Here is a 57,671-nt window from a genome sequence, read left to right on the forward strand (position 1 = left end):
GGTTTTGTTGATCAATTTCTTTAATCGGCTTATTCATACTAAAAGAACTCGGCAATACATCAACACCTACTAACTGCCCTAGTTTAACAACCAGTGGAATAGTTAATGGTGCAAACGGTAATAACGCAAAAACGCCTAGCCCTAGTCCTTTTAATATATCAACAAACTGCTCGTTGGCGCGTTTTAGTTCTGCTTTATTTGTTTGCCCTTGGGTATAACGCCTATAAATTATTAGCATTTCTTTGGTTTCTTGCCTTTCTTGGGCAAGCGCAATTTTAAGCGCGACCATAGCACGACGAAAGCGTAGTTGTTGTCGCTTTTTACTTATTTTAGCAACCCGCCAGGGTGCACGATGGATAACTTTATATAATCGCATAGCCTGTATTCTCACACAGCGCTTTCAGTTCACAAAGAATAATTTACACGCTTTATTCAATCATTTATTCTTAAAGTTCTTTTTCCTCAGTTTTAATTAAAAACATGCAAAAAAACATACCCAACACTAAACCCGAAAGGCCAAAATCTGATGAGTGCTGCGGCGGTGGTAGTTGCTGTCCATGTGTATGGGATGAGTACAAAGAAAAACTTGCACAGTGGAAAAAACATCATGGTGAAAATATCAATAGCAAGTCAGTTTAATTCAATAATAGAAAGTAGCTAAAATAGCTTATTTAATTAATAACTATGTATCAATGCCTGCTTTTACCCCCTTTCCCCGCCCTACTTATGATTAACTCTGCGTTATTTTTAGATAAACCATTTGTTTCAACTTGTTAAATAGTGGTTAACTACCCATTACCCTCTTTAGTTTTTTTATCTATAGTCTATTTCGAGGACTCACAGGAGGTGCGCTTAGTTTATTAAGCTTTTAGGAGTGAGTTAGCAATATCTGCTCCCCATTGAATGTGAACCGTCCACAATAAAGTCATCAAATAGACTATACAAATCAATTCTAACTGGGGATATTTAGAATGAAATTAAAAAGCAATGCGCTTCAACAGGCCATCAAATTTGCTCTAGCAACAACAGCCGCAGGCTTATTTGTTTCTGGTTCAGCAATTGCTCAAGAAGAGCAAACCGAAGTTAAAGTTAACAAAAATGTAGAAAAAATTGCCGTAGTAGGTACGCGCTCTGCGCCTCGTTCTATTGGTGACTCTCCTGTACCTATCGATATTATTGGTGGTGAAGGGCTAAGTAAATCAGGTAACACTGATATGCTAGAGCTATTAAAAGGGGTTATTCCTTCTTTAAACGTACACTCAATGCCAATCAGTGATGCTGCTTCATTAGTGCGCCCTGCAAACTTACGCGGACTACCTTCAGATAGCACACTAATTTTACTTAACGGTAAACGTCGTCACCGTGCTTCAGTTATCGCCTTTTTAGGTGGTGGTATTAACGATGGTGCGCAAGGTGCTGATATTTCAGTAATTCCAAGTATTGCACTGAAACAAGTAGAAGTACTTCGTGATGGTGCCGCTGCACAATATGGTTCTGATGCGATTGCTGGGGTTTTAAACTTCCAACTTATAGATGCCTCTGAAGGCGGATCTTTCGAAGTTCGCAAAGGCGAATATTATGAGGGCGACGGTGATACAACTCAAATTTCAGGTAATGTGGGCTTACCATTTACCGATAGCGGTTTTGCTAATTTAAGCTTTCAGTACAAAACAGCCGACGCAACCAGCCGCTCAGTACAAAGAGCGGATGCTACCGCACTTGATGCCGCTGGCGTACCAAACATTGCCCCGATCACCCAAGTATGGGGTGCACCTGAGGTAGATGACGACATCTCTATCTTTGGTAATATTGGTTTAGAACTTACTAACGACTCACAATTTTACATGTTTGGTAACTACTCAGAGCGTGATGTACGCGGTGGTTTTTATTACCGTAACCCACATACTCGCCCTGGTGCATACTCAAATGATGGTGGCGAAACACTGCTTGTTGGTGATTTAACCGGTGATATGAGCGGTAACTGTCCAACCATTATGATTGATGACAACGTTCTTGATAACCCTGACTATATTAATGGTGTAGCAAATAACCCTGATTGTTTCGCATTTAACGAAATGCTTCCGGGCGGTTTTACACCAAACTTTGGTGGTAATATTACAGATACGTCACTTACTATCGGTACTAAAGGTGAGTTTACTGGCGGCTTTTTAGAAGGCGCTTATTATGATCTAAGTGGTAAGGTTGGGTATAACGAATCTCGCTACTTCATATACGACACAATCAATGCTTCACTGGGTCCAGATAGCCCGCGTGATTTTAGCCCAGGTAAATATGAACAATTAGAGAAAAACTTTAATTTTGATATTTCAAAAGGGTTTGACTTTGATTTAGCTTACGATGTAAACATTACCGGTGGTTTAGAATGGCATGAAGAAACCTTTACCGTAGTGGCAGGTGATGAGGCTTCGTTTATTGCAGGTCCATTAACTGATCAAGGTTTTGGTATAGGTTTTAACGGTTTCCCTGGATTTAAACCATCAGATGCAGGCGAATGACCGTCGTAACTATGCAGCTTATATTGATATTGAAGCGCCATTTACTGAAGAGTTCTTAATGGGCTTAGCGCTTCGCTACGAAGATTACGATACCTTTGGTTCAACCACTAACTATAAGTTAATGGGTCAATACCACTTGACTGAAGATCTAAATATTCGTGGCTCTATCAGCACCGGTTTCCGTGCGCCTACCGTAGGCCAAGCGCATGTTAGTAACGTACAAACTAACTTAAGCAGTGGTGTACTAGTAGATTCGGCTTTGTTACCACCTACAAACCCAATTGCTATTCAACTAGGTGGTACTGAACTTGAGCCTGAAGAATCACAAAGCTACACCTTTGGTGCGGTGTATACTATTGGCGATTTATTCTTAACGGTTGATTACTACAACATCCAAGTAGATGACCGTATTAGCCAATCAGATAAAATTGAACTTAGCCAAGCAGATAAAGACACGCTTGAAGCTGCGGGCGTACCTAACGTACAAAACCTTGCGCAAGTTAGTTTCTTTACTAATGACTTTGATACCACTACACAAGGTGTTGATTTAGTTGCTAACTACTCAGCTGAATTGTTCAGTGGTAGCTCTACATTTAGCTTAGCGTACAACTGGAATGAAACAGAAGTAACACGCTCAAGTGATATAACTGGTGCATTTAAAGTAAGTCGTCTTGAAAATGACTTACCTAATCACCGTGCAACACTGAGCTGGGCACAACAATGGGAAAGCTTTTCAGCATTTTCTCGCCTTAACTACTTTGGTGAGTACCAAGGCGTTCATGTAGATTATGATGAAACAGCTAAAATGGCTGACGCAGCAGTCACGTTAGATATAGAAGTAACCTACTTCATGAATGACTCAATTAGCTTCTCATTGGGTGCACAAAACTTACTGGATCAAGAAGCAGAGAAACTTGATTTCACAGTGGCACCAAATAACAACTGGGGTGGTAAGTACTACGAAACATCTCCATACGGAATTAATGGTGGCTTTTACTACGCTAAAGCAACCTATACTTTCTAACATGTGTTAATGATAATCAAAGGCGAAATGTGTAATGCATTTCGCCTTTTTATTGCCCTTTATAAACCCATTTAAAGTGACTTTTACACTCGCATTTTTTGTGACTTTGGGGTTATAGTAAATAAAAAGAATATTAGTTGTATTATGCTACTAAAAAAAGCGGACCAGTTATTATCACAAAATAAGCTCAGAGAAGCTGAGTTTCATTACAAAATGCTATTACAAGCAGAGCCTGATAATGGTGACGCCCTGTTTGGCTTAGGTAAAGTAGCACTGCGTTTAGAGCAATTTGATGCCGCTGTTTATATACTACAACGAGCGTGTCAGCATCTCCCTTATGCATTAGAACCTTTGTATGCACTAAGTGATGCATTTAATGCGGTCAACTCTCCTGAAGATGCGCAAAAAGTACTCGAATACGCAACCAGTATTGCCGCAGACAACCCAGACACTCATTATTATTTAGCCCAGCACTATTTAACCTTTGGCGAGCTTGATAAAGCGCAGGCCACGTTTGAGGAAGCATTAAAGCTTGGGATAGCACCAGTTACGGCTTATGTTTTATTTGAATTGGTACAATTAGGGCGCTTTAATAAAGCAAATAATTACATCGTTCAGTTACACCACTTTTTAACGCAAACAAATAACCTACGCTTAAAAATGGTCTGCTACTATGCTTTAGCTAAAAGTTACGACAAATTAGACGATACTGATCAAGCGTTTAACTATTTTGTGATTGCCAATCAGCAACAACACAAACTCAGTGAATTTAATACTGAAGATTTAATTGAGTTTTATGATCAACTTATTGAATATAATAATGAAAGTGTGTTCAATTTAGCAAACCTAAATAAGCAGTATCCTGTTACGCCCGTGTTTATTATTGGTATGCCACGAAGCGGCTCAACCTTACTGGAGCAGATGTTAGCAGGACACAGTCAATGGACAACGCTTGGAGAAGACACCAGTATTAGTAATAAGGTAGTCGCTTTTTTAGAACATAAAACAGGGTTACGCTACCCTCAATGCTTAACTAAGCTAACAACGCCTTTAATTAACCAAGCCAGAGCTATATATTTAGATACCTTAAGTTCTTCTGGGAGCAATTGCGCATTTGTGATCAATAAACTGCCTAGCAACTACCAAAACTTAGGGTTAATTTATATTTTATTCCCAGACGCTAAGTTTATTAACCTGACCCGCAACTTTAACGCAACCGCATTTTCAGTGTTTACTAATTACTTTGCTGAAAACGAACCCTATTTTTGTGATTTAAATGAATTTACTTTGTACCATCAGCTTTATGAAAAACTGATGGGCCATTGGCAACAATTTAACCGCTTAGCTATTTATAATTTAAGTTATGAGCAGTTAATTGAAAACCCTAAAGATCAATTAACCGCACTATTGAGTTTTACTGGCTGTGAATTTGAACAGACTTGTTTAGACTTTTACAAAAATAAAAGCGCCGTTACAACGCTCAGTAAACATGCCATCAGGCAGCCTGTAAATAACAAAAGCCTTGATAAATGGCAGCGTTATGAAGCCCCTTTACTTAGTCTGCTCTCGTTGCCTCAAACCAATTAAGCACATCCATAAACTGTTCTTGGCGTGCCTGTGGATGGGTAAGCATATTAATATGGTCGTAATCTACTTTGTGCCCAAAGCGGCGGCCATATATTTGCATTTTTTGCACCCCAGCACCTGACTCATCAATAAACTTTTGAATATCGATAGGCTGTGCCAATGCTTTATCTTTTACTGCCGCAATATGTAACGTTGGAGGAAGCGTGAGATTTGCTAATGTTTTAGCGTAATCAAAGCCATCATCACTGTCTATCCACGGATTTTTCTTAGCCCACTGCATACTTTGATAATGCGACTTTTGAGTTTCATCATCACTGCCCCACTTTAAGCGTTTTGCTGGTAAATAACCGTGTTTTTTCGCTAATATTGGCGCCATAAAATACCAAATTAAATTGGCCTGAAATAACTTTTTAGGGTGGTTATTAAATAGCGAACGCTTTGAACCAAAATAGGCACACGCTTTTACATCGTTTATCAGCTCAGGGAAGCGAGCAAACACGCTATTAAGCAACACCCCACCCCAAGAATGAGCAACTAAAAAGTCAGGTTTTTTACTCTCTAACTGTTCAATTTTTTCAATAAATGCCGGAATATCTTCAACAATCGCCTCAGTTTGTCCATACCGTGCTTGCTTACAAATAGCAGGTTTACTTTCACCACGCCCGCGTAAATCAGCGACATAACAACAATACCCTTGTTCAGCTAAAAAAGGCGCTAACCCTTTATTGCTATGAGTGTAAAATATTTTGCCATTTTCTACCGCACCATGAATTAATAACACCACAGGGCCGCTCGGCTGTTGATTGGCGATACGGCGCAAATGCAGTGTTTGATAGTCATCTAATTTAATAAAAACAGATTGTTGAGTAATTGCCAAAGCGAATTCCTTATAATTGCTAACAACTCATCCTACCAGTAATATCTGGTAAGCCAAAGGGAAAATTATGCACTTTTTCTGTCTGTATTTGTTACTATTAGCTTTTATTCCTGTTGTTAAAAAAGCCTCATGAAAGCAAAATCAGCTCGTTCTAAATTACATCCGCGCAATCAACACAAAAATGGTTACGATTTTAATTTGCTTACCTCGCAAACCCCTTCGTTAACTGCTTTTTTAATTACGACGCCAGCAAGCAATCAAAGTATTGATTTTAGTAATAACTTAGCTGTAAAAACCTTGAATCAGGCGCTATTAAAAAGTCATTACAATATTAACTTTTGGGACATTCCTGAGCACAACTTATGCCCACCTATTCCAGGTAGAGTTGACTATATTCATTACTTAGCTGACTTACTCAGCGAAGATAATCAGCAAGTTATTCCCACTGGCCGACAAATTAAAGTGCTTGATATAGGCACTGGCGCTAACTTAGTTTACCCGCTAACGGGCAATAGCGAATACCAATGGCACTTTACTGGCAGCGACATAGACTCTGCAGCAATAAAAATAGCCAAGCAGCTCGCTCAGTTCAATAATCTAAAAATAACGCTTAAACAACAAAAAAATCCCGAGCATATTTTTAAAGGGGTGATTAATGCGAAAGATTTGTATCATTTAACGATGTGTAACCCGCCATTTCACGCCAGTGCAGAAGAAGCCAGTAAAGGCAGTGAACGTAAATGGAAAAACTTAGGCAAAGCGCCTTCGCAAGCACTTAATTTTGGCGGACAAAGTAATGAGCTGTGGTGTGAAGGTGGTGAATTAGCATTCATTTCTAACATGATCAAAGAAAGCGCTCAGTTCAGTGAGCAAGTGATCTGGTTCACCTCGTTGGTTTCTAAAAAAGAGACCCTTGCTGCTTTACAAACACAGCTAAAACAGCTCCCTATTTGCGACTATAAAATCGTTGAAATGGCACAAGGGCAAAAAGTCAGTCGCTTTATTGCGTGGAGTTATTTTGATAAAACGACCCGTGAACAAATTTGTGAAAAATTAGTATAAAGCCACTTAAGGACACCCCATGATAGATTTTCGCTCAGACACAGTGACCAAGCCTTGCAATAAAATGCGAGATATTATGTATCATGCCCCGGTTGGCGATGATGTATACGGCGATGATGAAAGCGTTAACCAATTGGAAGCTTATGCTCGATTGCGTTTTAATGTGGCCGATGCATTATTTTGTAGCTCCGGCACGCAAGCAAACTTATTGGCATTAATGGCGCATTGTGAGCGAGGTGATGAGTATATTTGTGGGCAAAGTGCTCATAACTACAAGTTTGAAGGCGGTGGCGCTGCCGTTTTAGGCTCTATTCAACCACAACCTATTGAAAATGAAGCCGATGGTAGCCTATGTTTTACTAAAATTGCTGCTGCAATAAAACCCGATGATAGCCACTTTGCGAAAACGCGATTACTGAGCCTTGAAAACACCATAGGTGGCAAAGTACTGGGTATTGATTATTTAATTAAAGCACGTGAATTTGTTGATCAACATAACTTAGCACTGCATTTAGATGGCGCGCGAGCATTTAATGCCGCAGCCGAGCTTAACCTTGATATTAGTGATATCACCAAACATTTTGATTCAGTCTCTATTTGTTTATCGAAAGGCTTAGGTGCGCCAGTTGGCTCATTATTATTAGGTTCTGAGCAGTTAATCGCTAAAGCAAGACGCTGGCGTAAAGTGCTTGGCGGCGGTATGCGCCAAGCGGGTATGTTAGCTGCTGCAGGGCAATATGCGTTAGAAAATAACACGCAACGTTTAGTCGATGATCACTCTAATGCGCGTTATTTAGCACAGCAGTTAAGTGAAATTTCAGGCTTTGAAGTAAATATGAGTAATACCACAAATATGGTTTACGCTACGTTTGATAACAGCATAAACATCACAAAGCTAGCAGCCGATTTAAAAGCACATGACATTGTGTTTAGCCCAAGTAAGCAACTTAGGCTAGTAACCCATTTAGGTATTACCAAAGCGGATATAGATACCTTTATTAAAGCCTTAACGGCCCATATTTAACGCGGCTTTGTAATGCTTGCGGCACACCGATTCATAACGGTCGTTGCCGCCAATTTCTACTTGGTTGCCATCGGCAATAGCCTCACCATTTTCATCGGTACGTAATACGTGATTTGCTTTGCGCCCACAATGACACACCGTTTTAAGCTCTATTAACTTATCAGCCCAAGCAAGTAAATATTGCGAGCCACTAAATAACTCTCCTCTAAAGTCGTTTCTTAAGCCGTAACACAATACGGGAATACCTAATTCATCGACTACATCGGTTAACTGCATAACTTGATCTTTAGATAAAAACTGACATTCATCCACGAGTACACAATGGCGTTTTTTATCACTATTGAGCGATTTAATTAGCTCGTATACGTCTTTATCCGCATCATAAATATGTGCATCTGCTTGCAAGCCAATACGTGATGATACTTTACCCACTCCGGCTCTATCATCGATAGCCGCCGTGAGGATCACCGGCTCCATACCACGTTCTTTATAATTGAATGCAGATTGTAGTAAGGTGGTTGATTTACCTGCATTCATTGCAGAGTAGTAAAAGTATAATTGCGCCATGGCCGTGCCTTCAAATAAAAAGTGCGCTTATGCTACCTTAAAGTGCTCAGAATACAAATTTGGATACGTTATTTAGCTATTTATTTTGCTTCATGCTCTAGTAACCATTGCTTGCGCTCTAAACCACCTGCATAACCAGTTAGTTTTTTATTTGCACCAATAATACGATGACACGGCACAATAATACTGACTGGGTTTTTACCATTTGCAGCCCCTACCGCTCTCACAGCTTTAGGGTTGTTTAACTGCTCGGCAATATCTTTATAAGTCGCCACTTTTCCAAAGGGTACGCTACACAATGCCTGCCATACGCTTTGCTGAAATGGCGTGCCGCCAGTATCAAGTTCTAAATCAAACTCGGTACGCGAATGAGCAAAGTACTCATTAAGCTGCGCCATACAAGATAAAACATGTGAATTAGTCACCTTATTTAAAGGCGTACTGATATAACTGGTCGGTGGATAAAACCCCACATAACTAATACCTTTTTCAGTTGCCTGAATAATAATATCGTCAATCGGGCTGGGTAAACTGGTTTGCGCTATCATAATTGCTGCCAAAGTTGAAAAGTTAAGTAAGATCGAAATGGTGCACAGTTCGCAGATTCAAAAGAGCTTGCTGCCGCTTGTGCCTTTTTAACGCCTAAATCGCCATCGAGTAAAATATCGGGCTGGCTTTGGCCGCGTAACTTTGCATAACTAACCGTCCATGAGCCAATCCCTTTTAAACTAAGCCATTGATCTAAGTCATCACAATCGGGATTCACGGCACAAAATTCAGCGAGGTTATGCAGGGCATTTTTACGCGCCTGTGGCATTTTAAAGAATGCAAAATCACTGTGTGCTAACACTTCAGGCTCAGGAAAATAGACCTGTTGGTGTTGCTTTTCACCAAGTTGTGTTACTAAATTAGTCACTAGGTTGTGCGCCGCCGCTACACTGACTTGTTGCCCAAGTACAGCCCTAACTCCCGCCTCAAAACTTGACCAAATACCCGGTAACCTTAAGCCTTTAGTAAGTGGAAATGCATTATTAATGTGTTCGCTTAAATGCGCCTCAATTAAATAAGTATCTGCATCTAAATCAAGTACACGGCGAATGTTGTTAATAACTGGCTGTAAATATTGCGTATTATCTATATCAATTTGCACCCGAAAATGATGTTTATCTGCAACAAACTCAGCATCAAAGCGCCCTCTACACGATTTATAAGTAAAAGTACGCCCATAACTGGTTGGCGTTAACCACTCTATTGGCTGAATTAATCGTTTTGCTAAAAACCCATGCAATGCCTGCCAGTTATACGGCGGACGAAAAGGAAAAATTAAGGTGAGCCCAATATCAGCTGGGTGCTTGGCGGTTCTGAGCGCTGAGGGCGCAATATTAAGTTGTTTTAAAAAAGCATCATTAAAACGCCGAACACTTTTAAAGCCTGAGGCAAACGCTATCTCGGTAAGCGGTAAGCTAGTTTCTTGAATCAATTTTTTTGCAAAATGACATTGGTTAAACAATCGATATTGCGTGATAGAAATACCAAAATATTGAGAAAATAATCGCCTTAAATAACGGCTACTTATTCCTAAACGCGTGGCGAGCTTTTCGCAGTCGTGCTGATTATTCTGATCAATTAATTGCTTGGCTCGTAGAGCCGTTGTTTTTGTTCCCTGCCAAGCCGCACTTCCTGGTGCACTATCGGGCCGACAACGAATACAAGGCCTGAAACCAGCTTGCGCGGCAGAGTGCGCAAACTGATAGTAGACTACATTTTTTTCGTGAGCTGTGGGCGCAGGGCAAATTGGCCTGCAATAAATACCGGTACTTTTAACGGCTACATAAAAAAGCCCATCGAAACGCGCATCACGACTTTGACGTGCTTTTTGCCAGTGCTGATCACCCATAAAATGCTCTTGTAAATTAGGTAGCGCTTAGCTTAGCAAAAACTAAGCGTATTACTGGCCATATTCGGCACTAGGGTCTGTTAACCTTTGCGGATTAAAATTTGTTCAAACTAGGGGCGGTTTAATCGCGCGCGAGGTTTGTAACCTAGTGGGCTCGATAACTGCTCCTGCGTTATTCTACTGGCTTACATCCATGTAAGAATAAGTAAAAACCGAGCAAAGCTTCCGCGTCCTGCTCACGCCCCTTACCTACATCCATGTAGGCAACAAAGAGTAAATTGCCCCTAGGCAGAACCCGAAGGTCAGCGCCTGTTTGGCATTGATGCTGCGTTATCGCCTATTTATGGGGAATAACCACACCACTTAGGCTCTGCCTTGCCTAAATACCAAACAGACTGCTGCAAATTTAACCTTAAAAGGTCAACAGACCCTAATCTTTGTTTGCAAAATCAATTAACGCCTGACCCGTTAAACGATATATAATCCACTCATTTTGTGGTTCAGCGCCCATGCTATTATAAAAATCAATCGCGGGTTTATTCCAATCAAGTACCACCCATTCAAAGCGACCACAGTCTTTATTGATTGCTCTGTTTGCCAGTTCTTTCATAATGGCTTTACCAGCGCCATTTCCGCGGCTATCAGGGCTCACATATAAATCTTCTAGGTAGAGGCCATTTTTACCTAACCAAGTCGAGTAGTTGTAAAAATATACTGCAAAGCCAATTGGCTCATCATCTTGTAAACATATTAAACTGTGCGCCGTTGCGCCTTCACAAAACAGGGTGTTTAAAATGGCTTGCTCATCGGTTTTAACTGCATCAGGTTCTTTTTCGTAAATAGCAAGCTCATTGATAAAGTGTAGAATTGTTTTTGCATCACTTGGCTTTGCATCGCGAATTTCTATTGCTGTGTTCATTGTTATTGACCCTTAAAAAACTACTTTTATGTCTGGTAAGCATCTAATTTAATATAAAAAGTGCTTAACTAATTATGATAATTTAAGCCATTAATACATTTATTTATACCCTAGCATATCGTTTTATATTCAATAAGTAACGTTCACGAGCTTATTTCAATTTAGTCATTAGGGCATTAAAAAAACAAATTAAAACAACGCTTTTATATATGGCAAAAAGTTGTCATTATGAGTACACAGTAAAGCAATGAAGAAGTTTAACTAAAATGGGTCATGGTCATTCACACAGTCACGTTGATGATAACCAAAGTGATAAACAGCTCACTCTTGCCGTATTTATAAATGTTTTACTGACTGCAGTGCAAGTTGTTGGCGGCATATTTTCCGGCAGTCTTTCATTAATTGCCGATGCATTACATAACCTAAGTGATGCAGCCTCAATTTTTATTGCCCTCGTTGCTCGAAAAATTGGCAATAAGCAAGCTGATACAACCCACCATTTTGGCTACAAACGTGCAGAAATACTAGCAACTCTTTTTAATAGCACCACGTTAATAGTCATCGGTGGTTATTTAATTTTTGAAGCAATTAGCGGGTATTTAAACCCTCAACCTATCAATGGCTGGATCATTGTGTGGGTTGCTGCAGTAGCGCTATTCATTGATTTAGTCACTGCATTATTAACCTTTAAAGCCGGCGCTAAAAATAACATGAATATAAAGGCGGCGTTTATTCATAATGTGTCTGATGCAATGGCATCAATAGTCGTTATTATTGCCGGTACTTTAATTATTTTATACCAGTGGTATGTAGTTGATTTAATAGCGACCATTTTAATATCACTGTACGTTATTTATCACGGCGTGTTATTACTTAAAGCCAGCTGCAGCATTTTAATGCAGGCAGCCCCCATTGATTTTGATCAGCAACTTATAAGCAAGAAATTACTGCAACAGTTTGCTATTACGCAAATAAAATCCATAAAAGCGTGGCAACTGGACGATAATACCACTCACTGTGAAATTGTGATGCAAACAGATACCCCTATTGAGCTTAATGCCATAAAACACTATTTACATGATGAATTTGCAATTAAACACTGCGTAATCGAGTGTTACTAATCACTGTTTTCAATAACCAAAATGATTACATTAAAGCTCTAAGTAGGTTTACTTATATTAGATAGACTTCTCAGCGGTTTTTATTTAAACCGCTACAAAAATACGATAGATAAGTATTATCACAAATTAATTAAAGAGTACTGATAGTTGCTGCTGCAAGGGGCAGCATTAAGTTTTCAGCTTTATCTGCTTTTTTCACGGATATTTGTGTAAACAATAAATGTCCACTTCCCTGCTCCTTAGCCTTTCTTACTTCATTAATTACAGAGCCGTGAGCTGGGTGCAAAGACATCCCCCCGCTACAATAGCAATAATTAGATTACGAGAGTGGCTACAAAATATATTGAGTGAAAAAACTCAGTTGTGTAAATATTTCAGTTTTACTGTATTCATCCCAGAATTCGAAGTAATAAAGCGTAAAAGAACAACCTCAACACTTAGAATAGCTGCAATACTTTACTTAATAACCTTAGTAAGTATGCCTTTTTATGTTATAAAAAATGTAACTTGCTGATCTAAAATACAAATAACAACTTGTCCATTTGTCAGCCAGCAATGCAAACTTAAACGAGAATCAAACTCAATATTAACCATATGATTTATAAGTAAATTACTTGCAATTCTGTGCCTATATACTAGACTAGCCACAATTAAAATTTTTAGGATAAGCGCTATGAAAGGTAATCAAAAAGTAATCGACGCCTTCAATACATTGTTAGCTAACGAATTAGCTGCTATTGACCAGTATTTTATTCATTCTCGTATGTACGACGATTGGGGCTTAAACAAACTTTATGAGCGTCTTAACCATGAAATGGAAGAAGAAAAAGATCACGCTGATTGGTTAATTAAACGTATTCTTTTTTTAGAAGGCGTACCAAACATGACCAAACGTCGTGACCTCTTAATTGGTAGCGATGTAAAAAGCATGATGCAAAACGACTTAACCTTGGAACTTGAAGTGGTTGAGTGTGTTAAAGAAGTTATTGCCATCTGTGAACAACAGCAAGATTATCAATCTCGTGAAATTCTAGAAAAGCTATTATTTGATACCGAAGAAGATCACGTCTACTGGTTAGAGCAACAATTGGGTCTGATTGACAAAATTGGCACTCAAAACTATCACCAAGCTCAAATGGGCGAATAAGGACTTATATTATGAAAGGCGATAAAGACGTTATTGCAGCACTAAATAAAGTACTTGCTAATGAGCTTGTGGGTATTAACCAATACTTTTTACATGCACGTATGTTTAAAGATTTTGGTTTTAGTAAACTAGACAAAGCTGATTACAAAGTATCGATACAAAAAATGAAAAACGCCGATCGTTTAATTGAGCGTATTTTATTTTTAGAAGGACTGCCAAACCTTCAAGATTTAGGACGCTTACGCATTGGCGAAAACAGCGAAGAAATGATTGCCGCTAACATGAGCTTTGAACTTGATACAGTAGATGAGCTTCGTGCTGCGATTAAACTAGCTGAAAGTAAAAAAGATTACATTAGCCGTGAAGCGCTCGATAACATTTTAAATGAGCAAGAAGAGCAAATTGATTGGCTAGAAACACAGCAACTACTGATCAAAAACACTGGGCTTGAAAACTACTTACAATCACAACTGTAAGTTAAAGTTATAAATATAAAAAAAGCAGCTAAGGCTGCTTTTTTTATATTTAATTTTTAAATGTTATACCAATTCGTTTAGGTAGGCCTATTTATGTAGATTACTATTAAGCCACTTGATCGGTTATATCTGCAATTTGAATCAGTTTACGATTGAGGATCTTTTTAGTACAACAACAACACTTACCGCATTGGCTGCCCACTTTAAGCTCTTTAGTTAGCTCGCGCATGGTAGTAGCACCATCGTCGATGGTTTGCTCAATTTTTTTATCAGTCACACCGTGACAAAGACAAACATACATGAATACAAACAACTCTCAATTTCATTTAGTGGGTTCATATTAATCTAAACGAAAATAGTTATCAATTGGTTTTTGATCAAAAATTAAATTTTATTTTTTAGTGTGGCCAGCGCCACTTAAATTGAGAATTCGCGGCAGCTTGAGAATTGTTTAAATTTCATTCGAAGCATGGCACTTAAATTGAGATTTATTAACTAAAGTCTCGCCTTAAATTTAAGTAGGTTCAGGGTCTGTTGACCTTTCAAGGTTAAATTTGCAGCAGTCTGTTTGGTCTTTAGGCAAGGCAGAGTCTATGTGGTGTGGTTATTCCCCATAAATAGGCGATAACGCAGCATCAATGCCAAACAGGCGCTGCCCGAAGGGTTCAGCCTAGGGGCAATTAACTCTTTGTTGCCTACATGGATGTAGGTAAGGGGCGTGAGCAGGACGCGGAAGCTTTGCTCGATTTTTACTTAGCCCACTAGGTTACAAATCTCGCGTCGCGATTAAATCCCCCCTAGTTTGAACAAATATTAATCCGTAAAGGCCAACAGCCCCTAAGTTTAGGTAAATAGTTGAATGATTAAAATGAATTACATTAAGTCTGAAGAAGCCTTAATGTATAAATACAGGATTAGTGCGTGGGCTATTTCCGGTTTGTGCCATAAGCGGACTGTCGTAACCTTAAACTCTTGATAAGTGGCAATTATTCTCTAAGAGCACTTCTCTCAATATATGCTCTGAATTCTTCTTCAGTCATTTTATTATGGCGTCCATCATAAGTTCCTGAAACTTGGTTGTAATACGATATTGTACTAAAAATCACAAAGCACCCTTCAAAATATCTACAAACTAGATGTGCTTCTTCAGGTAACTCTTCACCTTGAAATTCATTATAATCCCAATGATGCCTTTCTATGTATCTATTTCAACTAATTCTTCGTATGGAAATATGTATGAGTCTCGATCGTAAACCCCTGTTTTATTGATGCTTTTAGCTTCTAAACGAAAATAATTCCACTGGGGATCTACACCAAAAGATTCGTATGTTAATTTTTTTGGCGCTAAAATATCAAACATTTTCTGAGCAATTTTGAGTGCTATTAGTCCTGATTCATTAGCCAAACTAGCACCAACAAAGGTATTTCCACCTCCACCGGGCAAAAACATATGATTTAAACTAGGAACATGTCCTATCTCATTAAGAATAGTTACAATATCATCAGGATTAGTCCAAGTTACAGAGTTTGGGGAACCTGCTGGAAATAGCTTATTTTGTAGGTCAAACCATTCTGCTAAATTTTGTATATGAAAGTCATCGTTGGTCTTAATCCAATCTTGTAATTTCTGAACAACCACATCCATCTTTGGGCGATTTTCAGCTGTATGATCAGTACATTCAGCTAATAGGTCATTTAAGGTTTTTGTATAAAGACCTTTACAAGAATTATTTATGCTTATTGAGGAAAACACATTGTACTGCCCATCAAAGCATTTCAAAACGCGCAAACAACCTCCGACAAGGCAACAAGTGCCGACATAAAAGCAGGCCAAGGGCAGCAAGCTGTTGCTGATAATATAGAGTCAATAAATACGCTTTCAACTTTAGTTAATACAAATACGAAACTCATTACAGATCTAAATACACAAACCAATGATATAAACCAAGTTGTTATGATGATTCAAAGCGTTGCTGAGCAAACTAACTTGTTAGCTTTAAATGCAGCTATTGAAGCAGCAAGAGCTGGCGATTCTGGTCGAGGTTTTGCCGTTGTAGCCGATGAGGTAAGACAACTTGCCCACAATACTCAAAAAGCAACCGCTAGCATTAATGAAATGATCACAAAACTACAAGGCATGGCTCAGCAAGCTGTTAATGCGATGGGTAACGCTGAAAGCAGCGCTAAAGAGAGTGTCGACCATGCTAATTATTCTTCACAGGTACTCAGCGAAATTAACCAAGAAGTTACCGAAATTGCAGATATGAATACTCAAATATCAACCGCAACTCAGGAGCAAAAAATGGTCGCAAATGAACTAAGCAGCAATATTAATGAGTTTAGCGCGAGTATTACTTCTGTCAGCGAAAGCTCACAACAAAATGCTCAAGCTTCGCAAGAACTCGCACAGCTTGCGGCAATGCTACAAGGACAAGTTAATGTATTTAAAGTTTAGTTGCTTTAATTTTGAGGCATATTAGCGCTTATACTTTAAATAAAAACCTTATATGCCATCATTTAAATGATTAAATGATGGCATATTGGTTACTTTAAGCGCGAGTTTGATTAGACAATATAGTTATCCAATCACTGGGGTTTGAGAGTATAAACTGATATGAGCTGCCATCTTGCGTGAAAACCTCTATCGCATCAGCCGTTATTGGAATAAGGCCTGCGCCCTTACCTTTACATTCAACCACTTTTAAAATTGTATTACGTGGAATTGTATGTGGTTCTAACCCCAATTTTTCATTAAAAGGTTCAAAATTTACATTAGTCTGCGTAATCCAAAACTTTCCGTCCGCTTTCATGACTCCATTTTGAATGGTTGCCGTAGTTGATTTAACAATTGTTGATTGCATATTTAAATTCCTTTACACGTGCATATAATTTCAAATTGTTCAACTTCCTTCTGTTTATTATTACAGCTAACTTGATAGCCAAAAGCAAGTTTATTTGTGCACTAACGCCACAAAGCCACCTTTTAAATTTAAAAGTTACCCGCATATATTTACCTGCTTTAAACTTTGTGGAATAATCGCTGCCCTCTTAGGGGAGTAGCCCGCTCAGTAATGAGTAAACTTATCAACATAATTGCACCTCATGTGCATGGTAAGTTTGTAATGTTGTAGCAAGCGTTATCGGCGAGACCTAGGTAGACACTATCCTCATGGCGGGAGATAGCTGTTTGCCTTGGTTTAGTATTCCCGCCTGAAGATTATATTAATGGATATTTTTTTAACCTCTACCGTCACTGTTGCCCTCGCTGAAATAGGCGATAAAACTCAGCTTTTATCGTTACTACTCGCGGCACGTTTTCATAATAAAATAGCGCTTATTTTAGGCATTCTCGCTGCTACTATTATTAATCATGGTTTATCTGCCTGGTTTGGTGATTGGCTGAGCGGAAACTTTGCCGACGAATACTTACCTTGGATAGTTAATATAAGCTTTATTGTGGTAGGGCTGTGGCTGCTTATTCCCGATAAAGATGAAGATGTGAGCCATAAATACGACCGCTATGGTGCATTTTTAGTAGCCTTAATCTTATTTTTTATTGCTGAAATTGGCGACAAAACACAAATTGCAACCGTGTTGCTCGGTGCACAATATCAATCTGTTTTATGGGTAACAATTGGTACAACCCTTGGTATGCTAATCGCCAATGTCCCTGTTATTTATGCCGGTAAGGCGCTACTAAAAAGAATTCCATTAAATACCGTTAGAGCGATAGCCGCCACTGTGTTTGTATTACTTGGTGTTTATGGCTTAGTAACCATTATGTAATTAAGTAACCTGAATTTTGGATAATAAGTCTTTTAACCAGCGTTCAGGTTAAGTAATTTACAACAAAAAACGCTTACCTAAAGTAGGTAAGCGTTAAAAAAGCATTAGCACATATCATAAATAGAAATAAGCGAGCTATTATGCTCGGTTAATGCAATAACACCCTTTTGTATCGGCAATTAACAATGATGAGTTAAAACCAGCTTGTAGATTACTTATCATGACCTCTACAAACCCGCTACCTTGAGAGCATGCCAGCCCTTCAGATAAAGGCCCTGCATAAACAAACTCACCATTTTTATCAATTAAAACCGCGGCTGGTGTAGCCGGAACCACTGACTTTAGTTGGCTATTGATTTTAAATGTTTGTACCTCAACGCCCTGATTTTTCGCAAACCGCTGTAAAGATGATAGGTGTGGTTTAGCTTGTATAGTACATCCACATTTATCTTCTGTAATAATAAGTAGTTGAGCACTATCTTTGTTTTGCCAAACCACCTGTTCTTTAAATTGCGAAAACCAATTGTGTCGTTCCAGCATTTTATTTTCATCAAAAGGCTTTAATTGGCCAAGTTGAAAATACACTAAACCCGACACAACAACGACAAGCCACACACCAATTAAAGCAACAATAAAATAGCGCTTATTAGTTAAATTTTGCAATGCTTTGCTCTAACACATCAATACTCACATCAATCATTTGTACCTTGGCGGTAAGTTGATCAACAATTTTTCCCTCTTCATGTTGGCGTTGACGCATTTGATCTGTGCTTATTGCAATTTGCTCGGTATTGCCTGCCTGCTCAGCAACTACTTGTGCAACCGAATTAGAGCTTGTGGATACAGCCTGTATCTGCTCGCTCATTGACGAGATATTCTCTTTCATAGTGGCACTAATTTTCGTAAGATCTACAACAAAATCAACACATTGATTCATAGATTGTGTTGAAGTGCGGCTGTTATTCACTAAATCTGTTAACGTAGATGCTATTTTTGCTGTTGTTTTCTGGCTGTTATTCGCTAAAGAACGAACCTCATCTGCAACGACAGCAAAACCACGACCATGCTCGCCCGCTCTGGCTGCTTCAATTGCAGCATTGAGTGCTAGCAAGTTAGTTTGATCCGCTATACCTGATATTTCATTCAACAAACCTGTAATTACATCACCAGCTGCCACCAAATGACTTAGCTGCTCTTCTGTATTGGTTAGTAATGTGAGCAACTCCTTGCTCTTACTGTCTGTTTGTAATACTTCTTGCAAAGCTACATGAGCAGAATCGGTGATATTGCTAACTTGCTGCTTTAAAATATCACTCTCTTGCTCAACCAGTTTAAAACCGTGGGCTACTTGTGAACCTGAATTGGCAATATCATCGGTTTGTATATTTCGGTGCTTAGCACTGTCTGCCAGCTCATCATGCACATTTATAAGTTCTTGAGAATTATTTTTTAATGAATCGGATTGAGTTTGAACCTGTTTTATAACATCCGACAAGTATTCTAGTAGCGTGTTAAAGCCTACTACTGCACTGCTATTGGTATCATCAGCTCGCATTGAGAGCTTTACTTGCTCTGGATCTTGCATTATTTGCTCAGTGGCATGGCTTAACGACAAACCTGCACGACGTTCGCGTTGTAATGTTACTGCAATAAAACCAGCAACAAGGGCTTCTACAATGGCATAAGCTGCGTGAATAAGCACAGTTGAAAAAGCGAGTCGGTCGGGGTCAAATACATAAAACCCCGTGTTTTGCGTTTGTAAATAGTAAAAAGATAAATGATGAACAGCAACAAATACAATCGCCGTAATAAATACTCGCCACTCAACAAACATTATTAACATGGCTAAGAAAATAAATATTTCAAAATGCACTTCAATAAGCCCATAAGCTTGTTGAATATGCAAAAATGAAAACATCATAATAGCGGCAGCTACCACGTGCGGTGTAATTTTATTCTCAGGTTGGGTTTTTAATAACCATATAGGGAGCAAGCATAGGGGCAAGCCGACCAAAAACGCCTCTGTTAATGTATCAAAATAAAGGCCTATACCAATAGACTCGACAAACAATAAACAGAATATGATTGTAAACAATCGGCTCACACTAGACATAAAAACCTTAATTAATTTTGTAATAAATTAAACACGCTTATTGCTAATATAACCTTTAACAACTCGCAATTTTTTACTTTAAATCAAGCCCAGCATTACTAATTCAGGTTGATTTAAAAATGTTTTTAATGCGCTACTTAACAATTGATAGTATTTGTTTAAAAGTAGACGTCCCTGCTTTTTTTGTCCATTGAAATATTATTGTCTCTGCACATGATATTACTGCACCGGCTTGACGAAGCTGCTCAACCGCAATGGCTTTGTGCTCTGCATTTCTTGAGGCTATTGCATCTGTAGCAACAGTTACTGCATAACCTTGTTGTAGTAAATCTAAACAGGTTTGTAATACACAAACATGCGCTTCTGTACCCATAACAACCACATGAGGGCGCTGTAATTGCGAAAGAGTATCTAAAAACCCCTCTTCGGCGCAGGCACTAAAATTTATTTTTTCGATATATTGCGCGTTTGGTAAAGCTTGCTTAATTTCCTCATCACTTTCACCTAGTCCTTTTTTATAATGCTCTGTAATTATTGAAGGAATTTGATGAATAGCACTTGCATTTGCAAGCTTTAAAGCACACTCTAAGGTCGTATTAAATGAGGATATAGCCGGTGCTAGTTTGCTTTGTAAGTCGATTACTAAAAGTACGCTGTGCTCTGAGTTGATATTTTCTCTAAAATTCATTTGTAGTCCTTTCATTTTAGTTAAATTGACTTTTAACACCCACAAGCGGGCAACAATTAATTCACACTTATAGTGCTTTTTGTAATTTTTAAATTAAACTCATGTTATATTACAGCAATTCTAAATACCAAAGGTAAGTGCTTTTGAGTAAGTTTTTCTTCGTTGTTTACATATTTTTATTAGTTTGCATGCAGCAGAGCTTTGCCTCACAAACTTACTCTGAACAATTACAACGCGCATCCAAAAACGAACAATTGGCGCAAAGCTTTGTTGTAAAATCTGTCCAAGATGATATTGGCTATGTGTGGATTGCAACTACACAGGGGCTATTTCGGTTCGACGGCTATCAAGTTACGCCTTACGAAAACCAAACAGATTTAAAAAACAACTACATTATTAATATGTACAAAACCAATAACGGTAGCATACTTGTAAGCACACAACTTGCAGGTAGCTATTTAATTGATCCAAGTAGCTTAAAGGCTAAACAAATATACTCAGGTCATTTAAACCAAGACCAAGAAAAATACTCTCCCGTTATTGCAGTGGTTGAGAAGCTTACACACTTTTATTTTTCTATTGATTCGCACGTATACCGGTTTGATAAAAAATCAAAACAATTAACACTCGTCGCATCTTTGCCTGATGAAAATATGTTTATCCGTGCATTGTCACTTTATCAAAACACCTTATATATAGGTTCCGATCAGGGCCTGTATAACTACAGTTTTATCAATAACGAACTCCAACAAACAACACTTAGCGACACACAAAAAGTTACTAACGATAGTAACAACGTAAAATTTTTATCAGTAGACCAAGAATTTGGGTTGATGGTTGGTACGGTTGAGGGAATGTATCGGATTGCTTTTGATGAAAATAAAAATATAAACCCTACTGCAGTATCAACACTTATTAGTGACTATAATATTTGGGATTATGTAAACACACCCTATGGTGAGTTTATTGCTACAGAAAGTGGTTTATTTGAGTTTGATAGAGCAACCTTAAAGCTCACTGCTATTTTAAACTTCAAAGATAGTAACTACAACGTAACAGAGAACACGATAAACGATATTATGTTTGATGAGTCGGGCTTACTTTGGTTAGGCTCTAGAACACATGGAATATTTACTTGGGCAGCACAAACAAAAAAAGTTTAAAAAAATAACCTTACCTGAAAATAATATTGTAAACACTATTTACCAAGATAATAGTAAATTACTGTGGATAGGCACTGACGATGGGCTTGTTCAGTATAACTTAGAAACCCAAAAGAGTGACTTATATCTACAATCTAAAGATAGCAAAGCGGTCTATGGCCTATCGGCTATAGGTGATATTTTCCCTGCATATGGCAAAGGCGATAACTACCTATGGCTGGCAACTTTTTCCGGGCTCGATCTCTTTAATAAAGAAACAACAACATTTGAAAAAAACAAATACATTACTCAGTACAAGTTAAATACAGACTATACGTTCGGCATTGCACAAGTTGCACCCGATACTTTTGCTTATATAAACAATGATAACTTTTATATATTTAATGGTAACACAGGCGAAAACCGAGTTATTAATGGACTAAAAGAGCAGGTATCGCCCATGCTTGCATATACGTTTCATACCCCCTCTGAGGCTTTCCCTGGCGAATTACTGTTAAGTACCTCTGACACATTTTATCGATACAACGAAGAAACAGCGACTTTAATTACTATTTTTAAATCTAAAACAGCAAAAAACAATCTTTACCATACAGTAGAGAATTATTATTACGATGCTAAGCGAGAGCTGCTGTGGTTAGCCACCACCCAAGAAGGCTTAATTGCAGTAAACGCTAAAACATATCAGCAAGTGCATGTATTTGATAAACACAACTCATTAAATACTAACTCTATTTTTAAACTTATTGCAGATAATAAAGACTTTTTATGGATAAGTACTGATAACGGTCTTTATCAACTTAATTTAGATACGCTTAACATCACCACGTACACAATAAAAGATGGCTTAAGTAACAATCACTTTACAGCACTAGCAGCATTAAGGTTACACAACAACGAGTTAGCGTTTGGTAACCGTAGCGGCGTGCTAATGTTTGACCCAGAGCAATTTGATAATGAACAGCGAAAAATCAATAATAACTTAGCAATTACTAATATTAGTTTGTTTTCACAAGCCCTTAATTACTCCCCTTCAAAATACAGCACTGATCCATTAATGCTTAAGCACGACGATATGGGCTTAACGGTTCGGTTTTCAAATTTTGATTATAAAAATATTAATATAACCTACTACAAAGTTGAGCTTACAGGCCCTTCGTCTTTGAGCTACAACGACTTAAAATCTAACCAGGTGTTTTTTACTAAATTACAACCTGGTGATTATATTTTGTCTGTGTCTACTCAACAGCGAAATGGAGTGATCACAAGTGACCCCATACAGTTAAAATTTAGTGTAGCTTACGCCCCTTGGCAGTCTCCTATTGCATATACTTTATATTTTATTGCTATTGTTGTTATTTTGTTTTTATTTTTCTGGCAATACCGAAGCCGTAAAATTGCAATTGAACAAGCTCACCGCGCCGCTGTGCACTCTAAAACACAAACTGAGCTGGCACTAAAAAGTAATAAAAGCGGTGTATGGAACTATAGCTTTGCAGATAACTCAGTAAATACAGATAGAGGCGCAGAGCTTGGCTACGAGAACTTACCTGAACGCATCGATATAAGTAGTTTTTTTAATATTATGCATCCTGATGAGCGTCGCAGGCTACAAAGTAAATGGAATACTTTTACAAACCAAACTAAGCAAAAACATTGGCAAGCTACTTATCGTTTACGGCACAAAGATGGGCACTGGTTATGGTTTCATGATTTGGGGCAAACTATTTATAATGAAGACACTAAAGAGCCTCTTTATGTGTCGGGTATTTTTACTAATATTACCGAGCAGCTGGCAAACGAACAACAAGCCAAAATATTAGGCGAAGCATTTAGTCAAATAAATGACTTTTTACTTATTTTAGATGAAGACCTCGTGCCATTTTCAGCCAATAACAGCTTTATGGATGTGTTTTCTGATGAAGGCAGAGAGGGGGGTGTTACCTCAAAATTATTTATTAATGCCATTGGACAAGCTAAGTGTAGAGAGTTTGCAACAATTTTAAAAGCACTTAAACCAAAAGAAAACTGGCGAACAAATGCTTATGTAAAGACCACAAAAGCTGAAAAACACCCTATTCATTTAAGTGCCACAGCCGTTGCTAATGAAAAAGATAAAGTCAGTTATTATGTTATTGTTATTACCGATTTAACAGAGCAGAAACGCGCTGAAAATGAGTTACGCTACCTTGCTAATTACGATGCGTTAACGGGCTTACCTAATCGTAGTTTAATGAATCAAAAAATCGAAAATGCCATTACAAGCGCCGCTAAAGACGATTCGCAATGCGCTGTTATATTTATAGATTTAGATAAATTTAAACCCGTCAATGACTCTTTTGGCCATGCAGTGGGTGACAAACTATTGTGCAATATTACCGAGCGAGTGAGCCAATACTTAGGTGATGACGCTACATTTGGCCGCCAAAGTGGTGATGAATTTTTAGTGTTAGTTGAAAACGTTACCTCAATGGCTTCTTTACAACACACCCTCAACGAAATGAGCAAAGAGCTGGCTAACAAGGTTATTATTGAAGACTTCGCTATTAATATATCAGCCAGTATTGGTATTGCATTGTACCCATACGATGCAACATCGACCGATGCCCTCATACGTAACGCAGATATTGCCATGATGCATGCTAAACAAGCAGGCAGAAATGAATTTCAGTTTTTTAATGAAAAAATGAATGAGCAAATTAAACAAAAGCTTATTCTTGAAAACGACTTAAAAGATGCTGCTAGGGACAATCTGTTTTTTAATCACTACCAACCTATTGTTAATACACTAGATAAAACAATAAGTGGGGTTGAATTACTCATGCGCTGGGAAAACCAAGGCAAACCGGTTTCTCCCGCTTTATTTATACCTATTGCTGAAGAGACTGGCTTAATTGATATGCTAACTGAGCAAGCATTACAGCGTGCAATTACTGAGCTTGCTCCACTTTTGAACATTAACCCGTTGTTTTACATATCGTTAAATTTGTCTCCAAAACATATTTTAAAGGCCAACATAACGCAGCAGCTCAGCTCCATACTAGAAAAAGCACAGATAAAACCACAACAACTTCGTTTAGAAATTACAGAAAACACGCTATTAGAAGATAAATACAAAGCAGCTAAGCAACTAAAAAGCTTACAGGCTGCTGGGTTCAAACTGTTTCTTGATGATTTTGGCACTGGCTATTCATCGTTAACTTATTTGAGTCAATTTCCAATTAATGTGATAAAAATAGATCAAAGCTTTGTTAATAGTATTGGTATTGATAAAGGGGATGAATCTATTATTAAAACGATTTACTCACTCGCTGAAAACTTAGAGTTATATTGTATTGCAGAAGGGGTAGAGACGCGGGAGCAGCTAGAGTTTTTAAAAAATATAGGTTGTCATAAGCTACAGGGATACTACTTCGCTCGTCCTATGAGTGCTAACGATTTAATGAGCCCGGAGTGCTTCGAAAAAATTATTGATTTGATATGAAACTAAAAGCGACTTAGTTAAGTCGCTTTTAGGTTTAACGCATTAGTGTATGTGCTTGCATTCGTAGCTTTCTATTTGTAATACGCTGTTGCGCACATTAAATTTATCTGCAAGCAGTTTAATTACCTTTAAGCGGCACTCTTCATCATGCTTTTCTATAGTGCAATGTTGCTTTAACACCACATGAGCCCCCACTATCACCTTTTTATTTTTACGAACAACAGTCACATTGTGCACATTTTCAACATGTTCCATGGTGGCTATTTCTGTTTCAATATCGGCCACTTTAGGTAACTTAGCTTTATTTGAACGCAGCCCTTTGATACAGCTAACAATGACCTTAATACCGGTAAACAAGACAAAAGACGCAATTAACATGCTCGATAAAATATCAATTACATTCCAGCCTGTTAAGTATATAAGTACACCAGCAGCAAAAGTAGAAACCGTTGATATTAAATCAAAAAACGAGTGTAAAAACACGGCATACACATTAATGCTCGCCTTACGGCCTTTATAAAGCACCCATGCCGCTGCGCCATGAAATAAAAAACCAATAGCAGCAATTACCGACATTAAGTAACTATTAATAACCAGCTCATGTCCCCCTTTATGATGCATAAAGCGCTCAGTGCCCTCATATAAAATAAGTGAACTAATGGCTAGGTATAAAACGCCGTTGATCAACCCCCCTATTAGCTCTGCTTTTTGATGGCCATCGTTATAGGTTTTAGCTAAATGAATAGCAAAGCTAGACGCAATGAGAGCAATGAACAAAGAGCTATTATGAACAAACAAATGCCCTGCATCAGCAAGTACTGCAAGTGAGTTTGCGTAATACGCACCCACTAATTGAATCACCATAAATGAGCAGGTAATTGCAAGTGCAATTAACAAACGGCGACGAGAAGCGTGATGTGTGGTTATTTCTGTCATGAAATATAATAGACCTTCACTAAAAATAAAGTAAGCTTATGAAATAAAGCAAATTGGGAAATACGTAATGATATACAGTCACAATTGTAATACGTAGGCCAAATAAACGCACTAAAAACTTAGTAAAATACAAAAAACTGTACTAAAAGTAACTAAGCGGATACAAAAATAATAATTAATTCATAAATATGGGTAGTTTTCATATTTTAATGCGGAGAAACCAGTGAGCCATGACTCAAACAATACAATTTGGCAGATTTTTAATCTAATTAATTTAGCGGTGATTGTTTATGACAATAAAACACATAATTACATCTTAAACCAACATGCCAAAACGTTACTTAACATAAATAGTGACGACGCGCTTAGCAGCGATGTTTTTAACAATATTACGCTTCGCGACTTTAATGATGATACGGTGATAACCATTGAGCAATTATTTTCATCAAATATCACAGCTGTTTTATTAGAGTGTGAATTTTCGCCGCAGCTTCTAAATGTTAACCACTCAATAGTTAATGACTCTGTGTCTATGATCACTTTAGAGCAAGATCGTACACTTACAGAACAATATAACTTTGATCAAATTATCTCTAAAATTTCTACCAAACTCATTGATATACAAAATGACAATATAGACCAGCAAATTAACTTTGCCCTTAAAGCCATTGGCACTGTTTTGAAAGCAGACCGCAGTTATTTATTTGAATTCAACACCGACAACGAAACTATCACCAATACTCACGAATGGGTCAATACGGGCATTATCGCTTGCAAAGACAGACTACAAAATGTACCCAAAGTTGAGCTACCCTACTTTTTTGAAATAATGAATGAGAGCCATCTATTTCAAGTCAATGATATTGAACAACTACCAACAAAAGCCGACGCTGAAAAAGCTGAATTTAAAGAGCAAAATATTCAATCTGTTTTGTGCATAGGCCTACGTTTTGATGAAGAGCTAGTAGGCTTTATTGGTTGTGATTGTGTTAAAACAAAACGTCATTGGAGCAAAATAGATTTAATTAGAATAAAGCTCGTAGGCGAAATCATTAATAATGCACTTAAAAATATTAACTATAAAAAAAAGCTACAGTTAACCCAACAGCAATTAATTAACGCCAATATAAAGCTCAATAAATTAGCGAATACCGATGCGCTAACTAATATTGCTAATCGTCGTTTTTTTGATACTTCCCTAAAGAGCGAAATTAAACGCTCTGCAAGACAACACCAACCAATTAGTTTAATTATGTGTGATATCGACTTTTTTAAGCGCTATAACGACAATTATGGCCACCACAAAGGCGATGAAACGTTAAAACACGTTGCTCGTGCTTTAAAAAGTTTATGTAAGCGTGAGGGTGACATAGCAGCTCGCTATGGCGGTGAAGAATTCGCAATCATTTTACCTGCTACGAATATAGAGCAATGCCATAAATTTGCTTTGTTAATTGAGCAAAAAATAAAAGCACTTAATATTACGCATGAGTTCTCTCCTATTGCCCCTTACATAACACTTAGCTTTGGTTGCTTTTGTAGTTATCCAAATGCAGATACACACACAGAAAGCTTAATAAAAAGCGCTGACATCGCTTTATATAAAGCAAAGAAAGCTGGCAGAAATCAAATATGTATTTTTGAATAATCTATCTATAAAACCTACCTGCTGTTTTTATAGTACAAATTAAAAACTAATGATAATCTGTAGCTTGTTGAAATTATAAGCATCGTGCAGTTTTTGAACTGAACGTAATTAACAAGGAAAAACCCTATGGATCCCATCGCAGAAATTATAAATATTGTTTTTACTGTTGAAGCGTTTTTACTGATTTTTGTTTTAGTGCTGCTAAAGAGTAGCGTTAAATTTGTACCACAAAACCGTGCATGGCTGATTGAGCGTTTTGGTAAATACCAATCAACCAAAGAAGCGGGCTTAAATTTTATTGTTCCCTTTATTGATCGCATTGCTGCCGACCGTAGCTTAAAAGAGCAAGCCCAAGATGTCCCCTCACAGTCAGCTATTACCAAAGACAATATTTCGTTATCTGTTGATGGTGTACTGTACTTTCGTGTGCTTGACCCATACAAAGCCACTTATGGGGTTGACGATTACGTATTTGCAGTAACGCAGCTAGCACAAACCACCATGCGTTCTGAACTGGGTAAAATGGAGCTTGATAAAACCTTTGAAGAACGTGATGTCCTCAATACTAATATCGTAACCTCTATCAACCAAGCAGCTGAGCCCTGGGGTATCCAGGTTTTACGTTACGAAATAAAAGACATTGTACCACCACAATCCGTGATGGAAGCGATGGAAGCGCAAATGAAAGCCGAACGTGTTAAACGTGCGCAAATTTTAGAATCAGAGGGTGATCGTCAAGCAAACATCAATGTTGCCGAGGGTAAAAAACAGGCTCAAGTTTTAGGTGCTGAAGGTGAAAAAGCTGAACAAATCTTGCGCGCAGAGGGTGAAGCTAAAGCTATTATTGCTGTTGCAGAAGCGCAAGCTGATGCGCTGCGTAAAGTAGGTGAAGCTGCAGATACTGAGCAAGGCCAAAAAGCGATTCAACTCGATTTAGCAACCAAAGCCATTGCCGCTAAAGAAGCTATTGCGAAAGAGTCGTCTGTTGTTTTATTACCCGATAGCGCCACTGATGCAAGCTCATTAGTTGCACAAGGCATGTCAATTATTAACTCACTAAATCAAAAGCAAAAACTTTAATCTGTTGAGGATAAATAATGACGCTTATTACTAACAACTTACCTGAAGCACTGATGATTTTAGGTGTGCTTGCGCTCATTATCGAAGTGGCTGTGTTAGGTATGTCTACCTTTATATTATTATTTTTAGGTATGGCTTTGTTTACTAGCGGTTTAATGATGAACTTTAACTTGTTAGATGACTCTTTAACTACCGCATTGTGGAGTAACACACTTATTACAGCTGGGTTTGCGCTATTTTTATGGAAACCATTAAAGCGTATGCAAAACAATGTGGACAAAAAAGGTGTACAAAGCGACTTTGCTGAGCTTGATTTTGTTTTAGCTGACGATGTTGATGAAAACGGTCTCACAATGCATCTTTACTCTGGAATTAGTTGGAAGTTAAAAAGTAAACAGCCACTTTCTGCAGGTACACATGTTAAGGTCGTAAAAAAAGAAGTAGGCACTATGTGGGTTGAAGCCATTTAGCCAACTAGAATCACATTAGATTTTAAGGGCTGTAATATCACTATTACTGCCCTTAAAATTTTTTATTTGTTAGCTTAAGTCATCAGCACTTAGGATAACCACGCCATATAAGTCATTAATGGTTGCTAAAGCACTTTTATGTAGATCAGATGCCAACACATCACTTACTGAAGTTTGTAATGGTCTTGAAGCGCACGCGTAAGCGACTACCGTTTCGTGGTTACCTCTTAAAAATGCACCTTGCGCTGTAAATGTCACACACATGTGGGTCATAAACCCAACAATGATCAATTTTTTATTACCGATTACTCCTGCAGGCCAGAATTTATCAATCTCGCACGTTTTATCAAAGGCGGCCATCTATTTGATTTAGATTGGCTGTGGCAAGAAACAGTTCGTGAAATCCCCTTGAATACCGACTAATTCTCGCAATCTCTTTACGATTTTTATATTGTTGCAACGGGAATAGATTCAGGTAAAGCTCACTATTTGCAAGCAACGGGCAATGAAATGATTGAGCAATTAAAAGCCTCTTGCGCCATCCCAATCGCTTATCGGGATTACCCAACAATAAACGGGATCGCCATGACCGATGGTGGCGTTGCCGATTCTATTCCGGTAAAAAAAGCCTATGAAATGGGTGCATCAGAAATAACAGTTATCCTTTCACAACCTTTAGGCTATCGTAAAAAAGACAACAAAGTACCGTGGTTAACTAAACAACTCTATAAACAGAACCCAGCGCTTGCAGAGGCCGCCATACAGCGTTCTAAAAATTATAATGACAGTATTGATTTTTTGCACCATGCTCCGTCAGATTGCAAAATAAATATTATTGCACCACCAACAGGGTTTAAAGTCGGCCGCACCACCAAAAATCGAGCTATACTCAATTCAGGCTATCAAATGGGCATAAGTGAAGCTATAAGTTACTTGGATAACCCTAGATTTGGAAGCAATGGTTATGAGCGATAAAACCATTACAAACAGATTGCTCGAAGTCAAAATTGCATTTACTCATACATCCAAAGCTATTGAAATTATAAAGTATGTTTATGGTGAACGTTACTCAACGTGCTTGAGCATACACAGGTAATACAAGAAGGGTTATTAATAAACAGCGTGGACTAAGAGGAACTACATAGTGATACAACCCTAAATTTACATCTAATTCAAGCTATTAATTTTTAAACCCGCGAGTTAATGTAATAAGGAGTTATGTGATAATGGCTTATTGTCAAAAAATAGATTATGTTTAGGCGTAGTGTTTGCTCGTGTTCTTGTGTACATACTAAATAAAATAAGGTTTTTTGTGAATTTTCTTCGATGCTTTCATAATATAGTCTCTGATCAACAGCTTAGCTTTGATCAAAAAATTACAGACTTACTTGCTTTTGGGCTCGATGTTTTTCAGCTCGATTTGGCTATTATCAGCCGCGTAAAAAATAATTCTTACACTGTTATACATGCTATTACCCCTGACAATTCTCTTGCTATTGGTACTGAGTTTGAGTTAAACGGCACCTATTGTACACATACTTTGTTAGCCAACTCTGCACTGGCATTTCATAATGCGTCGCAAAGTAGTATTGCAAATCATCCTTGCTATATTAATTTCCAATTGGAGGCGTATATTGGAGCGCCTATACGAATAGGTACAGATGTATTTGGAACTGTTAACTTTTCATCAGCTCAAGAATGCGCCCCTTTTAGCGATGAAGCTTATGATTATATTGAATTATTGGCTCAGTGGTTGGGCTCAGAATTTGCGCGCAATCAGGATAAAGTTAATCTCACTAAAAATAGTGACACCTTATTGAAACTTGAAAGCGTTGCAAATATAGGCACATGGGAAGTCGACCTAATAGACAATAGCATTTTTTGGAGCCAGCAAACTCGACGTATTCATCAAGCCGAAGAAGGCTATACTCCAAACATGGAAACAGCCATTGAATTTTATAAAGCGGGTAAAAGTCGAGATAGCATTAATAAAGCGGTAGAAAATGCGGTATCTAAGGGTGAAAAATGGCATTTAGAGCTGGAAATAGTTACCGCAAAGCAGCAAAACATTTGGGTGTCGACTTTTGGTGAGGCCGAGTTTAACAACGGCAAATGTGTGCGATTATTTGGTACTTTTCAAGATATAACTGAAGCCGTTAAGTTACGCGAAGAGTTAAAACAAAAAAAAGCACTTGCAGAACAACTTCTCCAAGACCGAAGTATGCTGTTTGCCAAAATTAGTCATGAGCTTAGAACCCCGCTTAATGGTATTACGGGAATGTTAGCGACTCTCATTGATGAACACGATTATGACAAGCGAGCAGAAAAAATAAAAGTAGCCCTTCGAAGTGCTGACATTTTATTAAGTATTATTAATGAAGTACTCGATTTTTCAAAAATAAATCATGGTGAGTTAAAACTGGAGCCTCACCACTCTCTACTTAAAACGGTATTTACCGATTTGGTTTCTTTATATTCGGTATTGTTTAGTAATAAAAACATTGAACTACTAGCCACAAACAACATTCCTAATGATGTTTGGGTATACTGCGACACCTCTCGATTAAGCCAAATTGTATCTAATTTACTGAGTAACGCGCTAAAATTTACAGAGCATGGATCTGTTTCTCTTGAATCGCAGTTAACATTAGATACAAAGTCCCCTTTACTTACCATTAAAATAACCGACACAGGTCGCGGCATGAGTAAAGCGTATTTAAACTCATTATTTAAGCCTTTTACCCAAGAGGTTGATGCTAACAACAATAAAGATGGCACTGGGTTAGGCTTAGCCATTGTTAAAGAGCTCGTTGGTTTTATGAATGGCAAAATTGAGGTAACCAGTGAGATTAACGTGGGCACATGTTTTACCTTAACTATCCCGATTGAACTTGGTAAACAACAAAAACAAACACCTAGCCTTAAATTTATTAATAATCACAGTAATAAGTTATCTGTTCTGGTAGTTGATGATAACGAAATAAATCGCCTGGTATTAGAAGCGGCACTGGATAAGTTTAATATAAAATCAGACTTTGCTATAGACGGCCAAGATGCCTTGTTAAAATGCAAGCAAAAGCATTTTGACCTTATTTTTATGGACTGCATCATGCCTATCATGGATGGTTTCGAGGCCACTAGGCAACTAAAAGCACAAGGTATTTGTGACCCGCAACAAACCTATATTGTGGCGTTAACTGCTAACGCTTCCTCACAAGATAAACTAAACTGCCAGCAAGCGGGCATGGACATGTTTATAGCCAAACCGTTTAAGCTTCCAGCGATAGAAGAAGCAATTACAAATACACTAAAAAGACTGGGCGTAGCCACACCATAACAACAAATGTCGCTCAGATTAACTTGCACAAAAAACAAAGGATCATTATGACAAATAAAATCATTGGTATTGTACTTATTGTTATTGGCGTAGCGCTTGGTATGTGGGGTTATGATGTTTACGATTCTGCATCTTCACAAGTTACCCGCGCATTAAATGGCGAAACCCCTATAGAAGCATGGCTAGGCTTTATTGGCGGGGCAGTGTGTATTTTAGTGGGTATTACCCGACTTAAATAGCGCTCAAAAAAGCCGCCTTTGGAGAGGGCGGCTTGGGTGAACAAACAGCTATGGGTGAGAGCTGTTATATCAAGAGACTTTAAGCTAAAACACTATTAAGCAGCGCTTTGCTCTGCATCGGGCGTTTGACGAATTAAATAGTCAAACGCACCCAGGCTTGCTGTTGCGCCCGCCCCCATCGCAATAATAATTTGCTTAAATGGCGTAGTGGTTGCATCACCTGCAGCATAAACGCCTTGTAACGATGTTGCACCTTTGGCATCAATGAGTATTTCACCAAATTGGCTCAGTTCAAGGTCGCTGTCTTTCAACCATTCGGTATTAGGTATTAAACCAATTTGTACAAATATACCGGCTAAGTTCAACTGCCTACTCTCGCCGCTAAGGCGGTCGGTATAACTTAACCCCGTTACTTTTTTGCCATCACCAAGTACTTCCGTGGTTTGGGCATTTTTAATAATAGTGATGTTTTTTAAGCTATTAGCTTTACGAATGAGTACCTCATCGGCGCGTAACGTATCTGCAAATTCAAGTACAGTAACGTGTTCAACTATATTGGCTAAATCAATTGCCGCCTCAATACCTGAATTACCACCTCCAATAACTGCAACCGATTTACCTTTAAATAAAGGCCCATCACAGTGCGGGCAGTATGCAACGCCATGGCCTTTATACTGTTGCTCACCGGGTACATTCATTTCGCGCCAGCGTGCACCGGTTGCTAGTACGAGTGATTTTGCCTTTAACACAGCGCCATTTTCTAGCGTAATATCATACCCATTACTGCCTTTTTGCAGGTTTGCCGCGCGTTGGTTGTGCATAACATCAACATCGTATTCTTTAACGTGTTCTTCCAACTGAGCCACCATTTTTGGCCCTTGCGTTGCTTTAATTGAAATAAAATTTTCAATCGCCAATGTATCAGCAACTTGACCGCCAAATCGCTCTGCTACAACCCCAGTATTGAGCCCTTTACGTGCTGAATAAATAGCTGCCGAAGCACCAGCTGGCCCACCACCGACGACAAGTACATCAAACACCGACTTTTCATTGAGTGATGCTGCCTGGCGCTGTGCACCTTTGCTATCCACTTTATTTAAAATATCAGTGAGGCTCATAGCCCCTTGGCTAAAGGGTTCACCATTTAAATATACAGCGGGTACCGCCAGTATGTTTCTTTGCTCTACTTCATCTTGAAATAATGCCCCATCAATCATGGTGGCTTTAATATTGCTATTTGTTGCTGCCATAGTATTGAGTGCCTGCACAACTTGCGGACAGGTTTGGCAACTCAAGCTAATGTACACTTCAAAATTGAGTGTTTGCTCAAGTGTTTGTATTTGTTCAATGTCATCTTTACTTGCTTTACTAGGGTGACCACCCGTATGTAATAGCGCTAACACTAAACTAGTAAATTCGTGTCCCATAGGAACACCTGCAAAGGTAATATGGGTGTTTTTTTCTGGTGAATGCACCACCATAGAAGGCCTACGGGCGTTAGTATCGGGATTATTTATCACACTAAACTTATCGCTTAGTGATGCTAAATCATTCGCTAAACTTTCTACTTCTGTTGATTTTTTGCTGTCGTCCAAGGCGATAAGCAGCTCAACAGGCTGAGTCAGCGATTCAAAATGGCTTTTTAATTGGTTCTTTATGTTGTTGTCTAACATGGCTTAGCCCCTTAAGGAAAATTAAAACAGCAAGGTTCTCATGCCATCAGTGCATGTGCGAAATTTTAGAAACGTGTGATGGCGTGGGAGAGTGCCCAGTGAACCTATACAGGCTCACTGGGTTTAGAGTCATGTTCTACTCTAAATTTAGTTAGTGGTAAGGTTTAAATCTTACCAACTAGGTCTAGTGAAGGTGCTAATGTGTCTTCACCTGGCTGCCAAGATGCAGGACAAACTTCGCCATCATGTGTTGCAATGTATTGCGCTGCTTGTACTTTACGAACTAACTCTTTAGCACTGCGACCAATGCCTAAGTCATGTGTTTCAACAACTTTGATTTCGCCCTCTGGGTTCATTACAAATGTACCGCGAAGTGCTAAACCGTCATCTTCAATCATGACACCAAAGTTGCGTGTAATGCGCCCTGTTGGGTCACCAATCATTGGGTAAGTAATTTTACCGATGGTGTCTGACGTGTCATGCCATGCTTTGTGCGTAAAGTGTGTATCAGTTGATACTGAATAAACTTCAACGCCCATTTCTTGTAACTGTGCGTAATGATCTGCAAGGTCACCTAATTCAGTTGGGCAAAATGTTATTACTGATTAACTGTTATATTTTATCTGTTGAAAAAGTGCATTTGTAAACTATAATTCAATGTAATTTTGATTAACTGTTGAGTTTTTGTGGTGGGAAGAAAGAACCTTTTTTCTAAAACAGATGTTAAAGAAGCATTTCAAGAAAAGAAAGAAGCCATCGTATATAACGGTATCGTTTCAAATCTATCAGATGATGGATTACCAATCTTGGTGCTATCTGAAGAAAACTTTGAACTGCCGATAACAGGTTATCAAAATCAAAACACTATTTTGATTCTTGATCATAAAGAGAAGATCAATATTAACGCTATTCCTGTAAAGCTAAGAAAGGGGAAGAAATCGCTAAACTGGTTCCATGAACATTATCATTTCTCTTCTAAGGACGCTGCTGTTTTACTTCGTGTGCTGTTGAAGGACTATCGAGAAGGTAACTTTAATAATTATAATAAGTTTTATGCATACGAATGGTTGTCTGTTTATCTCACTCAAAACAATGTCACACTGATCGAATTTTCACTCAATGATTATGACAGTATTCTTCAAGCTAAATTAGACAGTAAACTTTCTAGAGAGAGAATTGTTGCGATATCGAAACAGCTTAAAAATGCGATTAAGTTAATTCCACTAATATCGGACAGCGTAAAAGCTTCGATTCATTCATATATTATTACCAATGCTTTAGATAAACCTAAGGAAAGCCTTTCAGCGGAAGATCGCATAAAGAAAAGTAAATTGACTCATGACTATAGCGATTATGTGATGTTTCAGATTTATGCATATGTTAATGCATGTCTGTCAGAAATAAAGGAAGTTACAAATAGAGCAGATGAGCTACTGTATGGATTTGATGAACCTGACTTATTCACCCGTGAGGGATTAAAAAGGTATCGTGAATTAATAATCAATAATACTGCTGAGTCTCATGAGATAGCTTTTGAGATGGAGTTATTAGCTTATGTCAGGATTGAAAGTGCGCATAGCTTACTGATTAACGAACATCGACACAACTATGATATATCGAGCTTATCTAAAGATATATTGGCCTTCGAATATGAAAAAGCCTACAACAGTTTGCCATTAGATTTGAAAGAAAACCCTGATGTATCTTATTTATTAAACAACGTACTTCCAATTGCGATAGCTAATAATAAAGGGGCTAGAGATGGAATTAAATATTTTGGAGAAAAAAAAGCTTTTATAAAAATACACCAACTTTTGAATCGGCCTTTTCGAAATTGGTCTGAAGTTAAAAACTGGCATGAATCACTTGATGATTATAAAAACAGAATAGCAAATAAGTATTGTTGCAATTGGATATTTTATGGGAAACCAGACGATAAAAGTTACATTTTTAGCGGCAGACACAAAGGTATACATAATCTCTTATTAGGATTTACTACTCACTTCGACTACTTAATTATGCTTCTTCTGCTCTGTGAGTCAGGAAGAAACCGCGAAGTCGCATTAAATATTCCAGCATATGTAAACAACATATCAGTTTTAAAAATGTATGCACCGTTTGCTACTGAACCGTCTTGTTTGCTAACAGGCAAAAAAGTAAGAGGACATGTGAACCAAGGTGGAGCACAAGAGGAAAGTATTGAAATCCCAACTAATTCTGTTCTGTATGAATATTTAGAGCTATTTGAAAAAGCAAAAGCAAAATCGAACCCCAATAGGGAACTCTTTATAGGAAATGCTGATGAATTTCGGTCATCATGCATTGCATACGGAGAAAATTTTCGGATCAACTGTTACTTAAAAGATGAGAATGGCACATTACTAAATGAATTTGAGACAAGTAGGTTTAGAAAGGTATGGTCAGGTGAAATTCTTATTGAATATCTCGAAGGCATCAATACTAAAGATGATTTGATTAAAGCAATAGGAGAAGATCTAAGAAACACTATTCCTCTTACCTATTTACTTCAATCAAGTAAAACAGAAGGTATGCTTACCAGTGCCATAGTTGGTCTTCAACTAAAGTTCATCGAAAACTACCAGAAAATTGCAGCTCAACTTAAAACAAATGGCGAAACACCCAGCGGAGAAAGAGAGCAACGCTATTTATGTGATTGTTCGGACCCATACAATCCTGATCATAACGAAAGCTATAATACAGAATACTGCAATCAGTTTGATATGTGTTTAGGTTGTTCTAGAGCTGTTGTCTATGAAGAACACATTCCAAGAATAATTTATAGGTGCTTTCAATACGAGCAACTGTTGAAAAACAGCCCAGAACTATACAGCTCCCATTATGAAGTAAAACATAACCTTGCAAGGGAAGTCATCGAGCGATTTAAAAGCAAATCTAATAATGGGCAAGAAAAGCATAGCTTAGCTTTCAATCAAGCTGTACGGGCATGGGAAGACCCAGAAACACACCTTCTGCCACCAATTGTCCATCCAAAAATTAACATCGTAGAGATTAAATAATGCAAAATTTAGCAGAAGATATTTACTCAAGATCATCATTTTATACTTCCATAGACAATGAAGAGAAAGCGTTAATTGGTGTTAATCAATGGAAAGCGATCAAATCAATTGAAGAAAAATATGAGCAGTACCCCATGACTAGGTTTGGTGGTGTTAATTTTTCAGATGATATATGGGGTACTGATAGAGTCGGAAGCTATATCAACTGGGGGAAAATGATGCTTCCAGACAATAGCAATTATCCACTCATTTTATTTTTTAAGATCCTAATATATCAGAGGGTTCAAGTTTTAAAATATAGCTCTAGTGATGCTGCTAAAGGTCTAGGCGCTGTAGTTAGGGCTTGGAGCGCACTTCTCGGCAGAGAGCATATATTGTGTGGCAAGCTTAATCAGCCTCTTGTACCTTCTGAAGTTATCAGTTCCGAAAAGCTACACTCCCTATGTGTCGAGATGATATCTATTGAAAAAAATGTTTCTCAAGAATATTTTAGAATTTGGAGTTGGATTGCTTCAACTAGTAAGAAAATATTCAAAGAATTACCTTTTGCACTGTTTAATATCAAAGTTCCTTGGTCAAAGATAAAGTCCACGACTGGCGAAATATCACCTCTTCAAAAATATATTAATGAGTTAATTGGCAGTGAAGCTACCAGAATTTCAATTCGTTCATATGAAGCATACTCTAGCGAAACAGTAGCCAAAATTATTGATCGCGCTATACCGATATTCTCAGAGCATTCAAAATCATTCACCTGTATTTTTAGTGAGTTCGACAAAGCTTATAAAGAATCTCAAAAGCTAGATACTGCATTTTATCAGCTCAATCTTGAACATACTGCCAAATTAAGTAATACGTTAAATGAAAACGAGTCAGCAATCGCTTTATTTCCAGATCTATATGCCGAATATAAAGATTTAAAAGAAAGTGTTCCGAATAGCTATTGGTTTAATAACCTTCATCAAAGATGCTTGGCTGCATCAGTTTGGATCATTCTTTTTACAACTGGATTGCGCAACATTGACATCAGACTTTCGTTGCTGAGAGATTGTTGGGTAAAAGACCCTGATAGTGATCTTATACATTATATTATTACTGATATTCAAAAAGTGCGAAAGGAAGATTATCCAATACCCGCTCCACCTATAACCATTCAAGCTATTGAATTCCTTAATGCTATCAACTTCGCACCAGCAGAAGTAAATAATTTATTAGCAAGATTATTTATGAAGGGTAAATATTGGGAAATCAATCAAAGTTACATGTTAAACAGTATTCTTAAAAGCTTTACTGATTGTTTTGATATTGATTTATTAGATGAAGTCAATGCCGATAGTAACCAAGATGGGGTCTGTCATAGAGCCAGAGTAACCCTTGCACAATGGATTGGAACCAACTCACCATTAGCCGTATTAATTGTAAAAAGGCTGTTTGCTCACACCAATGAAATAATGCCTGATCATTACTTAAAAAATAACATGGAAGTAAAAAAAGAAAGACAAAACATCCAACAGGCAACTTACATTAACTTATCTGAAAATATGAGCGAGGCCATAGTAAAAGGAAAGTTTTCAGGGGGAGCTAAAGCTAGCTATCATGAGGGTGTTGAGATGATCAGGCAGAAGCTTCAACTAGAAAACCAATCGCTCGTTGGTGAGGAAATGCAAACAACCTTAAAGGAGCATATAAAAAATATTCTTATTGCAAGGATCAGAAATGGGGAAATGCTAGCAATGCAAACTCCCTTAGGCTTTATTTGCTTGCGCAATACGAAATCGACTAAACCAGCACCATGCGCAGCAAAGAAAGAGCAAATCAAAATGAAAGAATCTGATATTGACGTACGTTTTGCCAGAGCTTTACAAGCAAGCTACTTACCTAATCTAGATAACTGCCAAGGTTCTGATTGCCAGCATTCCTTTTTATTTGATAATCCAATGGCTCAGCTATTGCTTGAATCATTTAGATTTTACTGTAGTTACCTTAAAGGCGTTGGGCAATTCTCTACAAATAATTTAGATGCTGAAGCACAGCATTTTATTGATTTGTACTATCCACCGCTTCTAGAGGTTTACCCTGAAATTAAATCTGAAATGGAGGCTGTTTAATGGAAGAACAAAGCAACAAAAATAAGCCAAAAACAAATGAAGAAAGGCTGTTGAGATTAGAAACTGTTTTTGCTGAGCAGTCAGTTATTGCTATAAATAGCAACAAGATACGCGGAATAGCTACTATGAAAGTTATTTGTGATCTTGCAAATGTTGATACCAATTATGTTTATGGGCATATAGAGTGCCCTCCTGATATCGCAGCTCGATACAAAAGTTTTCATGATCGGGTTGTAGACTTTAATCAAAACTTTGTAAGCAATAAGAAAAAACTAAATGAGCACGCGGTTTCTGAAATTCAAAAGTATAAACAGTCTGTTGATCAAAACCATCAACTATTGAAAGATAAAACTGATTTGCAAGCTCAGCTTGAACGCTCTAAAGATAAAGTCTTAAAGCTCATGGCTGAGAAAACCCATCTACAGGCCATAGCAACAGAATCAAATATCATTTCAGAAAGAAACTTAGCTTCAATTTCAGATATTACGATAACTATAATCTCACCTGATTCGCTACTAGAACATGATGGCAAGTATAATTTCCATAATTCCAAAGCTAGAGATAAAGCATGGTCTACAGCTAGAGCGGAATTTGCACGACTCATGAAGAGAAAAGTGCCCCAGCGCGTCTACCTTTTGGTAGGCCCACCTTGTTCGGGAAAATCAACTTGGGCAAAAAAGAAGGACTTATATAAAGATAGACATGCCGTAATCATAGATGCCACAAACCTTACAGCAGGAGAAAGAGCAACTTGGATTATGCAATCTCAAAAAGCAAATGATGTGAAAATTTGTGTAGTTCGATTCTTAACTGATTATGTAACACTCGCAGCAAGAAACTTAAAAAGAAGCCATAAAAAAATAGATCCTGACATTCTTGAAAATAAATTTAATTCAGTTGAAGAAGTAGACCCTTCATTTGAAGAGATCGATGAGGTTATTTATGTGAGGGATGACAATGAATACTAAAGAGGTTTTATTACAAAAGTATACGGATAACGATAATCAACTAGGCAAACGAGAGCTAGGACAATTAAGAAGAATTCTATTAACAGAAGTTCTTGATAATATCATTTCGAATGATTGCCTGAATGCTGATAAATGGCTTGATAAAAAGAAGAGCAGATTAGATAAGAATAAATTAGCGTCCGCTGTTGGGTATGGCATAACACCAGACAACATAAGGCAGTCTTTTGTTAAGCAAGTCAAGGAAGCTGAGGAAGTACTACGGGTTGTAGGAAAAATCATTGCTAAACCTAAAACTAACTGCCAAATACACAACGAGAATTTAGAAGCTTTCACCTCTTTTTTAAAAGAAAGACTAGATGAAGATGGGTATTATTGGCCTAAAAATGCCAAGGGCTTTTTATACCGAAAAGCTATCTGGGCTTATTTTTTAGACATATCGCCTGAAGAAGTTAAGTACCTCCCTAGCTTTATTAGCTCTGATGCTGAATTAGCAGAAATGTTGTCCAACATAGATATTTTAATCGCAGAGGAGCAAGTTAAGTCAATTGACTATAAACGAGAATCAGCACTAGACGAGATGGAAGATACAATGACCAACAGGGCATTGTCTGCAATGCGTCTACAACTCAAAGAAAAAAGTGAAGAAGTTGTTTTATTGCGGGAAGAGCTAAAAGAAACAAAGCAAGAGTTGGCAGAGTTAAAACACCAACAAAAATCATTGTTGTCACAAGGTTTAACTGCATTCAAACAAGGAAGTGCGCATTAATGGAAGAAGTCATTTTCGCAGGTACAATATCTAATGTGCTCTACAGTCATGAAGACCAGCAAATCTTTAGGGTTCAAACTCAAAAAAAGGCTATTAAAGTTGTTTTAAGCCATTCTCACGCTCATTTTGAACAAGGTGAGCATGTTCAAGTCATTGGACAAATAGAGTTAAACTATAAGTATGGTGAGCAGGTAATTGCATCATCTGTAGAATTATGTGATGTAAGTAATGATTTAATTAAAAGTTTTCTTATTTCAACAAATGGAGTTGGTGAGAAGACAGCTAATAAATTAATTGTTAATTTAGGAAATGACCTTCTAAACCTAATCGAGAAAAGAGACATTTCAGCTATTGAAAAACAAGGAAACGTCTCAAAAAATATTGCTGAAGTAATATGTTTTAATTGGCATAAACAAGCAGGGAAAGTTGAGCTTATAAAGTTTATACGGGAGGTGTTAAAAGATATTTCTCAAAAGGAAATAAGTGCAATTATTAAAATTGCTAAAAAAGCATACTCCTTCTATAAAGACGAAACAGAAAACAAGCTTAGGGATGACCCATACAGAATATGGGCTTTCGGAACTTTTAAACAGGCAGAGCTATTTGCATCAGCACTGAAAATTAAAAGGGATGATAAGCGAAGGCTTTTATGTGCTGTTGAAGATGTCCTCTTCACCCATCTAAAAAAAGGCTCAACACAAACAAGTCCGCTAAACTTTTCTAAAGATCTAGAGAAATTAGTTGGTAAAGATCTTGTTATCAAGTCCATTGTATTAGCCCTCGATCAATCAAAGACACCTGACCCCAGAATTGTAGTTACTGAACCGCCAAATTTTAATGACCTTAGTGATACAGATCGCCTTTATAGCAGGATGTTTGCTTTGCCCTCAGCAGTTATCATGGAAAATTATGTTAGGGAGCAAATTAAAACCAGATTAATGCAAGGGATTTTAAATATCACTGTTTCTGAGAGCGAGTTAGAAGATTATACGATACCGGGAGGGCACAACCTTAGTCATCAGCAGAGAGAAGCTGTCAAAGTTGTTTTAAGCAATGCCGTTTCTTGCGTCTCAGGAGGAGCTGGCACTGGAAAAACATCAGTACTCTACTGTGCGCATAACCTAATAACAAACGCTGGTAATAGCGTTTTACAGGTCGCTTTAAGCGGCAAAGCTTCGAGAAGACTAGCTCAGCAGACAGAGCAAGATGCGATGACTATCGAAAAATTGCTTAAAACGATAGAATATAACCCAGACTACCTCAATCAATTTCAAACCCCTCTAGTGTTGATAGATGAAGCATCAATGGTAGATATACATTCAATGTATAGAATATTAAAAGTTTTAGAGAAGCGACCAGCTAGGTTGGTATTTGTTGGGGACTGGGCGCAATTATCGCCAGTCGGTCCGGGACTTGTTTACCACAAGTTAATGGAGTCAGAATTTGTACCTAAGGTGGAGTTAACTCAGAACTTCCGTTCAACAAAAAATATACTGGAAGCATCTGAGGCTATTAAAGCTGGCAAAACTTTTGAACACTCTAAAGAAGTAAATATTATTGAATGCAGATCACTAGATGAAATGGAAAAGCAATCAATTCGTCAATATGAGCTTCATTTAAGTGCTCAATCTATACATATCATAGCAGCGAGAACTAGAACTGTTGCAACTATTAACCTTCAGTTACATAGGCTAATAACAAAGAATCGAAAAATTGTAGCTTGTGCGCCACATTTTCGTGTTGGAGATTCTGTCGTTTACAAAGCGAATAACGAAGAGCTTGGCATAGTAAATGGTTCAACAGGCGTTGTGATTGGTGGTAATGATGAAATTATTGAAGTCGATTTTGATATTGAAGGTCTAGTTGTTATTCCCAAAGAGCAAGTCACAAATAGCCACGGTGGAGAATATCTTTTGCAACATGGTTACGCTCTTACTTGTCATGCTTCCCAAGGCTCAGAGTTTGATGTTGTCATTGTTGTTGTTGAGAATTTTGAATTGGTAGATCGGTCTTGGTTATACACCGCTATAACCAGAGCTAAAAGAAAAGTTATTGTTCTTACAATGCCAGAGTCCATAAACAATAGCCTTAAAAGGGGCTTTAACTATAAGCTGCGAGAAGTTGGTTTTGAGATATGAGTAACGTAGTAGATTTTCCGAAAAGTGACGATGATTCAGTTTTAAGAACAACTGACAAATACCTTTTGTCCGAAGTCACAGTAACAAAAAGAGCTGACTCTAAGTTTCCAATGGTTTTAATTAAAGACACTGGCCTCCTGCACGAACACGCAAATGAATTTTTGCTAATGCGCTTTAACCACCCTTCATTTATTGATGAAGAACTTGAAGAAATAACTAATACGACATTAAAAAACTATGCTGACCACATAAGGTATTGGCTTAATATATGTTCTCTATTGGATACTTCATATTTGAGTGCAAACTACGGATTTATGCTCTCTGTTCTAAAGACCATGAGAAAAGAGGGTACAGAGGAAGGTTCCATAAGTAACTATGTATCTACTTGGCGATTATTCTATAAATATCTAGATAAAATTAATGTTCCAAACCTTATGGATTTACCGAGCAAAGTCAGTACGAAAAGAATGCTGAGTGACGCAGAGCAAGAGGGAGACTTTCTCAACTACACTAAAGAAAGCACTGAAACAGAATACGAAAAAGATCCATTAATAGACGATAAACGAATAAAGAGAGTTAGCTCTTACAACTCTCAAGTACTAAATATTGAGCAAATGAGAGCACTCATTAGTGAGCTGAGAAAAATAGATGTCGTATACGCTGTTATGGCGAAAGTACAATTTGACACCTGCCTAAGACTCAATGAGTTAATCACATATTTCCCACATACGTCAAACACACTGAACCCTAAATTTATGTCTTGGGGAGAGATGTATACCAAAGACATAAGGCATCAAACCTTAAAATTCATAGGTAAAGGGCAAATTGAAAGGGAAATTGATGTTGATATTCAAACGATGAAATTAATATCTGATAAGTATTTAACTGCAAAGATGCCTAACTCTGACATTACTATTTATGCAGATAGGAAACTAAAATTTCAAACTACATACTTATCTACTAAAGCAGGTAAAGACAGTCGCTACAAGATAGACTCAGATATTCTCTGGATAAAGGAAGATGGAACGCCAATTTCAAAAAGCATGTACCAGAAAGCTTTTAGAGATGCACGAAAAGCACTCTACCAAAAAGAAATACTTCCTCTCAATATCAATGTTAGACCCCATGCCATGAGGCATACAGGAGCATCACTACGTTTAGTGAAGTACAGACAAGAAACAGGTATTGATATTCATATCGACAACGATGGTGACATCCACGCTTTCTTAAAAGGGCTGTTAGGACATGAAAAGTTATCAACTACTCATAAATACATCAGAACAGTACGAAACCAAGCATTCTCAAACTTAGCGCTGAAAACCATAATACGAAACGAAGATCTATGGGTGGACGAGATAGCGACAAACAGTACTTTACGAAAAGGTGTCGAATCAATAAAAGCACAAAAGTAGAAAGATGTTAAATAAGCGAAAAGCGCTTATTTAAGGCTGATTTATTTGCGATTACTAACCTTTTTAAACAATTTTAAAATCATTACACAAAATGATTTAACTAACATCTTTAATAAAAAGAACAAGTTACTTTCTTATTGCATATGTAATACATGATACGGTGCTCATTGTGTGTTATTTACTTTATTTTTCAAATAGTTACAATGTTTCAGATTAGTATTTATAAATTATAAGATAGATAAATGACTCAAGAGGTTAATGCAATAAATCAGTCACCTATTTCAGATATTGAACAGTTTAAGAAAGACTTGATAAATCAATATGAGCCTGACGATTCATCCGTTTCTCCCCTTGATTTAAAGATGCCGTCAAACGCTAGAGGATACTTAATCCTCGGCAATGCTTTAGGCTCTGGCGAACAGCTTTTAATAAATCAAATAATAAATAAAATTCCGCCTTTCTTGAAAGTTTTCATTTGCTATCAAAATGAATTTTTAGCTTGCTCTAGTTTTATTCGAGAAAATTACCCTAGTCCCATCGAACAGATGGTTTCAATAGATGAGTTAGTTAGTGTGGCTGGCGGTATCATAAATTTTGACTGGACAGAACCATCCAACCTTAAGAATTTATTGCACGAAGTCGGTTTAATGGGAGCAGATTGTATAGTGATTTTTGCTAGTGGTTCAAACGCAGGTTCAGAGGTGAAAAAACAAATAAAATTAGTCTCACATTTATGCCAAAAACTATTTGTTGCTGTGAACATCCATGATCGTGAATCATTTTATTCCGCAAAAAGACTAGCTAATGATCAAGAAATATCGAGATTAAGCTTTGGCTGTTGGCAAAAAATTGAATTAGACGAAGGCTATCAACATAACTTTAAAATTTTTTCAGCAAATGAATTCAATGAATATTTCGCAGGACGTTAGATGAACATATTATTTCTATGTACTGCTAATGTTCAGCGCAGTAAAACCGCTGAAGAACTTTTTCTAGCGATTGATAAGTCGAACAATTATAAATCAGCAGGTTTAAGTGAAAAATATGTAAGCAAGGTAGGCACAACTCTTTGTACTGAAGATATGCTGGATTGGGCTGACAAAATCTATGTCTTTGAGAAAAAACACATAGATAGAATCAGACAATATACTGGCGAAAAGCATCTCCATAAAATTTATAATCTGAATATTGAAGACAAATATCAGTATTTTCAAAGAGAATTAGTATTGCTGTTATTAGAAAATTTTCCCAAAAACAGTTGAATTAAAATCATTCGACTTGCTGATCAACAGAAAGAACTCAAAGAAAATTCTCGATAATATGATCTACATATTCTTGGTTAAACTCTTCAAAATCAACATCGTTACCCATATCAATAAGTTGTTCTCTAGTTGGGTAACGTAACGTTCTCAGATCCGTAGCGTTTACTTGGGTATGACCGTTCATTTGACGGAAATACTTATCTACTAGCGAGCTATTCAAAAATACCCAAAGACCTTTAGCTAGACCATCATGTAATGGTTCGCCTAATGCGTGAAAGTAGTTGGTTTTGTTTTCAAAACCTACGACTTCAACGTCTGCTACATCAGCCGTATAGATTGAAGCTACGATTCTACGTTTTTCTTCTTTCGCTGTTAATCTGCGTGTAAGAACATAAGTACCATTCTGAACCATCAGGTTAGCGGTACTTTCATTGTTCAGCAATGCATTTGGCTTTTTAGCATTTTCAATGGGCCATTCAATTGCACATTTTTGTAGATGTTGAGGAAAAATCAAAGGAACAGAACCATCAACAAAGTCAGTACTTAGATTTTCTCTAGTTCGGAAGTCTACAACTTTACCTGTACTTGCCTGAATACCAAGATCTTCAAGTGAACATGGCAAACTACCAGCTCTAGTCGCAACACTCTGTTCTTCATCATCAGTGATAATGTGAATAAATTTATCTGGATTACTTTCACTTACTACTTTGTTAAAAGGCACTTCATAAACAAACGGATTAGGATCTTCTGCACAAGAGCCTGAACTTACAATCACAGTATCTCGTTGTGGCTCGCCTTTCGTTAAGTGATACACAACATTCTCTTGAAGAACTTTATCTGCTTTGAACGCTGATTTACGACTATTAAAAACGTGTATTTTGTTTAGTGAGCAAGTTTCCAGTAGCATCTTACGGAAGTCATTGAAATAAGGGCCGTTACAGAATGAGCGTGGTGTGATCGCGACAAGCTCACCACCATCTTCTAGTAACATAATAGCTAGTCCTACGAATGCTGAGTATAAATTCCCTGTTTCAAAATCAACTTGCTTAAGAGCTTTACGCTCTTCGCCTTTTGCAGCAATTTTTAAATAAGGTGGATTTAGAATCGCTTTGTTGTAGTTTGGTGTGAACCCCTCACTAAGAAGTGTTTGCACAGAATGTTGAATAAAATCTTCTTCAATAACTGTTTGACCCCATTGAACATTATTCTCTGCACAAGTATTTGAACATTGATCTAAAGTATCACCCAAATAATGAGTCATTACGCTTGATAGTTCAAAACAAGTAGACTCAATACTTGTAGCACTACCTTTAACTCGCTCTACAAAAGCAGCCGTTAACGAGCCAACACCTGCACCAGCATCTAATAGACGATGTTCACCTTCAACATTTTCAAACATATCTGCAAGAAGCATAGATACGGAAGCTGAAGACATAAACTGTCCTAACTTACCTCTAAGTTTTTCGTCAAGGTTCCCATTTGCTTCAACTCGGTTTACATCAGCAATGTCATTTAAATTGAGGGGGAGTTTTTGAGCTAACTTAGTCATACTTGATCATTTATACAGTAATTCATTGATTAAGGAGTATCGCAAAAAACCTGAACAAAAGGAAGAAAAAAACCTGCACATAGGTTACATTGTGGAACCTATTAGTTGAATAGCTGAAAAATCAAAAAATGAGAGATAAAAAACTAGAACAAGCTAAAGAAATTCTCAAAGCCTTAGGCTTACCAAAACAGCAATGCAACGATAGATCTGCTTGGGTCTTTCTAGCTCTTGCTAATGTAAAACCAAATGACGATTGGAGTGTAGCAAATGCACCACTCCTGCCGACCGTTAATATTATGGATTTTATTCGCTCAGAGTATGGCAAAGATTACAAACCAAACTCTCGCGAAACGATTAGAAGACAAACGTTACACCAATTTGATCAAGCTCAGATTGTCGATAGAAATCGAGATAACCCTGCAAGAGCTACGAATAGCAAGGACAATAACTACTCATTAAATCAGCCTATCATCGAGATTCTACATGCTTATCCTAGTGGAAATTGGGAGGAATTAGTTCAAAAATTCCTTGATAAAGTTCCTACTCTACAAGCTATGTACGAGCGAACTATCAATAAAGAAAAAATTCCTGTTCATTTACCTAATGGTAATGAGATAAAACTATCACCGGGCGCTCACAATCAGCTTCACGCTGATATTGTTCACGAATTTTGCCCTAGATTTGTTGGTGAAGGTGGTAAAGTTCTTTATATCGGTGATACCGCAAGTAGCCGTGATGAAGGGGGGAAACATATGGTTTTAGAAACTGTGTATTTAGAATCACTTAAAGTTCCGCCAATGTCTCACGACAAACTACCAGACGTTGTTGTTTATGATGAGAAACGTCAATGGTTGTTTTTAATTGAAGCAGTAACAAGTCATGGACCTGTAAGCCCCAAAAGATGGATTGAATTAGAAGAAGCTCTTGAGGGGTGTACTGTTGGGCGAGTTTATGTCACCGCTTTTCCTCACAGAGCTGAGTTTCGGAAAAACGCTGCTGATATTGCGTGGGAGACAGAAGTTTGGATTGCTGATAATCCAGACCATATGATTCACTTCAATGGTGATCGATTTCTTGGTCCACACAATAACAAACCTGAAATTAGCTAATATCAGCTTGCCCTGAAACCATCACTTCAGGGCTTATGCCTATATAGCACGGAATGATTTTTAGTCATTTTATCTAGCTATGAGGTGTCTAGTAAACAAGTGACTGAATCGACCAGACTACTAATTTTGAGATTATAAGTTGTTGTTCATCAATTAAAGATAATTTAACTGATATTAAATGCATTGCATAAGCGATATAGCATTGAAAAAAATCATTTGTTTAGGTAGATTGATCGTTCCTCATCGCTCAAACAAGGAATAGATAATGAATAGCACATATTCTCAATCAAAAGCACAGGCTTTTAAAACAAATTCAAGAGCAGAGATTAACACTGTTATTGATGAATCAAGCTTTGTAGAACAATCGACTGTAGACTCCATAATGTCGAGAATTGATACAATAGATTTCACTCCTCATGGCTATAAGCTAGAAAAAGAGTACGGATGGTCTGTTAGCAAAATTAACTATACAATTAAGCTTTACAAAGAGTGGTTAGCTCTTCAAGCATTGTATGAAAACTTATCTTTTGCTCCTAGTGAGTTGGTAGATGAGTTCTGGCATGTTCATATATTAGATACCAGAAAGTATATGAATGACTGTAACCTGATCAAAGGTGAGTTTATTCATCACTACCCATATTTTGGCTTAACTGAGCAAGAAAATGAATCAGTTCTTGAATCTGGCTTTACCTTAACTAAGAAACTATACCTTCATCACTTTGGTCATTGTGAACTGGGCTTTGAGGGGAACTTAGCAGCTTCATGTGGTTGTCGTTCTGGCAATGGAAGTAGTTGTAGATAAATGGCGATATTAAAAATATCAGATGAACTTCAGGCAGAGTTAAAAACTCTCCTGAAATCATCACAATCCCCCGAAGAAACAATAGATATACTCAGCAAAAGCACTAAATTTTCAAATTTATTAACATCTTTAAAAAAAATCCTAAAAGAAGATAAATTTGTTCAATTTAGAGGCGGGGAGTTAAGCAATTACAATTTCTTCTTTACTGCTTTAGTAAATTGTTTTGGCGAGTATTATGGCGTAATAGAGCACACAGGGATCAAAATTGATTGTGATTATACAGGATGCTCTAGAAACCAATTAGTTTTGCATAATGATGATGCTATTGACATTGAACGACAACCACAATTTGGTTTTATACAAGTTATAAAGGAAGACCCTATTTTTAAGGTTCACAACGGAATAGTCCTCATCAGGGAATTGATTCGAGAGCTTAAGTTTAAAGATCCCGATTTGTTAAATTCATTACTAACAGTTCCTGTTCCTATGTGTTCTTACGGAATTAATTATGATGGTGAAAATAAAAAGAGGTTGGTGGTTAAAGAACCTATTTTATCTAAAGATAGCGATGGTTATAAAGTGAGATTCGATTTTGAAAGAATTAACTTTTATTACAAAGAGAAAAACGAAAAACAACCTTATGAAGAAAGCAAAATGATATTTGACTTCTTACAATATGCTAACGGCATAAAAAAGGCTCTTTTCTTAGAAGTTGGCGATATTTTAATACAAAACAATAAAGAAACTCTGCATGATAGAGATGAGTGCTCGATTGAACTAGGGACAAATGGAAAACTGAATAGTAGAGAAATACTAGTAAGTTTCGCTCGATAAGATATGGAAACTTTCAACATACCTAAATATATTAAGAATGATAAAAGCTTCCCGTTCTGGTATTCAATGCTCATTGAAGCGAAGAAGCTTATTAATTTCCATAAAGTAAATAATATATTAGATTTCGGCTCTGGCAACGGAAAATTTTTACATTTACTAAATCATTTTAAACCAGATTTAAATCTTACTGGTATAGAGATTGACGAAGATTTATTGCAACTTTGCTCAAATGAAGCCGAAGAAAATATGCTTTTTGAAAAGGAGGTAGATTTAGGTGGAACAAATTCGGAAAACTTCGATCTCATTTTTTCTCAAGAAGTAGTTTACACCCTACCAAACCTATTAGAACACGCTAAAACCACTTTTTCTGTATTAAGAGATGGAGGGTATTATATATTCACTATGGGATGTCACGTAAATAACCCAACATGGAAAAAAAGAAAGAAGGCCGTTCTATCTGAAGAGTCTTATCCTGCACATGACTATTCTGCCGAAGATATTGCATCTGCTTTTTTTAGAGTAGGTTATAGAGTTTCAGTTAAAAGGCTACCTGTACACTACCCTTTGAAATATGTACCGAATGAAAAAGGTGAGTTTAAAAGCATTAATGAGTTGTTAACTTCTACCGAGGAGCATAAATTACTTTTTGTGATGCTAAAACCTAGAAAATAGAATAAGGATGTCGCTTTGCAAGACCTAACTATAGTTAATGCCTATGAAAATAATCTAAAAAACATCAGTGCAAGTATTAAAGAGAATAGCATCACGGTTATAAATGGAATTAATGGTTCTGGTAAGTCAACTTTAGTCAAGTCAGTTGTATATGGGGCATACTTACGTCAGGAAAGACTTCAAAATAAAAGTACGGATTATGATCTTTTAGTTAGACCTAAATTCGATTCAATCGTTAATCCATATAAAACGATTTATATAGGCCAGAAATCACCAAAGCAAACAGAGAAATCTAATGTATCAACGATCTCCGGTGTTAATAACATATTGAAGACGCAATTGGTCAACAAAGGGGAGATATGGTGTAGTAAGTGTTCAATAAAAGTAAGTAACTTCGTATCTGAAGAAGTCATCAAGGCATTATTAAAAAAACATCCTAATGCAGAGCTAAGGTATAATTTAATAACTCATGAATATCCAAATGAAGTACATTTACGAGAGCAGCTTCAAAAGCTAAAGTCAAATAGCATATTAGTTGCAGGGCAAAGAGTTATTAGGGATGCAAGTTACATCCAAAAACTCAATGTTAATAAAAAGCTCACGATTGATTGCATAATTGATTTTGATAGCTTTAATTTTAGCCTCATAACTGAATTTAAAAAGCTGAAGCTATACTGCAAAGAGGAGTTGCTCTATAACTTTTCCAAACAGACATTTTGTGCTTGCCTTAAAGAGTATTACACTAAGCGACCACCATTATTTAGCACATCAACTTTAGGCGACTTTAATGGTTCTTGTCCCAAATGTGTTGGAAAAGGATATGTTACCAAAGTGGATTTCGACTCGTTGATAAATGAAAATCCGCTTGACTCAACCTTTTTGAATTTGCCGCACAATGGTACTGCATACAAATATTGTTATATCCAAGATTCAGACATTCGAAAAATAGTTAAAACATTTGGCTCTTCTCTTGATATCCCCTTCGCCAAATTAGAGAGGCCACTGCAAGAAGAGCTTAAGCGCTACATAGAACCCAAGCTCCTTAGTAAAGGAACTAATAGTAATATCTCAAATTACCTTATTAAGGGGAGATGCGATTGTTGTGAAGGTACAGGTTTTAATTACCAGTCACGAGCGGTAAATTATAAAGGACTTAACATAGCAGACATGCTATCAATGGATATTGATACACTAGCAAAAGCTCTTGAATTCAATCAACTTGAAGTCATCAACGAAAAGTTTAAGTTACTAGGTCTCCCGAAGTTTGAGCTAAGCAGGTGTTCAACAACTTTAAGCGGTGGAGAACTTCAAAGACTTAAACTTATTAAGTATTTGACAGATGAAATTGAAGACTCGCTAATTATAATTGATGAACCTTCAAAAGGGCTTAGTGTTAAAGATATATCAAACTTATTTATTGTCTTAAGAGGCTTAGCACAGAAGAATACTGTTTTGCTGGTTGATCACTCAGAGTATGTTATCAAAAACTCAGATTATAGCCTTACTTTAGGCCCATATAGTGGGGTTAATGGTGGTTATATCAGTGAAAGTTTACCTTCTTTCATAAACTTTCCTGAGCCTAATAAACAAAGCAGTAATGAAATATGTACATTTGAAGGGATTAACTATAATTTTGTAAAAAATCAAAACGTGAATATATTGCTAAACGGATTAAATGCAATTTTTGGTATATCTGGTAGTGGAAAAAGTAGTTTGGCAAAAGGTCTTTTTGATATTGTTCAGGATGAAAGCAAACATTTTCAACATAAAGCCTTACTTGAACAAACCGAAATTAGTGGAAATATTCGTTCTACCATAGCTTCTTATCTAAAGGTTTCCGAGCCTCTTAGGGCTATTTTTGCCAGTCAGCCTATTTCTTGCTCATTTTGTTTGAATAAGGAGCATTTTTCTTCAAATACTGAAGCTGGAATGTGTAAAATTTGTAATGGAACAGGTTTCGTTGACTCAGGGCGCTGTCAATCTTGCCTTGGTACTAAATTAATACCTCTAGCCAATTATGTTTACTTTGGAAATAACACTCTAAATGAATATCTGTCAATGACAGTTGTAGAGTTAAAGAATAGTCAAATTTATGTTGAGTTCGAAGAAGTAATTGAGCTGTTAATTAGTTTAGGGTTAGGCCACCTATCTTTGGGAAGAACTACTTCTACTTTAAGTGGAGGTGAATCTCAAAGATTAAAAATGGCTAAATATTTGATTGAAATGGCTACTGTTATTAATTCTAAAAATGATCATGTCTTAATGCTGTTGGATGAACCCATGAGGGGGTTAAGCGACCAAGATTCGTTACACATATTCTCAAAACTTAAATCACTAACTCATCTTAATAACACTATTTTAATTATCGAGCATAACCCCAAAGTAGTTCTGAGCTGCGACTATCTGATTGAGGTAGGCCCGAAAGCTGGTGAATTAGGTGGTAAAGTTATTTTTAACGATTACAGCACACAATATCATCTAGATGTTTCAAATGATTTCAGTTTTAATACTGTTACTTCACTAAAAAACTTGGATGTTAAGAAGTTTCATTTTAATGAAGAAGATTTAGCGTTTTTGGCACAAAAAGAGTTCAAAGGGAGCTTTAAAGTAAAGGATATTATAAATACCAAAATATTTTATGATAAACAAAGCCTCATTGAAGCTATTAACTTTGAAGCAGATAGTACATATTACTTCAATCCACTATACCCTCTGCTGCTAAACTCATCTTCTGTACCCTATAGTGAGCTTAAATCTCTCACAACTAATCTGGTTAAACTAGGGTTTGAAAGTTGTTTAGTAGATGGGGTCAGTCTACCTTTAAAAGAGCTACTACAAGTATCGTCTTCTAAAAACTTCTGGGATACATTTATCCCAACTAAAAGCTTAGAGTTAGCTTTTGAGCTTGGAGCTGGAATTATTATTCTAAAGAGAAATGGAGATATGACTCGTTACTCTTTGAGAGTTATTGACAATGAAAACCACGTAATAGGTTCAAGGTTAGACAAATTTGATGATGACTTCTTTAATCTATATTTTCACAAATGCCCACAGTGTTCTGGAAGTGGTAAGGTAGAAATAATTCAAAACTTAGAACTCGACACAACAAAGGCATATACAGACATCTCGTGTTACCCCACATTCTTGCGAAAGGATATGAAAAAGCTGTTTTTCCGACTAAAAGAGGCTTTAAACAAGTTGTCATCTGAGAAAATCTTTGATTCAAATATGTCGATTGACGAGCTATCAAAAGATGACCATAGGAAGATCTTGTTTGGAGTGTCTGGGTTATCATTTTTAAAAAATAGTGGCCGGAAAAGTGCAAAGGAAGATATGATCGAATGGGAAGGGCTTTATCAATTTATTTTAAGGAGACTTTCAAAGTTTAGTGCTCAAAACCGTAAGTTTATCGAACATAATATTACTACCAGTACTTGCCATCAGTGCAACGGCTCAAAATATAAAAAAGAGTTTAACTACTATATATGCAAAGGTAAGAATATTTGGGAGTGAAGACTGAATGGAAGCATATTTAATCATGGGTGCTCCCGGAGCCGGAAAATCAACTTACATATCTGAAAAGTTGAATGGCTACTTTGTTATCTCGTGTGACAACATTAGAGAAGCAAAATATGGTTGCATACGCTCATTCGAAATTAGACAAAAAGTTCTTCAAGATATTTTACTTTTAATTGAACTTTGCATAACTCTAAAAATTAATTTTGTGATTGATACTACTTACTTCAATGATCTAGAAAATAGGCAAAAACTTGTTGAATTAGGCTTTTCAAAATATATAAATGTAATAGTCATTGATACCTCATTAGACAGGTGTATTGTCAATAACCTGAAAAGAAGTAAAACAAGGGTTATTAATGAAAGAATGGTGAGAATGTTACATACTCGAATGACAATTCCGAATATATTCGACAATTTTCATTCCATAAAGAGGATAGCAAGCTAGTTAAACTTATATTAACTTTCTTAATTGGTATTTATAAAAGTCGGCTATAGCTGCATGGATGCAGCGTTAAAGATAAAGTGGCAACACACTCATTTCCCATCCTGCTAAACAAACAAATTCATCACAAATTTTTCCTGAGCTGTTGGAACAGCTCACACACTGAACTTGCAGGAAAAGCGAACTAAAATTCAGGGACGAATGGATACCGCAGCATGGATGCTGCGCAAATCGAACTCATAAGGCGACTTCTTCGCCTTATGAGTAAATGCCATATTAAAGCTACTTGGCTTTTAAGTAGTTTAACATTGTATCAGCATCTGATACTTCAAATGGGTCAGTTGGGCAATTGTCTGAATAGTCACTTTCTACAAAAGCTTTTTTAATTTCACCGTTTTCTAAGTACATAGAATAACGCCAGCTTCGCATACCAAACCCTAAATTAGACTTATCAACTAGCATCCCCATTTTTCTTGTAAACTCGCCATTACCATCAGGTAATAAGAAGACATTTTTAGCATTCTGACTTTTACCCCACTGATACATTACAAATGCATCATTAACTGAGACACAAATAATTGCATCTACACCTTGCGCTTTAAACTCATCATATAGTTCTTCAAATCGAGGTAAATGTGATGTTGAACATGTCGGGGTAAAAGCTCCCGGCAAAGAAAATAGAACAACATTTTTACTCGAAAAAATTTCGTGAGTGCTCAAGTCTTTCCATTCAAAAGGATTATCTCCTTCTAAATTATCGTTACGAACACGAGTTTTAAAAATTACTTCTGGTACTTTATTTATCATTTTGATCTCCAATTTTGAAATAATTAAATTTCAACAGTTAGCAAGAATAGTTCTTTATTTTTTACTGTTGTTTGTTTTTTTTATGAAAGTTTACGCATTTTTATTAATACTTAGTGAATAATGGCTCTTAGCTATATGTTGAAAGGCTTAATCTATTTATAGCCTATTCTATCTACGCTATTTCAATTTCAACACATAGATAAGAAACATTAAGGGCATACAAATGTGAAATCTGCAGGGTAAAAGAAAAAGATAGACCACTTACCTAATACGTCTTTTTCAGTGAGTTCTACAAAGTCACCATTGTGGTAAGCTGTTGCATTGAAAGGTTGTAATTTTGTGTTAATCAATGAAGTGCTCATAGTATTCCTCATTTATGTTTAGTGTATTTAAAAAGTTAACGCCTTGTGCGTTGGCTTGATTAATACAATAAGGCTATTGAGAAATTAAATAAAATTGATTGTTTAGATTAAAACAATCGATTTTTAAGATTGCAAATCCAAGGAGTGATCTACTGCTTACTTTTAAGCGTTAAAGCAGTTACAACTCAACTACCACTCATAGTCAGTTGCGCTATATAGATTTTAATAAGATTACACTGCACATCCTTGCTACAATAACGTGGTTTACATTACACAACCTTTAAAGGCATTTCGTTTATGGAAAAATTCGTCAATCACATTCAACTTGGCTATTTGGGCTTATTGCCATTTTTAGGCTGTGTGGGCTGGCCACTCATGGTTGGCAGTAACAGTGTAAATTTAGAGTTTTTTAGTTTTTACAGCATTGCTATTTTAGCGTTTATGGCGGGTAATTTATGGCATGCAGGCCAACAAAGCTTTGCCGATGCGATTAAAGCAGTGCTACCGGTCATTCCTATTCCGTTTTTATCATTCTTACCGATTGAGTGGATGCTTGCGTGGTTAGGCGCGAGCTTTTGGTTAGTACTGATTTTTGAAAAGGCCACAATACAGTGGCAAGGTTATCATAAAGATTATCAAAAAATGCGTTTTGTGCTCACATCAGTGGTATTTGTGTGTCATATCTTAATTATTGGTATGAGTATTTACCCTAAATAACACGCCATGGCTTAACCATTGGTCTGTAATAGGGTAACATCCGCGCACTGTATTGAGAGGACACACCATGATAGACCAATTACGCCAACAGCTTACTGACCTTGGTGAGAATTTTGTAGAAAAAAACGCGGCTTTTAAAATTAAAGTGATCCCGTTTTTTTGTGCCATAAGCATAAAAAAAGATCATAAAAGCGAAGGACGTCTTTCTTTTTATTCAAATCAGCTCATTGAAATATTTATGGTGGTGTTGTTTGTTTTATTTGGCTTAGCCATTTACGACCCTCAAGCCGGTTTTACTCATGGCCCTATTCATATTGTGTTTGCTATTTTGATTA

47 protein-coding genes, 6 pseudogenes and 1 riboswitch (2 of these 54 cut by a window edge) are annotated in these 57,671 nt (G+C 37.1%); of the genes and pseudogenes, 33 read left to right on the forward strand and 20 right to left on the reverse strand.

Annotation, left to right across the window (positions count from 1 at the left end; genetic code table 11):
- A protein-coding gene (locus QMA00_RS02700) for a hypothetical protein (protein ID WP_076921671.1) crosses the window boundary here: on the reverse strand, positions 1–376 show its 5' portion. The gene continues 35 nt to the left of window position 1, outside the view; only the first 376 of its 411 coding nucleotides appear in the window; the start codon lies at positions 374–376; its stop codon lies beyond the left edge, outside the window.
- Positions 377–480: 104 nt separating this feature from the next.
- Between QMA00_RS02700 and QMA00_RS02705 the strand changes: the two genes are divergently transcribed.
- The 3 genes and pseudogenes from QMA00_RS02705 to QMA00_RS02715 all read left to right on the forward strand — a co-directional run bounded on the left by QMA00_RS02705 (position 481) and on the right by QMA00_RS02715 (position 5,127).
- Positions 481–639 carry an oxidoreductase-like domain-containing protein gene (locus QMA00_RS02705; protein WP_076921669.1) on the forward strand — a complete coding sequence of 53 codons (159 nt, stop codon included), beginning with the start codon at positions 481–483 and terminating at the stop codon, positions 637–639.
- A 332-nt stretch (positions 640–971) separates the two neighbouring features.
- Positions 972–3,540: pseudogene (locus tag QMA00_RS02710) on the forward strand (TonB-dependent receptor).
- Between the two features lie 144 nt (positions 3,541–3,684).
- Entirely contained in the window at positions 3,685–5,127 is a 1,443-nt protein-coding gene (locus QMA00_RS02715) for a tetratricopeptide repeat-containing sulfotransferase family protein (protein WP_290155902.1), read from the forward strand.
- Here QMA00_RS02715 and QMA00_RS02720 read toward each other — a convergent pair.
- Positions 5,096–6,004, reverse strand: coding sequence for an alpha/beta fold hydrolase (locus QMA00_RS02720; protein WP_076921665.1), 909 nt, complete (start codon positions 6,002–6,004; stop codon positions 5,096–5,098). The genes QMA00_RS02715 and QMA00_RS02720 overlap by 32 nt on opposite strands.
- 129 nt (positions 6,005–6,133) lie before the next feature.
- On the opposite strand from QMA00_RS02720, the gene rlmF reads away from it, so the two are divergent.
- Positions 6,134–7,066 (forward strand): 23S rRNA (adenine(1618)-N(6))-methyltransferase RlmF, encoded by a 933-nt coding sequence (rlmF, locus tag QMA00_RS02725; RefSeq protein WP_262976662.1) that lies wholly within the window; start codon positions 6,134–6,136, stop codon positions 7,064–7,066.
- Between the two features lie 19 nt (positions 7,067–7,085).
- Complete coding sequence (gene ltaE, locus QMA00_RS02730) at positions 7,086–8,090, forward strand: low-specificity L-threonine aldolase (protein WP_262976663.1); 1,005 nt, start codon at positions 7,086–7,088, stop codon at positions 8,088–8,090.
- On the opposite strand, the gene QMA00_RS02735 is transcribed toward ltaE, so the two are convergent.
- From QMA00_RS02735 to QMA00_RS02750, 4 genes are all read right to left on the reverse strand, one after another.
- Positions 8,073–8,657 (reverse strand): thymidine kinase, encoded by a 585-nt coding sequence (locus QMA00_RS02735; RefSeq protein WP_008112278.1) that lies wholly within the window; start codon positions 8,655–8,657, stop codon positions 8,073–8,075. The two genes, ltaE and QMA00_RS02735, sit on opposite strands and share 18 nt — an antisense overlap.
- A gap of 80 nt (positions 8,658–8,737) precedes the next feature.
- The gene (locus tag QMA00_RS02740) at positions 8,738–9,205 is read right to left on the reverse strand and encodes a methylated-DNA--[protein]-cysteine S-methyltransferase (protein WP_262976664.1); all 468 of its coding nucleotides are present in this window, start codon (positions 9,203–9,205) and stop codon (positions 8,738–8,740) included.
- Positions 9,202–10,554 (reverse strand): AlkA N-terminal domain-containing protein, encoded by a 1,353-nt coding sequence (locus tag QMA00_RS02745; RefSeq protein ID WP_262976665.1) that lies wholly within the window; start codon positions 10,552–10,554, stop codon positions 9,202–9,204. The genes QMA00_RS02740 and QMA00_RS02745 overlap by 4 nt, the downstream gene beginning before the upstream one ends.
- A 430-nt stretch (positions 10,555–10,984) precedes the next feature.
- The gene (locus QMA00_RS02750; protein ID WP_016899173.1) at positions 10,985–11,473 is read right to left on the reverse strand and encodes a GNAT family N-acetyltransferase; all 489 of its coding nucleotides are present in this window, start codon (positions 11,471–11,473) and stop codon (positions 10,985–10,987) included.
- A 266-nt stretch (positions 11,474–11,739) separates the two neighbouring features.
- Between QMA00_RS02750 and QMA00_RS02755 the strand changes: the two genes are divergently transcribed.
- A complete protein-coding gene (locus QMA00_RS02755; protein WP_076921653.1) occupies positions 11,740–12,594 on the forward strand; it encodes a cation diffusion facilitator family transporter in 855 nt (284 codons plus the stop codon).
- Between the two features lie 130 nt (positions 12,595–12,724).
- Here the strand turns inward: QMA00_RS02755 and QMA00_RS02760 are convergent, their stop codons facing one another.
- On the reverse strand, positions 12,725–12,886 hold the full coding sequence (locus QMA00_RS02760) for a hypothetical protein (protein WP_013463108.1): 162 nt from the start codon (positions 12,884–12,886) through the stop codon (positions 12,725–12,727).
- A gap of 381 nt (positions 12,887–13,267) precedes the next feature.
- On the opposite strand from QMA00_RS02760, the gene bfr (QMA00_RS02765) reads away from it, so the two are divergent.
- Positions 13,268–13,741 (forward strand): bacterioferritin, encoded by a 474-nt coding sequence (gene bfr, locus QMA00_RS02765; RefSeq protein ID WP_024602407.1) that lies wholly within the window; start codon positions 13,268–13,270, stop codon positions 13,739–13,741.
- 11 nt (positions 13,742–13,752) lie between these two features.
- Positions 13,753–14,217 carry a bacterioferritin gene (bfr, locus tag QMA00_RS02770; protein WP_008112262.1) on the forward strand — a complete coding sequence of 155 codons (465 nt, stop codon included), beginning with the start codon at positions 13,753–13,755 and terminating at the stop codon, positions 14,215–14,217.
- Between the two features lie 106 nt (positions 14,218–14,323).
- Here the strand turns inward: bfr (QMA00_RS02770) and QMA00_RS02775 are convergent, their stop codons facing one another.
- The gene (locus QMA00_RS02775) at positions 14,324–14,518 is read right to left on the reverse strand and encodes a (2Fe-2S)-binding protein (protein ID WP_010389142.1); all 195 of its coding nucleotides are present in this window, start codon (positions 14,516–14,518) and stop codon (positions 14,324–14,326) included.
- A gap of 894 nt (positions 14,519–15,412) precedes the next feature.
- Positions 15,413–16,006, reverse strand: coding sequence for a hypothetical protein (locus tag QMA00_RS02780; RefSeq protein ID WP_217696933.1), 594 nt, complete (start codon positions 16,004–16,006; stop codon positions 15,413–15,415).
- On the opposite strand from QMA00_RS02780, the gene QMA00_RS02785 reads away from it, so the two are divergent.
- Entirely contained in the window at positions 15,983–16,672 is a 690-nt protein-coding gene (locus tag QMA00_RS02785) for a methyl-accepting chemotaxis protein (RefSeq protein WP_290155958.1), read from the forward strand. The genes QMA00_RS02780 and QMA00_RS02785 overlap by 24 nt on opposite strands.
- Before the next feature lie 94 nt (positions 16,673–16,766).
- Here the strand turns inward: QMA00_RS02785 and QMA00_RS02790 are convergent, their stop codons facing one another.
- Positions 16,767–17,078, reverse strand: a complete 312-nt coding sequence (locus QMA00_RS02790; RefSeq protein ID WP_076922014.1) for a hypothetical protein — start codon at positions 17,076–17,078, stop codon at positions 16,767–16,769.
- A 178-nt stretch (positions 17,079–17,256) separates the two neighbouring features.
- Positions 17,257–17,358, forward strand: a riboswitch (yybP-ykoY riboswitch).
- A gap of 84 nt (positions 17,359–17,442) precedes the next feature.
- Between QMA00_RS02790 and QMA00_RS02795 the strand changes: the two genes are divergently transcribed.
- A complete protein-coding gene (locus tag QMA00_RS02795) occupies positions 17,443–18,003 on the forward strand; it encodes a TMEM165/GDT1 family protein (protein WP_076922013.1) in 561 nt (186 codons plus the stop codon).
- A gap of 138 nt (positions 18,004–18,141) precedes the next feature.
- Here QMA00_RS02795 and QMA00_RS02800 read toward each other — a convergent pair whose 3' ends face one another.
- From QMA00_RS02800 to QMA00_RS02810, 3 genes are all read right to left on the reverse strand, one after another.
- The gene (locus QMA00_RS02800) at positions 18,142–18,666 is read right to left on the reverse strand and encodes a DUF6436 domain-containing protein (protein WP_076922012.1); all 525 of its coding nucleotides are present in this window, start codon (positions 18,664–18,666) and stop codon (positions 18,142–18,144) included.
- The gene (locus QMA00_RS02805; RefSeq protein ID WP_290155908.1) at positions 18,650–20,116 is read right to left on the reverse strand and encodes a methyl-accepting chemotaxis protein; all 1,467 of its coding nucleotides are present in this window, start codon (positions 20,114–20,116) and stop codon (positions 18,650–18,652) included. Before QMA00_RS02805 ends, QMA00_RS02800 begins: the two co-directional genes overlap by 17 nt.
- Before the next feature lie 133 nt (positions 20,117–20,249).
- Positions 20,250–20,804 carry an isochorismatase family protein gene (locus tag QMA00_RS02810; protein ID WP_076922010.1) on the reverse strand — a complete coding sequence of 185 codons (555 nt, stop codon included), beginning with the start codon at positions 20,802–20,804 and terminating at the stop codon, positions 20,250–20,252.
- Between the two features lie 188 nt (positions 20,805–20,992).
- On the opposite strand from QMA00_RS02810, the pseudogene QMA00_RS02815 reads away from it, so the two are divergent.
- A pseudogene (locus tag QMA00_RS02815) lies at positions 20,993–25,448 on the forward strand (EAL domain-containing protein).
- A 42-nt stretch (positions 25,449–25,490) separates the two neighbouring features.
- On the opposite strand, the gene QMA00_RS02820 reads toward QMA00_RS02815, so the two are convergent.
- Positions 25,491–26,384, reverse strand: a complete 894-nt coding sequence (locus QMA00_RS02820) for a cation diffusion facilitator family transporter (protein WP_036983838.1) — start codon at positions 26,382–26,384, stop codon at positions 25,491–25,493.
- A 223-nt stretch (positions 26,385–26,607) separates the two neighbouring features.
- On the opposite strand from QMA00_RS02820, the gene QMA00_RS02825 reads away from it, so the two are divergent.
- From QMA00_RS02825 to QMA00_RS02835, 3 genes are all read left to right on the forward strand, one after another.
- On the forward strand, positions 26,608–28,032 hold the full coding sequence (locus tag QMA00_RS02825; RefSeq protein WP_076922009.1) for a diguanylate cyclase: 1,425 nt from the start codon (positions 26,608–26,610) through the stop codon (positions 28,030–28,032).
- Positions 28,033–28,158: 126 nt separating this feature from the next.
- Complete coding sequence (locus tag QMA00_RS02830; protein ID WP_036983835.1) at positions 28,159–29,112, forward strand: slipin family protein; 954 nt, start codon at positions 28,159–28,161, stop codon at positions 29,110–29,112.
- Positions 29,113–29,129: 17 nt separating this feature from the next.
- Positions 29,130–29,582, forward strand: a complete 453-nt coding sequence (locus tag QMA00_RS02835) for an activity regulator of membrane protease YbbK (protein WP_076922008.1) — start codon at positions 29,130–29,132, stop codon at positions 29,580–29,582.
- 69 nt (positions 29,583–29,651) lie between these two features.
- Here the strand turns inward: QMA00_RS02835 and QMA00_RS02840 are convergent, their stop codons facing one another.
- Positions 29,652–29,942: an isochorismatase family protein gene (locus QMA00_RS02840; protein WP_076922022.1), complete on the reverse strand. Its 291-nt coding sequence runs from the start codon at positions 29,940–29,942 to the stop codon at positions 29,652–29,654.
- On the opposite strand from QMA00_RS02840, the pseudogene QMA00_RS02845 reads away from it, so the two are divergent.
- The 3 genes and pseudogenes from QMA00_RS02845 to QMA00_RS02855 all read left to right on the forward strand — a co-directional run.
- Positions 29,880–30,557 (forward strand): annotated as a pseudogene (locus QMA00_RS02845) (patatin family protein); the annotation flags it as partial. The gene QMA00_RS02840 and the pseudogene QMA00_RS02845 sit on opposite strands and share 63 nt — an antisense overlap.
- 337 nt (positions 30,558–30,894) lie before the next feature.
- Positions 30,895–32,919 carry an ATP-binding protein gene (locus tag QMA00_RS02850; RefSeq protein ID WP_076922007.1) on the forward strand — a complete coding sequence of 675 codons (2,025 nt, stop codon included), beginning with the start codon at positions 30,895–30,897 and terminating at the stop codon, positions 32,917–32,919.
- A gap of 47 nt (positions 32,920–32,966) precedes the next feature.
- Positions 32,967–33,158 (forward strand): DUF3185 family protein, encoded by a 192-nt coding sequence (locus QMA00_RS02855; protein ID WP_036983831.1) that lies wholly within the window; start codon positions 32,967–32,969, stop codon positions 33,156–33,158.
- Between the two features lie 95 nt (positions 33,159–33,253).
- On the opposite strand, the gene ahpF is transcribed toward QMA00_RS02855, so the two are convergent.
- Positions 33,254–34,831: an alkyl hydroperoxide reductase subunit F gene (gene ahpF, locus QMA00_RS02860; RefSeq protein ID WP_076922006.1), complete on the reverse strand. Its 1,578-nt coding sequence runs from the start codon at positions 34,829–34,831 to the stop codon at positions 33,254–33,256.
- A gap of 164 nt (positions 34,832–34,995) precedes the next feature.
- Positions 34,996–35,427 (reverse strand): annotated as a pseudogene (locus tag QMA00_RS02865) (redoxin domain-containing protein); the annotation flags it as partial.
- A 90-nt stretch (positions 35,428–35,517) separates the two neighbouring features.
- On the opposite strand from QMA00_RS02865, the gene QMA00_RS02870 reads away from it, so the two are divergent.
- From QMA00_RS02870 to QMA00_RS02905, 8 genes are all read left to right on the forward strand, one after another.
- On the forward strand, positions 35,518–37,869 hold the full coding sequence (locus QMA00_RS02870) for a hypothetical protein (RefSeq protein WP_290155913.1): 2,352 nt from the start codon (positions 35,518–35,520) through the stop codon (positions 37,867–37,869).
- Positions 37,869–39,977 carry a hypothetical protein gene (locus tag QMA00_RS02875; protein ID WP_290155915.1) on the forward strand — a complete coding sequence of 703 codons (2,109 nt, stop codon included), beginning with the start codon at positions 37,869–37,871 and terminating at the stop codon, positions 39,975–39,977. The genes QMA00_RS02870 and QMA00_RS02875 overlap by 1 nt, the downstream gene beginning before the upstream one ends.
- The gene (locus QMA00_RS02880; protein ID WP_290155917.1) at positions 39,977–40,945 is read left to right on the forward strand and encodes an AAA family ATPase; all 969 of its coding nucleotides are present in this window, start codon (positions 39,977–39,979) and stop codon (positions 40,943–40,945) included. The genes QMA00_RS02875 and QMA00_RS02880 overlap by 1 nt, the downstream gene beginning before the upstream one ends.
- The gene (locus QMA00_RS02885) at positions 40,935–41,711 is read left to right on the forward strand and encodes a hypothetical protein (protein ID WP_290155919.1); all 777 of its coding nucleotides are present in this window, start codon (positions 40,935–40,937) and stop codon (positions 41,709–41,711) included. Before QMA00_RS02880 ends, QMA00_RS02885 begins: the two co-directional genes overlap by 11 nt.
- A complete protein-coding gene (locus QMA00_RS02890; protein WP_290155921.1) occupies positions 41,711–43,849 on the forward strand; it encodes an ATP-dependent RecD-like DNA helicase in 2,139 nt (712 codons plus the stop codon). Before QMA00_RS02885 ends, QMA00_RS02890 begins: the two co-directional genes overlap by 1 nt.
- Positions 43,846–45,261, forward strand: a complete 1,416-nt coding sequence (locus QMA00_RS02895) for a site-specific integrase (protein ID WP_290155923.1) — start codon at positions 43,846–43,848, stop codon at positions 45,259–45,261. The genes QMA00_RS02890 and QMA00_RS02895 overlap by 4 nt, the downstream gene beginning before the upstream one ends.
- Before the next feature lie 242 nt (positions 45,262–45,503).
- Positions 45,504–46,190, forward strand: coding sequence for a hypothetical protein (locus QMA00_RS02900; RefSeq protein WP_290155925.1), 687 nt, complete (start codon positions 45,504–45,506; stop codon positions 46,188–46,190).
- The gene (locus QMA00_RS02905) at positions 46,191–46,523 is read left to right on the forward strand and encodes a hypothetical protein (protein WP_290155927.1); all 333 of its coding nucleotides are present in this window, start codon (positions 46,191–46,193) and stop codon (positions 46,521–46,523) included.
- A 37-nt stretch (positions 46,524–46,560) separates the two neighbouring features.
- Here QMA00_RS02905 and QMA00_RS02910 read toward each other — a convergent pair whose 3' ends face one another.
- Positions 46,561–48,072 carry an Eco57I restriction-modification methylase domain-containing protein gene (locus QMA00_RS02910; RefSeq protein WP_290155929.1) on the reverse strand — a complete coding sequence of 504 codons (1,512 nt, stop codon included), beginning with the start codon at positions 48,070–48,072 and terminating at the stop codon, positions 46,561–46,563.
- Between the two features lie 128 nt (positions 48,073–48,200).
- Between QMA00_RS02910 and QMA00_RS02915 the strand changes: the two genes are divergently transcribed.
- From QMA00_RS02915 to QMA00_RS02940, 6 genes are all read left to right on the forward strand, one after another.
- A complete protein-coding gene (locus QMA00_RS02915) occupies positions 48,201–49,181 on the forward strand; it encodes a BsuBI/PstI family type II restriction endonuclease (protein WP_290155931.1) in 981 nt (326 codons plus the stop codon).
- Positions 49,182–49,446: 265 nt separating this feature from the next.
- Complete coding sequence (locus tag QMA00_RS02920; protein WP_290155933.1) at positions 49,447–49,983, forward strand: hypothetical protein; 537 nt, start codon at positions 49,447–49,449, stop codon at positions 49,981–49,983.
- A complete protein-coding gene (locus QMA00_RS02925; protein ID WP_290155935.1) occupies positions 49,984–50,817 on the forward strand; it encodes a TauD/TfdA family dioxygenase in 834 nt (277 codons plus the stop codon).
- A gap of 66 nt (positions 50,818–50,883) precedes the next feature.
- On the forward strand, positions 50,884–51,489 hold the full coding sequence (locus tag QMA00_RS02930) for a methyltransferase domain-containing protein (protein WP_290155937.1): 606 nt from the start codon (positions 50,884–50,886) through the stop codon (positions 51,487–51,489).
- Positions 51,490–51,504: 15 nt separating this feature from the next.
- On the forward strand, positions 51,505–55,002 hold the full coding sequence (locus tag QMA00_RS02935; protein ID WP_290155939.1) for an ATP-binding cassette domain-containing protein: 3,498 nt from the start codon (positions 51,505–51,507) through the stop codon (positions 55,000–55,002).
- Positions 55,003–55,009: 7 nt separating this feature from the next.
- On the forward strand, positions 55,010–55,453 hold the full coding sequence (locus tag QMA00_RS02940) for an AAA family ATPase (protein WP_290155940.1): 444 nt from the start codon (positions 55,010–55,012) through the stop codon (positions 55,451–55,453).
- A gap of 291 nt (positions 55,454–55,744) precedes the next feature.
- Here QMA00_RS02940 and QMA00_RS02945 read toward each other — a convergent pair.
- Both QMA00_RS02945 and QMA00_RS02950 read right to left on the reverse strand, forming a co-directional pair.
- Positions 55,745–56,257: pseudogene (locus QMA00_RS02945) on the reverse strand (peroxiredoxin); the annotation flags it as partial.
- 212 nt (positions 56,258–56,469) lie between these two features.
- Positions 56,470–56,619: pseudogene (locus QMA00_RS02950) on the reverse strand (redoxin domain-containing protein); the annotation flags it as partial.
- A 297-nt stretch (positions 56,620–56,916) separates the two neighbouring features.
- On the opposite strand from QMA00_RS02950, the gene QMA00_RS02955 reads away from it, so the two are divergent.
- Positions 56,917–57,336 (forward strand): DUF3429 domain-containing protein, encoded by a 420-nt coding sequence (locus tag QMA00_RS02955; RefSeq protein ID WP_016899606.1) that lies wholly within the window; start codon positions 56,917–56,919, stop codon positions 57,334–57,336.
- Between the two features lie 67 nt (positions 57,337–57,403).
- Positions 57,404–57,671 carry the 5' portion of a hypothetical protein gene (locus QMA00_RS02960; protein ID WP_013463074.1) on the forward strand. It continues 131 nt past the right edge of the window, so the window shows 268 of its 399 coding nt (coding positions 1–268); the start codon lies at positions 57,404–57,406; its stop codon lies beyond the right edge, outside the window.

The organism is Pseudoalteromonas sp. APC 3694 (assembly GCF_030407565.1).
Lineage (GTDB): Bacteria > Pseudomonadota > Gammaproteobacteria > Enterobacterales > Alteromonadaceae > Pseudoalteromonas > Pseudoalteromonas tetraodonis.

What these genes read in the sequence shown, in the direction of transcription:
- QMA00_RS02715 (WP_290155902.1), top strand. Translation starts at nt 3,685, where the DNA reads ATGCTACTAAAAAAAGCGGACCAGTTATTATCACAAAATAAGCTCAGA.
- QMA00_RS02930 (WP_290155937.1), top strand. Translation starts at nt 50,884, where the DNA reads ATGCTCATTGAAGCGAAGAAGCTTATTAATTTCCATAAAGTAAATAAT.
- QMA00_RS02875 (WP_290155915.1), top strand. Translation starts at nt 37,869, where the DNA reads ATGCAAAATTTAGCAGAAGATATTTACTCAAGATCATCATTTTATACT.
- QMA00_RS02820 (WP_036983838.1), bottom strand. Translation starts at nt 26,384, where the DNA reads ATGACAGAAATAACCACACATCACGCTTCTCGTCGCCGTTTGTTAATT.
- QMA00_RS02795 (WP_076922013.1), top strand. Translation starts at nt 17,443, where the DNA reads ATGGATATTTTTTTAACCTCTACCGTCACTGTTGCCCTCGCTGAAATA.
- QMA00_RS02805 (WP_290155908.1), bottom strand. Translation starts at nt 20,116, where the DNA reads ATGTCTAGTGTGAGCCGATTGTTTACAATCATATTCTGTTTATTGTTT.
- QMA00_RS02755 (WP_076921653.1), top strand. Translation starts at nt 11,740, where the DNA reads ATGGGTCATGGTCATTCACACAGTCACGTTGATGATAACCAAAGTGAT.
- QMA00_RS02835 (WP_076922008.1), top strand. Translation starts at nt 29,130, where the DNA reads ATGACGCTTATTACTAACAACTTACCTGAAGCACTGATGATTTTAGGT.
- bfr (WP_008112262.1), top strand. Translation starts at nt 13,753, where the DNA reads ATGAAAGGCGATAAAGACGTTATTGCAGCACTAAATAAAGTACTTGCT.
- ltaE (WP_262976663.1), top strand. Translation starts at nt 7,086, where the DNA reads ATGATAGATTTTCGCTCAGACACAGTGACCAAGCCTTGCAATAAAATG.
- QMA00_RS02885 (WP_290155919.1), top strand. Translation starts at nt 40,935, where the DNA reads ATGAATACTAAAGAGGTTTTATTACAAAAGTATACGGATAACGATAAT.
- QMA00_RS02925 (WP_290155935.1), top strand. Translation starts at nt 49,984, where the DNA reads ATGGCGATATTAAAAATATCAGATGAACTTCAGGCAGAGTTAAAAACT.
- QMA00_RS02895 (WP_290155923.1), top strand. Translation starts at nt 43,846, where the DNA reads ATGAGTAACGTAGTAGATTTTCCGAAAAGTGACGATGATTCAGTTTTA.
- bfr (WP_024602407.1), top strand. Translation starts at nt 13,268, where the DNA reads ATGAAAGGTAATCAAAAAGTAATCGACGCCTTCAATACATTGTTAGCT.
- QMA00_RS02955 (WP_016899606.1), top strand. Translation starts at nt 56,917, where the DNA reads ATGGAAAAATTCGTCAATCACATTCAACTTGGCTATTTGGGCTTATTG.
- QMA00_RS02940 (WP_290155940.1), top strand. Translation starts at nt 55,010, where the DNA reads ATGGAAGCATATTTAATCATGGGTGCTCCCGGAGCCGGAAAATCAACT.
- QMA00_RS02760 (WP_013463108.1), bottom strand. Translation starts at nt 12,886, where the DNA reads ATGTCTTTGCACCCAGCTCACGGCTCTGTAATTAATGAAGTAAGAAAG.
- QMA00_RS02735 (WP_008112278.1), bottom strand. Translation starts at nt 8,657, where the DNA reads ATGGCGCAATTATACTTTTACTACTCTGCAATGAATGCAGGTAAATCA.
- QMA00_RS02840 (WP_076922022.1), bottom strand. Translation starts at nt 29,942, where the DNA reads ATGGCCGCCTTTGATAAAACGTGCGAGATTGATAAATTCTGGCCTGCA.
- QMA00_RS02745 (WP_262976665.1), bottom strand. Translation starts at nt 10,554, where the DNA reads ATGGGTGATCAGCACTGGCAAAAAGCACGTCAAAGTCGTGATGCGCGT.
- QMA00_RS02910 (WP_290155929.1), bottom strand. Translation starts at nt 48,072, where the DNA reads ATGACTAAGTTAGCTCAAAAACTCCCCCTCAATTTAAATGACATTGCT.
- QMA00_RS02705 (WP_076921669.1), top strand. Translation starts at nt 481, where the DNA reads ATGCAAAAAAACATACCCAACACTAAACCCGAAAGGCCAAAATCTGAT.
- QMA00_RS02900 (WP_290155925.1), top strand. Translation starts at nt 45,504, where the DNA reads ATGACTCAAGAGGTTAATGCAATAAATCAGTCACCTATTTCAGATATT.
- QMA00_RS02905 (WP_290155927.1), top strand. Translation starts at nt 46,191, where the DNA reads ATGAACATATTATTTCTATGTACTGCTAATGTTCAGCGCAGTAAAACC.
- QMA00_RS02775 (WP_010389142.1), bottom strand. Translation starts at nt 14,518, where the DNA reads ATGTATGTTTGTCTTTGTCACGGTGTGACTGATAAAAAAATTGAGCAA.
- QMA00_RS02830 (WP_036983835.1), top strand. Translation starts at nt 28,159, where the DNA reads ATGGATCCCATCGCAGAAATTATAAATATTGTTTTTACTGTTGAAGCG.
- QMA00_RS02890 (WP_290155921.1), top strand. Translation starts at nt 41,711, where the DNA reads ATGGAAGAAGTCATTTTCGCAGGTACAATATCTAATGTGCTCTACAGT.
- QMA00_RS02740 (WP_262976664.1), bottom strand. Translation starts at nt 9,205, where the DNA reads ATGATAGCGCAAACCAGTTTACCCAGCCCGATTGACGATATTATTATT.
- QMA00_RS02920 (WP_290155933.1), top strand. Translation starts at nt 49,447, where the DNA reads ATGAATAGCACATATTCTCAATCAAAAGCACAGGCTTTTAAAACAAAT.
- rlmF (WP_262976662.1), top strand. Translation starts at nt 6,134, where the DNA reads ATGAAAGCAAAATCAGCTCGTTCTAAATTACATCCGCGCAATCAACAC.
- QMA00_RS02880 (WP_290155917.1), top strand. Translation starts at nt 39,977, where the DNA reads ATGGAAGAACAAAGCAACAAAAATAAGCCAAAAACAAATGAAGAAAGG.
- QMA00_RS02750 (WP_016899173.1), bottom strand. Translation starts at nt 11,473, where the DNA reads ATGAACACAGCAATAGAAATTCGCGATGCAAAGCCAAGTGATGCAAAA.
- QMA00_RS02790 (WP_076922014.1), bottom strand. Translation starts at nt 17,078, where the DNA reads ATGCAATCAACAATTGTTAAATCAACTACGGCAACCATTCAAAATGGA.
- ahpF (WP_076922006.1), bottom strand. Translation starts at nt 34,831, where the DNA reads ATGTTAGACAACAACATAAAGAACCAATTAAAAAGCCATTTTGAATCG.
- QMA00_RS02855 (WP_036983831.1), top strand. Translation starts at nt 32,967, where the DNA reads ATGACAAATAAAATCATTGGTATTGTACTTATTGTTATTGGCGTAGCG.
- QMA00_RS02810 (WP_076922010.1), bottom strand. Translation starts at nt 20,804, where the DNA reads ATGAATTTTAGAGAAAATATCAACTCAGAGCACAGCGTACTTTTAGTA.
- QMA00_RS02915 (WP_290155931.1), top strand. Translation starts at nt 48,201, where the DNA reads ATGAGAGATAAAAAACTAGAACAAGCTAAAGAAATTCTCAAAGCCTTA.